Source organism: Labrenzia sp. PHM005 (assembly GCF_006517275.1).
Classification (GTDB): Bacteria; Pseudomonadota; Alphaproteobacteria; order Rhizobiales; family Stappiaceae; genus Roseibium.
The window spans coordinates 3,617,411-3,675,081 of sequence record NZ_CP041191.1; the positions used below are offsets into that span (position 1 = coordinate 3,617,411).

At 53.3% G+C, this 57,671-nt stretch carries 51 protein-coding genes and 1 pseudogene (2 of these 52 running past the window's edge); 30 read left to right on the forward strand and 22 right to left on the reverse strand.

Annotated elements, in window-relative coordinates:
• The 5 genes from fabZ to FJ695_RS16400 form a co-directional block, all read left to right on the forward strand.
• Positions 1-31 carry the end of a 3-hydroxyacyl-ACP dehydratase FabZ gene (gene fabZ / locus FJ695_RS16380; RefSeq protein WP_141186444.1) on the forward strand. The gene continues 434 nt to the left of window position 1, outside the view, so 31 of the gene's 465 nt are visible here — the last part of the coding sequence; its start codon lies beyond the left edge, outside the window; it ends in the stop codon at positions 29-31.
• 6 nt (positions 32-37) lie between these two features.
• The gene (gene lpxA, locus FJ695_RS16385; RefSeq protein ID WP_141186445.1) at positions 38-826 is read left to right on the forward strand and encodes an acyl-ACP--UDP-N-acetylglucosamine O-acyltransferase; all 789 of its coding nucleotides are present in this window, start codon (positions 38-40) and stop codon (positions 824-826) included.
• A 13-nt stretch (positions 827-839) separates the two neighbouring features.
• Positions 840-1,724: an LpxI family protein gene (locus FJ695_RS16390; RefSeq protein ID WP_141186446.1), complete on the forward strand. Its 885-nt coding sequence runs from the start codon at positions 840-842 to the stop codon at positions 1,722-1,724.
• Positions 1,721-2,902: a lipid-A-disaccharide synthase gene (lpxB, locus tag FJ695_RS16395; RefSeq protein ID WP_141186447.1), complete on the forward strand. Its 1,182-nt coding sequence runs from the start codon at positions 1,721-1,723 to the stop codon at positions 2,900-2,902. Before FJ695_RS16390 ends, lpxB begins: the two co-directional genes overlap by 4 nt.
• Before the next feature lie 131 nt (positions 2,903-3,033).
• Complete coding sequence (locus tag FJ695_RS16400) at positions 3,034-3,792, forward strand: ABC transporter substrate-binding protein (protein WP_168206390.1); 759 nt, start codon at positions 3,034-3,036, stop codon at positions 3,790-3,792.
• A 92-nt stretch (positions 3,793-3,884) separates the two neighbouring features.
• Here FJ695_RS16400 and FJ695_RS16405 read toward each other — a convergent pair whose 3' ends face one another.
• Positions 3,885-4,430 (reverse strand): LuxR C-terminal-related transcriptional regulator, encoded by a 546-nt coding sequence (locus FJ695_RS16405; protein WP_168206391.1) that lies wholly within the window; start codon positions 4,428-4,430, stop codon positions 3,885-3,887.
• 304 nt (positions 4,431-4,734) lie between these two features.
• Between FJ695_RS16405 and FJ695_RS16410 the strand changes: the two genes are divergently transcribed.
• Positions 4,735-6,144, forward strand: coding sequence for a multicopper oxidase family protein (locus tag FJ695_RS16410; protein ID WP_256370162.1), 1,410 nt, complete (start codon positions 4,735-4,737; stop codon positions 6,142-6,144).
• 331 nt (positions 6,145-6,475) lie between these two features.
• Here FJ695_RS16410 and FJ695_RS16415 read toward each other — a convergent pair whose 3' ends face one another.
• Complete coding sequence (locus tag FJ695_RS16415; RefSeq protein WP_141186451.1) at positions 6,476-7,594, reverse strand: acyltransferase; 1,119 nt, start codon at positions 7,592-7,594, stop codon at positions 6,476-6,478.
• A 567-nt stretch (positions 7,595-8,161) separates the two neighbouring features.
• On the opposite strand from FJ695_RS16415, the gene FJ695_RS16420 reads away from it, so the two are divergent.
• Both FJ695_RS16420 and FJ695_RS16425 read left to right on the forward strand, forming a co-directional pair.
• Positions 8,162-9,778 (forward strand): response regulator, encoded by a 1,617-nt coding sequence (locus tag FJ695_RS16420; RefSeq protein ID WP_247653870.1) that lies wholly within the window; start codon positions 8,162-8,164, stop codon positions 9,776-9,778.
• A gap of 55 nt (positions 9,779-9,833) precedes the next feature.
• Positions 9,834-10,991 carry a PAS-domain containing protein gene (locus FJ695_RS16425; RefSeq protein WP_141186453.1) on the forward strand — a complete coding sequence of 386 codons (1,158 nt, stop codon included), beginning with the start codon at positions 9,834-9,836 and terminating at the stop codon, positions 10,989-10,991.
• A 242-nt stretch (positions 10,992-11,233) separates the two neighbouring features.
• Here the strand turns inward: FJ695_RS16425 and gltA are convergent, their stop codons facing one another.
• Together gltA and gltX are read right to left on the reverse strand one after the other, a co-directional pair.
• Positions 11,234-12,529, reverse strand: coding sequence for a citrate synthase (gltA, locus tag FJ695_RS16430; protein ID WP_141186454.1), 1,296 nt, complete (start codon positions 12,527-12,529; stop codon positions 11,234-11,236).
• 228 nt (positions 12,530-12,757) lie between these two features.
• Positions 12,758-14,182 (reverse strand): glutamate--tRNA ligase, encoded by a 1,425-nt coding sequence (gltX, locus tag FJ695_RS16435; protein WP_141186455.1) that lies wholly within the window; start codon positions 14,180-14,182, stop codon positions 12,758-12,760.
• 133 nt (positions 14,183-14,315) lie between these two features.
• Here gltX and FJ695_RS16440 point away from each other — a divergent pair, with 133 nt between their 5' ends.
• Positions 14,316-16,748, forward strand: a complete 2,433-nt coding sequence (locus FJ695_RS16440; RefSeq protein WP_168206392.1) for a ComEC/Rec2 family competence protein — start codon at positions 14,316-14,318, stop codon at positions 16,746-16,748.
• A gap of 53 nt (positions 16,749-16,801) precedes the next feature.
• Here FJ695_RS16440 and lexA read toward each other — a convergent pair whose 3' ends face one another.
• Both lexA and FJ695_RS16450 read right to left on the reverse strand, forming a co-directional pair.
• Complete coding sequence (gene lexA / locus FJ695_RS16445; RefSeq protein WP_141186457.1) at positions 16,802-17,518, reverse strand: transcriptional repressor LexA; 717 nt, start codon at positions 17,516-17,518, stop codon at positions 16,802-16,804.
• 330 nt (positions 17,519-17,848) lie between these two features.
• Positions 17,849-18,394 carry a helix-turn-helix domain-containing protein gene (locus tag FJ695_RS16450; protein ID WP_141186458.1) on the reverse strand — a complete coding sequence of 182 codons (546 nt, stop codon included), beginning with the start codon at positions 18,392-18,394 and terminating at the stop codon, positions 17,849-17,851.
• Positions 18,395-18,868: 474 nt separating this feature from the next.
• Between FJ695_RS16450 and FJ695_RS16455 the strand changes: the two genes are divergently transcribed.
• Both FJ695_RS16455 and FJ695_RS16460 read left to right on the forward strand, forming a co-directional pair.
• Positions 18,869-20,725 (forward strand): hypothetical protein, encoded by a 1,857-nt coding sequence (locus FJ695_RS16455; protein ID WP_141186459.1) that lies wholly within the window; start codon positions 18,869-18,871, stop codon positions 20,723-20,725.
• On the forward strand, positions 20,725-21,486 hold the full coding sequence (locus FJ695_RS16460) for an AAA family ATPase (RefSeq protein ID WP_141186460.1): 762 nt from the start codon (positions 20,725-20,727) through the stop codon (positions 21,484-21,486). Before FJ695_RS16455 ends, FJ695_RS16460 begins: the two co-directional genes overlap by 1 nt.
• A gap of 306 nt (positions 21,487-21,792) precedes the next feature.
• Here FJ695_RS16460 and FJ695_RS16465 read toward each other — a convergent pair whose 3' ends face one another.
• From FJ695_RS16465 to FJ695_RS16490, 6 genes are all read right to left on the reverse strand, one after another.
• Positions 21,793-23,298 carry an aldehyde dehydrogenase (NADP(+)) gene (locus FJ695_RS16465; protein WP_247653665.1) on the reverse strand — a complete coding sequence of 502 codons (1,506 nt, stop codon included), beginning with the start codon at positions 23,296-23,298 and terminating at the stop codon, positions 21,793-21,795.
• An 11-nt stretch (positions 23,299-23,309) separates the two neighbouring features.
• Positions 23,310-23,840 (reverse strand): NIPSNAP family protein, encoded by a 531-nt coding sequence (locus FJ695_RS16470; protein WP_168206393.1) that lies wholly within the window; start codon positions 23,838-23,840, stop codon positions 23,310-23,312.
• Positions 23,837-25,114 (reverse strand): TRAP transporter large permease, encoded by a 1,278-nt coding sequence (locus FJ695_RS16475; RefSeq protein WP_141186462.1) that lies wholly within the window; start codon positions 25,112-25,114, stop codon positions 23,837-23,839. The genes FJ695_RS16470 and FJ695_RS16475 overlap by 4 nt, the downstream gene beginning before the upstream one ends.
• The gene (locus FJ695_RS16480; protein ID WP_141186463.1) at positions 25,114-25,647 is read right to left on the reverse strand and encodes a TRAP transporter small permease; all 534 of its coding nucleotides are present in this window, start codon (positions 25,645-25,647) and stop codon (positions 25,114-25,116) included. The genes FJ695_RS16475 and FJ695_RS16480 overlap by 1 nt, the downstream gene beginning before the upstream one ends.
• Positions 25,648-25,651: 4 nt before the next feature.
• Positions 25,652-26,593 carry a TRAP transporter substrate-binding protein DctP gene (gene dctP, locus FJ695_RS16485; RefSeq protein WP_247653667.1) on the reverse strand — a complete coding sequence of 314 codons (942 nt, stop codon included), beginning with the start codon at positions 26,591-26,593 and terminating at the stop codon, positions 25,652-25,654.
• Positions 26,594-26,672: 79 nt separating this feature from the next.
• Complete coding sequence (locus FJ695_RS16490; protein ID WP_168206394.1) at positions 26,673-27,821, reverse strand: L-dopachrome tautomerase-related protein; 1,149 nt, start codon at positions 27,819-27,821, stop codon at positions 26,673-26,675.
• A 140-nt stretch (positions 27,822-27,961) separates the two neighbouring features.
• On the opposite strand from FJ695_RS16490, the gene FJ695_RS16495 reads away from it, so the two are divergent.
• Positions 27,962-28,894, forward strand: a complete 933-nt coding sequence (locus FJ695_RS16495; RefSeq protein WP_141186466.1) for a LysR family transcriptional regulator — start codon at positions 27,962-27,964, stop codon at positions 28,892-28,894.
• Positions 28,895-29,255: 361 nt separating this feature from the next.
• Here FJ695_RS16495 and FJ695_RS16500 read toward each other — a convergent pair whose 3' ends face one another.
• Together FJ695_RS16500 and FJ695_RS16505 are read right to left on the reverse strand one after the other, a co-directional pair.
• Positions 29,256-29,888, reverse strand: coding sequence for a tyrosine-type recombinase/integrase (locus FJ695_RS16500; RefSeq protein ID WP_141186467.1), 633 nt, complete (start codon positions 29,886-29,888; stop codon positions 29,256-29,258).
• A 279-nt stretch (positions 29,889-30,167) separates the two neighbouring features.
• Positions 30,168-31,064 (reverse strand): DMT family transporter, encoded by an 897-nt coding sequence (locus FJ695_RS16505; RefSeq protein ID WP_141186468.1) that lies wholly within the window; start codon positions 31,062-31,064, stop codon positions 30,168-30,170.
• 111 nt (positions 31,065-31,175) lie between these two features.
• Between FJ695_RS16505 and FJ695_RS16510 the strand changes: the two genes are divergently transcribed.
• Positions 31,176-31,748 (forward strand): TetR/AcrR family transcriptional regulator, encoded by a 573-nt coding sequence (locus FJ695_RS16510; protein ID WP_141186469.1) that lies wholly within the window; start codon positions 31,176-31,178, stop codon positions 31,746-31,748.
• Positions 31,749-31,940: 192 nt separating this feature from the next.
• On the opposite strand, the gene FJ695_RS28035 is transcribed toward FJ695_RS16510, so the two are convergent.
• Complete coding sequence (locus FJ695_RS28035) at positions 31,941-32,105, reverse strand: hypothetical protein (RefSeq protein WP_168206395.1); 165 nt, start codon at positions 32,103-32,105, stop codon at positions 31,941-31,943.
• 506 nt (positions 32,106-32,611) lie between these two features.
• Here FJ695_RS28035 and FJ695_RS16515 point away from each other — a divergent pair.
• The gene (locus tag FJ695_RS16515; protein ID WP_141186470.1) at positions 32,612-32,806 is read left to right on the forward strand and encodes a hypothetical protein; all 195 of its coding nucleotides are present in this window, start codon (positions 32,612-32,614) and stop codon (positions 32,804-32,806) included.
• Between the two features lie 61 nt (positions 32,807-32,867).
• Here FJ695_RS16515 and FJ695_RS16520 read toward each other — a convergent pair whose 3' ends face one another.
• A complete protein-coding gene (locus FJ695_RS16520) occupies positions 32,868-33,761 on the reverse strand; it encodes a LysR family transcriptional regulator (RefSeq protein ID WP_141186471.1) in 894 nt (297 codons plus the stop codon).
• A 111-nt stretch (positions 33,762-33,872) separates the two neighbouring features.
• On the opposite strand from FJ695_RS16520, the gene FJ695_RS16525 reads away from it, so the two are divergent.
• From FJ695_RS16525 to FJ695_RS16590, 14 genes and pseudogenes are all read left to right on the forward strand, one after another.
• A complete protein-coding gene (locus tag FJ695_RS16525; RefSeq protein WP_141186472.1) occupies positions 33,873-34,952 on the forward strand; it encodes a D-cysteine desulfhydrase in 1,080 nt (359 codons plus the stop codon).
• Positions 34,953-35,179: 227 nt separating this feature from the next.
• Positions 35,180-36,145: a glycine betaine ABC transporter substrate-binding protein gene (locus tag FJ695_RS16530; protein ID WP_141186473.1), complete on the forward strand. Its 966-nt coding sequence runs from the start codon at positions 35,180-35,182 to the stop codon at positions 36,143-36,145.
• 96 nt (positions 36,146-36,241) lie between these two features.
• On the forward strand, positions 36,242-37,297 hold the full coding sequence (locus FJ695_RS16535) for a glycine betaine/L-proline ABC transporter ATP-binding protein (RefSeq protein WP_141186474.1): 1,056 nt from the start codon (positions 36,242-36,244) through the stop codon (positions 37,295-37,297).
• The gene (locus FJ695_RS16540; protein WP_209010686.1) at positions 37,294-38,835 is read left to right on the forward strand and encodes a proline/glycine betaine ABC transporter permease; all 1,542 of its coding nucleotides are present in this window, start codon (positions 37,294-37,296) and stop codon (positions 38,833-38,835) included. The genes FJ695_RS16535 and FJ695_RS16540 overlap by 4 nt, the downstream gene beginning before the upstream one ends.
• A complete protein-coding gene (locus tag FJ695_RS16545; RefSeq protein ID WP_141186475.1) occupies positions 38,832-39,554 on the forward strand; it encodes an alpha/beta fold hydrolase in 723 nt (240 codons plus the stop codon). Before FJ695_RS16540 ends, FJ695_RS16545 begins: the two co-directional genes overlap by 4 nt.
• A gap of 433 nt (positions 39,555-39,987) precedes the next feature.
• The gene (locus FJ695_RS16550; protein WP_141186476.1) at positions 39,988-40,806 is read left to right on the forward strand and encodes a GntR family transcriptional regulator; all 819 of its coding nucleotides are present in this window, start codon (positions 39,988-39,990) and stop codon (positions 40,804-40,806) included.
• Positions 40,807-40,915: 109 nt separating this feature from the next.
• Positions 40,916-42,013 (forward strand): cupin domain-containing protein, encoded by a 1,098-nt coding sequence (locus tag FJ695_RS16555; RefSeq protein ID WP_141186477.1) that lies wholly within the window; start codon positions 40,916-40,918, stop codon positions 42,011-42,013.
• Between the two features lie 160 nt (positions 42,014-42,173).
• A complete protein-coding gene (locus tag FJ695_RS16560; protein ID WP_168206396.1) occupies positions 42,174-43,376 on the forward strand; it encodes an ABC transporter substrate-binding protein in 1,203 nt (400 codons plus the stop codon).
• A gap of 65 nt (positions 43,377-43,441) precedes the next feature.
• Positions 43,442-44,215 (forward strand): ABC transporter ATP-binding protein, encoded by a 774-nt coding sequence (locus tag FJ695_RS16565; RefSeq protein WP_141186479.1) that lies wholly within the window; start codon positions 43,442-43,444, stop codon positions 44,213-44,215.
• A complete protein-coding gene (locus tag FJ695_RS16570; RefSeq protein ID WP_141186480.1) occupies positions 44,212-44,940 on the forward strand; it encodes an ABC transporter ATP-binding protein in 729 nt (242 codons plus the stop codon). The genes FJ695_RS16565 and FJ695_RS16570 overlap by 4 nt, the downstream gene beginning before the upstream one ends.
• Positions 44,941-44,963: 23 nt before the next feature.
• Positions 44,964-45,827: a branched-chain amino acid ABC transporter permease gene (locus tag FJ695_RS16575; protein WP_256370127.1), complete on the forward strand. Its 864-nt coding sequence runs from the start codon at positions 44,964-44,966 to the stop codon at positions 45,825-45,827.
• A complete protein-coding gene (locus tag FJ695_RS16580; protein WP_141186482.1) occupies positions 45,827-46,771 on the forward strand; it encodes a branched-chain amino acid ABC transporter permease in 945 nt (314 codons plus the stop codon). Before FJ695_RS16575 ends, FJ695_RS16580 begins: the two co-directional genes overlap by 1 nt.
• Before the next feature lie 109 nt (positions 46,772-46,880).
• Positions 46,881-47,819: pseudogene (locus tag FJ695_RS16585) on the forward strand (aminotransferase class V-fold PLP-dependent enzyme); the annotation flags it as partial.
• A 102-nt stretch (positions 47,820-47,921) separates the two neighbouring features.
• Complete coding sequence (locus FJ695_RS16590; protein WP_141188770.1) at positions 47,922-48,791, forward strand: cyclase family protein; 870 nt, start codon at positions 47,922-47,924, stop codon at positions 48,789-48,791.
• A 26-nt stretch (positions 48,792-48,817) separates the two neighbouring features.
• Here the strand turns inward: FJ695_RS16590 and FJ695_RS16595 are convergent, their stop codons facing one another.
• The 6 genes from FJ695_RS16595 to FJ695_RS16620 all read right to left on the reverse strand — a co-directional run bounded on the left by FJ695_RS16595 (position 48,818) and on the right by FJ695_RS16620 (position 55,534).
• Positions 48,818-49,621, reverse strand: a complete 804-nt coding sequence (locus tag FJ695_RS16595; RefSeq protein WP_141186483.1) for a dipeptide/oligopeptide/nickel ABC transporter ATP-binding protein — start codon at positions 49,619-49,621, stop codon at positions 48,818-48,820.
• Positions 49,618-50,484: an ABC transporter ATP-binding protein gene (locus tag FJ695_RS16600; RefSeq protein WP_141186484.1), complete on the reverse strand. Its 867-nt coding sequence runs from the start codon at positions 50,482-50,484 to the stop codon at positions 49,618-49,620. Before FJ695_RS16600 ends, FJ695_RS16595 begins: the two co-directional genes overlap by 4 nt.
• The gene (locus FJ695_RS16605; RefSeq protein WP_141186485.1) at positions 50,481-51,332 is read right to left on the reverse strand and encodes an ABC transporter permease; all 852 of its coding nucleotides are present in this window, start codon (positions 51,330-51,332) and stop codon (positions 50,481-50,483) included. Before FJ695_RS16605 ends, FJ695_RS16600 begins: the two co-directional genes overlap by 4 nt.
• Positions 51,325-52,335, reverse strand: coding sequence for an ABC transporter permease (locus FJ695_RS16610; RefSeq protein WP_141186486.1), 1,011 nt, complete (start codon positions 52,333-52,335; stop codon positions 51,325-51,327). Before FJ695_RS16610 ends, FJ695_RS16605 begins: the two co-directional genes overlap by 8 nt.
• A 68-nt stretch (positions 52,336-52,403) precedes the next feature.
• Positions 52,404-53,933 carry an ABC transporter substrate-binding protein gene (locus tag FJ695_RS16615; protein WP_141186487.1) on the reverse strand — a complete coding sequence of 510 codons (1,530 nt, stop codon included), beginning with the start codon at positions 53,931-53,933 and terminating at the stop codon, positions 52,404-52,406.
• Positions 53,934-53,971: 38 nt separating this feature from the next.
• Positions 53,972-55,534: a phytoene desaturase family protein gene (locus FJ695_RS16620; RefSeq protein WP_371708787.1), complete on the reverse strand. Its 1,563-nt coding sequence runs from the start codon at positions 55,532-55,534 to the stop codon at positions 53,972-53,974.
• Between the two features lie 117 nt (positions 55,535-55,651).
• Here FJ695_RS16620 and FJ695_RS16625 point away from each other — a divergent pair, with 117 nt between their 5' ends.
• Both FJ695_RS16625 and FJ695_RS16630 read left to right on the forward strand, forming a co-directional pair.
• Entirely contained in the window at positions 55,652-56,443 is a 792-nt protein-coding gene (locus tag FJ695_RS16625) for a cyclase family protein (RefSeq protein ID WP_141186489.1), read from the forward strand.
• A gap of 6 nt (positions 56,444-56,449) precedes the next feature.
• Positions 56,450-57,671, forward strand: partial view of an NAD(P)/FAD-dependent oxidoreductase gene (locus FJ695_RS16630; protein ID WP_141186490.1) — the 5' portion only. Its footprint extends 344 nt past the window's final position; 1,222 of the gene's 1,566 nt are visible here — the first part of the coding sequence; its start codon is at positions 56,450-56,452; the stop codon falls past the right edge of the window.

Genomic DNA, 57,671 nt, shown 5'->3' on the forward strand with positions numbered 1-57,671 from the left:
CGAAGTCAGTGCCATGCTGGTAGATGCGTGAGGGTTTATGACTGATATCCATCCAACAGCCATTGTTGAAGATGGCGCTGTCCTTGGGGACGGCGTGCGCATCGGGCCGTATTGCGTCATTGGACCGCAGGCCAAGCTTGGCGCGAATGTTGAACTGAAATCCCATGTAGCTGTTGCCGGTGACACCACGATCGGTGCCGGAACGTCTATCTATCCGTTTGCCTCTGTCGGCCATCAGGCGCAAGACCTGAAATTCCAGGGCGAAGCTGCGACCCTGTCAATCGGGGAAGGCTGTATCATCCGTGAAGGCGTGACGCTAAATCCGGGAACGGAAGGCGGCGGGCTCAGCACAACGATTGGCAACAATTGTGCATTTCTGGCCAATTCCCATGTCGGTCACGACAGCCACTTGGGCGACAGAGTTGTTTTGTCTAACAATGTTATGATCGCCGGTCATGTCGACGTTGGCAGCAATGTCATTTTTGGGGGCGGTTCAGCCGTAATCCAATTCACGCGCATTGGCGACAATGCCTTTATTGGTGGCCTGGCCGGCCTGGAAAATGACCTTATTCCATTCGGCATGGTGACCGGCAACCGTGCAAGCCTCGGTGGTCTCAATCTTGTTGGATTGAAACGCGCCAATTTCCCGCGCGAACAGATCCATGCCTTGCGGGCAGCTTACAAGGCACTCTTTGAAAGCAATGAAGGCACCCTGCGCAACCGGGCGGAAGCCATTGCCGCGGAAACGGCAGACCAGCCGCTCGTGAAAATAGTGACGGATTTCATTCTTGAAAAAGAAGACCGGCGCTTTTGTACGCCTGCCTAATTAGGTGAACGTGATGCTTGAAGCGGGATCAGCTGGGCAGGCCCCGGTCGCTTTGATCGCCGGAAATGGCCGGATTCCGCTGCAAGTTGCGCATGCGCTTGCCGATGCCGGCCGGGACTGCCGCGTTGTTGCAATCAAGGGGGAGGCTGATGAGGCAACCCGTGGACTTGCATCCGCTGAGCTCGGGTGGGGCGAGATCGGCCGTCTCTATTCGTTTTTGAAAAAAAGCGGCTGCCGGGATGTCCTCTTGATTGGAGGGGTGTCCAAACGTCCGGATTTCACGTCAATTCTGGGGGATCTGGGCACATTACGCCGGTTGCCCACCATCATCCGGGCGCTGGCGGGTGGTGATGACAGCCTTTTGACCAAGGTGATCGGCCTGTTTGAGGTAGAGGGGTTTCGCGTCGTGGGGATCAAGGATGTTGCGCCGGCACTTCTAGCTGCCAGCGGTGTCTTGGGCAAAATCCAACCAAAGGATACGGACTGGCGCGACGTTCAATTGGCATTGAGCGCAACGCAGAAGCTCGGCGAGCTGGACATCGGCCAGGCAGCCGTTGCCGTTAATGGCCGGGTGGTCGCGCTGGAAGGTGCGGAAGGCACAGATGCCATGCTCGAGCGCTGCGCTGACTTGAGGGAAGCTGGCAGGATCCGGGCGAAACAAAAGACGGGCGCTCTGGTGAAGACCGCCAAACCTAACCAGGACCTCAGGGTAGACTTGCCAACCGTTGGACCTCGTACGATTGAACGGGCGCAAGCGGCCGGTCTTTCAGGGATTGCCGTTGAAGCTGGTGGCGCTCTGATCTCTGATCGCGAGGAAACTTTAGCCCTAGCGGATGCAGCTGGCCTATTTGTTCTCGGCATCGATCAAACTGCGCTCACTGGTGATCTAAAAGAATGACAACCCGCCCGCCGACCATATGCATCGTCGCGGGCGAAGAGTCCGGTGACCAACTCGGCTCGGAACTGATCAAGGCGCTCAACGAAAAGCTCGGATCCAGCGTGCGCTATTGCGGCGTTGGCGGCGAGCGCATGACAGCGCTGGGTCTTACCAGTTTTTTCGATATGTCTGATGTTTCGGTCATGGGCCTGTCAGCGGTTCTGGCCCGGCTGCCGCTGATCGTCAAACGGGTTTATCAGACCGTCGATGCGGCAATTGCCGCAGACCCGGATGTTTTGGTGATCATCGATAGCCCCGATTTCACCCACAGTGTTGCCAAGCGTGTCAGAAAACGTGCACCGCATATTCCGGTTGTCGGCTATGTGTCGCCGTCGGTCTGGGCCTGGCGGCCGGGCAGGGCAAAGAAGATGAGCGTTTATGTCGACAAGCTTCTTGCGCTTTTGCCGTTCGAACCGGGTGTTCATAAAAAACTCGGAGGCCCGCGCACACATTATGTCGGCCATCCGCTCAGTGAGAACGCAGATGCATTGCGTCCATCGGAAGGTGAGCGCTCACCTTTAAGCGATACCAACAAGGTGCTGCTGGTCTTGCCTGGAAGCCGGGGCAGCGAAATCACGCGCCTGCTGGACGTCTTTGGCGAAACGGTTGCCTTGGTCAAAGAAGAGATGCCGGACCTCCAAATTGTTCTTCCTGCGGTCGCGCATCTGGAAGACCGGATTCGATCCGGTGTCAGCACTTGGAAACACCAGCCGGAAATCGTCATTGGTTTGGAGGAAAAGCGGGCGGCATTCCGCCGTGCACATGCAGCTTTGGCAGCTTCCGGAACGGTTTCGTTGGAATTGGGGCTTGCCGGTGTGCCGATGGTGGTTGCCTATAAGGTCGACTGGTTTTTCCGGCGCCTCAAAGATCTCAACAAGATCTTCAAATTCGCCAGTGTCGACTCCTTTGTGCTGCCCAACATCATTCTCGGCACCAAAGCCATTCCTGAGTTTCTCGACGAAGAAGTTCAGCCGGATGTATTAGCGGCGCTACTGAAGGCCTATTTAACCGACAGCCCGGAGCGCCGGGAACAAGTGAGCGAACTCACCCGCCTCGACCAGGTGATGCGCCTTCCTGACGGCTACAGCCAGCGGGCTGCCGCTGCCGATGTTGTTATTGGCTGTTTGGAAAAAAAATAGTTTTTCAGCGTCGAAGAATGCGTGACGTAGCCGTCACGGTTCCCTATTCGGGATCAATCCATTACCATTTGATGCTGACCGGTGGTTGAGCCGGGGGGGCATTCGCAAGCGAGATGGTTATGGTGAGAGACATGATGTCGATAAGACGTAGAGACATCATAAGAAGTCTTGGCGCTGTTGCTGTCGGAGCTTGCTGTGATTTGTCAGGTGCGGGCGCCAAAGCGGCTAAATCTTTGATCATCATGCACAATGAGGATTTTCCTCCCTTCGAATATGATGAGAATGGAACGGCTGCGGGGATTTTGCCGAAAAAGATCAATACGATCCTGGCACGAAGTGACGAATACATTGCCATCCATAGAACCAATCCCTGGCGGCGCGCTCAGCAGATGATCCGTATTGGACGGGCAGATGGTTTGTCCGCTTATCCGTCTTTAGAGCGGCTCGACTATATTGGTTTCAACGAAACACCTTTGGAAACGATCACGCTAGGTCTCGTCTTTGCGAAAGACCACCCGAAACGGGCTGAAATAGAGAGCATTTCTTCCCTGAAAGATTTGAAAAAGTTTCGGGTCGTCGATGTTTTCGGAAATGGATGGTCCAAACAGAAAATTGCCCCAATCGTTGACATCGAGTGGGTGCAGTCCTTTGACCAAGTGTTTGAAATGCTGGCCAAACGCCGTACCGATGTGCACGTGGTTGTCAGTTTGAAAACAGCCAAATGGCAATTTCGGCATCTCGGTGCGCGTATCAAGGACGTAACGTTTATGCCGCGGCCGGATCTCAGTCCACCTATCCCACTCCACTTCGGTCTTCGCCGCACGCTGGCCGGTTATGAAACCATATTGCGCCGGTTTGACGAGCTTTATGACGAAAACCGGTCAATCTGAACTTATCGGGTGAGGGCGGGTTTTTCTCAAGCTCGCGGCAGTTTTTCTTAGTGATTTCCATTTCCACTTCTTAGCGGAGCGCCCGCAGTTATCTACGATTGGTTGATCCGATTAGATGGCGGATCAAGCATGTCTTCAAAGAACCACGCAGTCAGTTCGTTCCGGCTGCCGACGCCGGCCTTGCGATAGACTGCCGTTGCCTGCTGGCGGACGGTTTTTTCACGTGTTTGCCGGAGTTCGGCTATCTCGCGAAATGACAATCCTTTCAACATGCCGATAACAACGTCCTGCTCGCTGGCTGTCAGGCTCCAGGCATCAAACTGTTTTTGCATGACCGCACGGTATTGTCCGGCAAGTTCAGGAGATCTGGAGTCGAGTTTGGCAAGCTGGCCGCGCGCGCTGCTCAGTTGGCCGCCGAGATCTTTCAGGGCTTTTTGCTGAACACGATGTTCGTAGGCAAAGCCGACCAGGACCACGGCACTAATGATCAGGCCCGAGAGATCGTCGGCCATGGTTGCCAAGGTTTCTCCATTGCGGAACTCGGAGAAAATCTCAACAACGCTGGTGGCGAAGACAATCAACACAAAAACGATGAATATCGCTTTTCGGTAGCGGAAAAGCCCCGAGGGGTCGGCCATGTTGGATTCCCTATTTTGACTAGAAATCAGCATATCAACTTTTGTTTTCAGGCAAAAATTGACCGTTTGCCGGATGCTCTTAACTGGTAATCCGGCGTTTGTCCGATGGAATTTCTCATCGAAGATGGCCAGACAACACCTTATCGAGCCTGCAATCGTGCGATCAAGCAAGTGATACAGGCCGCGAACAATCCTATTCGGTGTGAGGACCTAAATGTCGAATCTCCTATCTCGTCGGCACTTTCTTGTTGGTGGCGCGTCCGTTTTGGTTGCCAGTCAAGCCCGGCCGGTATGGTCGAAAACCATGCCGTCCCGGTTGCCGATACCGGCGCTTGCTGATGGGACAAATAGCGAGCCAATTGATCTGCAGATCAGACGGGGAACCCAGCAGTTTATGCCTGGAGTTAAAACTCACACTTTGGGGATCAATCAGAGTTATCTAGGCCCAACCATTCGCACCCGGCGAAACAGTGAACTTAATCTGAGATATCACAATACGTTATCGGAGGGTGTTTCTATTCACGGCCACGGGCTGCATGTCCCTGGCGATGTTGATGGCGGTCCCCAATTGGAAATCGCGCCGGGCGGAGTGTGGCAGCCTAGCCTTTCAATTGTGCAGCCGGCCGCGACCTGCTGGTATCATTCGCATACCCACGGGAAGACTGGGGAACAGGTTTATAACGGGCTGGCAGGAATGATACTAATTGACGACGATGAGGCCGGGTCGATGGAATTGCCGAACCGGTACGGCATAGATGACTTGCCAGTTATCCTTCAGGACCGGACCTTTGATGGCAAAGGCCAGTTCGTGTATGAGCCTGAAAACGCAGATGAGGATGGCTGGTTCGGAGACACCGTTCTTATCAACGGAGCTGTTGCGCCGGTTGTTGCAGATGTACCAGCAGGTAAAGTGCGGCTTCGGCTTTTGAATGGGGCCAACGCCCGTTTTTATATCGTTGCATTTGCAGACAATCGGACGTTTTACAAGATTGCCACGGACGGCGGCCTTCTGGAGGCTCCGGTTCCGCTTACAACTATGGAAATGTCGCCGGGCGAGCGCTGCGAAATAATTGTTGACCTGTCCAGCGGTGCGCCGGCCGAATTGCTGACCTTGTTTGAAGATGAAATCGACGCGGATGAAGAGGGTATTGTCAGCAACCTGCAGGCCCTTTTGCGTGGCTCCGATACGCGTACACCAGTGGCATCCCTGACTTTGAATGTAGACCAAAACCTTCCTGCACATACGACTCCATTGCCGGAGAAAATGTCCACAATTGCCCGCCCCCAAGAGCACCAAATAAAGAACCGGCGGGACTTTGTGCTCGATATGGACAATGGCGGGGATCATCAAGGGCATGGCGGGCACGCCCATATGGATATGACCATCAATGATGCTGTGATGGACATGAATGTCATCAATGAGCGGGTTAAGTTGGGCGTATGGGAGCGGTGGCGGGTCCGGTCCAACCAGGGTGCACATCCGTTTCATGTCCACGGGTGTTCTTTCCTAATTGAGCAGATGGAAGGCGCCGCGGTAACACCGGACCAACAAGGCTGGAAAGATACTATCGTTCTCGACGACGACGATTGGTCAGAATTTGTCGTTCAGTTCAATCACGAAGCAACGGAAAAACATCCCTACATGTACCATTGCCATATTCTGGAACATGAAGATCGCGGCATGATGGGGCAGTTCACCGTTTTCCGGTCGTAAGCTTGGCAAGATTTACTGAAAGTCTGCACGGCAAGCGCACACGGCGAACAATCAGACAAACCACGATCGAAATAATGAAGCCCCGGATCAAGGATCCGGGGATTTTCACGTATTTTTTTCGTTGGCTTAGCCGTACCATTGGCCGATCGTGGTGTAATCGCGCCCCTCCGAAAGCCACACCCAACGTAGGCTGCAGCCGGAGGCGTGGTCCGGAGGTGGAAAGAGCTTCAAGCCGGAATGTGAAGGCCGGGTCCCTTTCTTGACCGGCTAACGGGAAGATAACCACACCAAGTTCGGCAACCGGAGCGGTTCACTCAGTGAAGCCGGTATATTAATGTGATGATCTATTGAAGTTCATTCCGGATGCAACATCGCCAACTGCTTTGCGTTGCATGGAAACCAACAGTTTCTGCAAAGATGACCGATGGTTCAGAGCAGGGCGTTCGATGAGGCGCCATGACAAGAAAGCCAGGGGACTGACGGTCAGCAGTGTCAGGATGACGTTCATCAGAACCGGATAAGGGCCTGACCACAGAACCAGCCACATTTGCTGGATTGGAAATCCCAAAAGATAGATCCCATAAGACAGGTCTTCCCGGTTTGTGAGTTTGCCGAACCATCCAAAATCAACTGATCCAATCCAAAAGGTCAAGCAGGCAACGGCAAGGATTTCTGTCACGGGTGAGACGGGTGTGCCAAGCAGGAGGAAAGACGCCGAAATCGCGAATGCAGTGCGCAGGAAGGAAACAGAAAGGTGTTTCCTGAACATCCAGCTGGCGACACCAATGTAAAATGCAAAGAAGAAGCGCGCGAAGTGATCGACCAGCAATCCGGCGTTTTGGTTCGATCTAATGATCAAAACGATGGCGGATAGTGCGAGAATGACCCCCACGATTTTCTTGCTGCCGCCAAAATAGATGCCGAGCGCTGAAACAAGAGGGATCGTTAGATAACAAATCACCTCATAACGAATGGTCCAGACTGTCGCCAAAACATAACGTTCATCCGGATTCTCGACAAAAATACCCGGAAGGGTTCCGCCACCATCAAGCGCGACTACCGCTCTGAGGAAGAGAGAAATGGTTTCCCAGGACGTCAGAAAGGCTTGAAGACTGAGCTGGTTTTGGGCAACGGCCGCGATGGCAATGGTGGTTATCGTCACAACGATAAGGGCCGGGAATATGCGCAGATACCGGCCGCATAGAAAATGAATGAGATTAGGCTGCCGGTCCCAACTCGCTGCAATCAGAAAACCCGAGAGTAAAAAGAATGCATTCACAGCGTGACCGCCGAGGGAGAAACTGGTGAGAGACGCGAGCGGATCAGCAAGTTCGCTGCGCCGCGACAGAATGAATGCATGAGAAACTATTACAGCCGTCGCAGCAAAAAGCCGAACGACCCCAAAGTTATTGCAATCTCTTTGGATAAGGGCGTCGAGTGATCGGTTCATTTGGACCCAAAATGTTCTTTGCCACACCCTACAAAGGAATTTGGGGCTTTTGTTAATTTGCTTAATATATCGTTAACGGCGCCGGTGAAGTGTCGGAAGTATTGTATATTTTCAAGGGGTTGAGTGGTTTTTGGACTTAGGCAATCAACAGCTTGAACAATCAGTCACATGGGTGTTGGACTTCAAATCAGCCGTTTGTTTTCATAACAAAAAACCCCGGATCAAGGATCCGGGGCTTTTTATTTGATCTCTTGGTCCGCTCAGTGGCTACGGTATTCGTTCAATATTTGTATTCAACGTTAATGGACCAAAAATGATGTCCAGAAAACAAATGATTATGCTCAAGATAGGTGAGTAGTGTAGTAATAGTACTTCTGACAATGTTTATAATTCGAGGTAATTAGATGGTTATTTTATTGGTAGTATTGCATAATGATGTAAGAAAACTGGATATGAGTGTGGGTATAATTTAATTTTAACTGATGAAACGCTAAGGTTTACCTCGGTAAGAACACGCTGCTTGCATTTCGAAGCACCTGCGTTGTCTCAAGGCATGACAGCTAAGTGATGGAGAAATCGGGATTGGAAAATTCTCCAAAAAGTTCAGCGCTCAAAGATACTGAAAACAAGCCACTATTTGCCAAGGCTACAAAGTCTCCCTTGTTTAAAGGCAAGCCCGATAGATCAGTTTCCACAGCAACGAACTCCAAGAAGAAATGGAAGATTGCCATCGTCGATGACGATGAGCAGGTGCACCAGGTTACCGAGTTGGCTCTATCCAATTTCTCGTTTCATGGTGATGGTTTGGAATTTGTTCACGCCTATTCGGGAGTTGAAGCAAAAGATCTGTTTCAAAAGCATCCGGACGTATCAGTGTTGTTGCTTGATGTAGTGATGGAGAGTGAGCACGCGGGCCTGGAATTTGCCAAATATATTAGGGAGGAAATTAAAAACTATCAGGTTCGAATAGTCCTGCGAACAGGGCAGCCTGGTCAGGCTCCGGAAAGTCGGATCATATCTGACTATGACATCAACGATTACAAAGAGAAAACGGAGCTGACAGCTCAAAAACTTCATACATTGATATTCTCTTGCCTACGTTCATATCGAGACATTATGGCCTTGGAGCGCAACAAGCGAGGGCTTGAGCACGTTATCTCGGCATCTCAGGATATATTTAAGCTCGGGTCGATTTCGACCTTCGCAGAAGGGGTCATCGAACAAATCAGCTCTCTCCTTTATGCGGACCAGAGCGCATTAATCTGTGGGCTGAATGGACTGGTTTCCCATGAAAACCGGGCTGGCATAACTTTCATTGCAGGTACTGGTGAGTTTGCCAAGAAACAAGGTAATGATCTCGATGATTTTTTACCCGGGCATGTGATTAAGCAATTAACTTGTATCGATGATGATGTTGGTAGTTTAGAAGCGGATGATCTATTTATATCCTACTTGACCACTAAAGATGGACACCGGAACCTACTAATAATTTCAGGAGTGAAATATAATCATCCTTCGGAAAGAAAGATGATGAATTTAATTTGTCAAAACGCCCTTATAGCGTTCGACAATTTGAATCTGAGAGTTGAAATTGAGGAGACGCAGAGGGAACTCGTTTATCGCCTCGGCGAAGCCGTTGAGACTCGGTCCAAAGAAACCGGAAACCATGTGCAAAGAGTCGCGGAGTTTTCCAAGTTCCTTGCCTTGAAAGCCGGTATGTCCGCGGGAGATGCGGAATTATTGAAGCATGCTTCTCCGATGCATGACCTGGGCAAGATCGGCATTCCAGATTCTATTTTAAATAAACCTGACAAACTCACTGCCGAAGAATGGAAGGTCATGCAGAGCCATTCAGCTCTTGGTGCCCAGTTGTTGGGGGACTCGGATAGAGAAATCTTGAACCTTGGAGCTAGGGTAGCTCTTGAACATCATGAAAAATGGAATGGTACTGGCTATCCGAATGGAAAATCTGGCGAGGAGATCTCGCTTGCTGGTCGGATAACCGCAATTACCGACGTGCTTGATGCGTTGTCACGTGACCGTTGTTACAAAAAAGCATGGCCATTCGACCAGATTGTGGAGTTCTTGTTGGAGGAGAGAGGAAGGCACTTTGATCCGAACTTAGTGGACCTTGTTCTGGAAAATATTGACGAGATTAAAGAAATTCAACGTAGATACCCATGAATGCAAGAGTATTTCATAATATGTCGCTTTTATTATAGAGGGGTAGGGCTTCTTGATGGATGATGAAAAGGAAATTGAGCAAAGCCGTGTTCTTAGAATTGTTACTGAAAATACAAAACATGGTATTTCCTTTTTTAATAAAGACTTGGTTCTTGTTGCCTGCAATCACAGATTTGCCGAACTACTGCAATTCCCAAGCAAATTCTGTCAGCCCGGGACCCTCATGCGCGACTTGTTTTATTTCAATGCGCAGCGTGGGGAGTACGGCCCGGGTGATATAGATGAACAAGTAAGTCAACGGCTAAAGCTGGCAAAAGAGTTCTCTCCTCACAAGTTCGAGCGAGTGCGGCCGGATGGGATGATTATTGAAATTATTGGCACGCCGGTAGAAGAGGGCTTTGTATCAACCTACACAGATATTACCGAGTTACGAAAAGCGCAGCGAGATTTGGTTGAAGCCGAAAAAATGGCTTCCCTTGGCTCCTTGGTCGGCGGTGTTGCCCATGAGATAAACACCCCGTTGGGTATCTGCGTAACAGCAGTTTCCTATTTCCAGACCCAAATTGCTGAAATAGGTGCCCTGTTTCGGTCTGGTGAACTCAATGAAGAACACCTTACGTCCTTTCTTTCAACCGCAGAGCAATCAGCCAAGCTCCTGGAAACCAACATGAACAGAGCAGCAATGCTGGTTAAAAGCTTTAAGCAGGTTGCTGTGGATCAAACATCAGAAGAGAAACGGACAATAAATTTACAAAAATACCTTGAGGAAATTCTTGTCAGTCTCAACCCTAAACTGAAGAAAACTAAAATTGAAGTGATATTGGACATTCCTGATGAGTTATCAATGGAGACTTATCCAGGATCTTTGGCTCAGATAGCAACCAACTTAATAATGAACAGCCTCATCCATGGTTTTGAGGGCAAGTCGAACCTCAACGGGACCATTCAAATCTCCGCGCAGCATCAGGATGAGGGTATCCGGATCGAGTACAAGGACACCGGTAAAGGTATGGGGCCGGACGTTCTGGATAAAATCTTCGAACCGTTCTTTACAACAAACCGGGATAGTGGAGGGACCGGTTTGGGTCTCCATATTGTTTACAACATAATCACTCAAAAACTGGCTGGCACCATCGAATGTGAAAGCATAGTCGGGCAGGGGACGAAATTTGTTTTTTCAATTCCATGTCAAGATTTTGGCTCACAATCTTAGGTTCATGAGCGCCTCGTAAGAACCCAACAGCAGACCTCTGGAAGTGCTGATACATTCCCTGTGTAGGCTTGTAGGGTCCTTACAATCAAAGAGACGTTTCTCCCCGGAACTCGGATCATCTTGGAAAGCTCAAAACAATCGACACATAGACCCTTGAGACAAATGGGGCGAATTGACCTTGCGCCAAACAAAAAAGCCCCGGATCAAGGATCCGGGGCTTTTCTTTTTGTCTTTGTGTTCAATCAGCCGAGGCGCTGATCGATCGGAATATAATCGCGTTTTGTTGCGCCGGTGTAGAGCTGGCGCGGACGGCCGATGCGCTGGGACGGATCTTCCACCATTTCTTTCCACTGAGCGATCCAGCCGACGGTACGGGCCAGAGCGAACAGCACAGTGAACATGGTTGTCGGGAAGCCGAGTGCCCGCAGGGTGATGCCGGAGTAGAAGTCGATGTTCGGATAAAGCTTCTTCTCAACAAAATAAGGATCGTTGAGCGCGATCTTTTCCAGTTCCATCGCGATGTCGAGCAGCGGATCGTCCTTGATGCCGAGTTCGCCCAGAACCTCGTGACAGGTCTTCTGCATGATCTTGGCGCGCGGGTCGTAGTTCTTATAGACCCGGTGGCCGAAGCCCATCAGACGGAACGGATCGTTCTTGTCTTTTGCCCGTGCAACAAACTCCGGAATGCGGTCAACAGAGCCGATTTCAGACAGCATGTTGAGCGCTGCTTCGTTGGCGCCGCCGTGGGCAGGACCCCAAAGGCAGGCGATGCCGGCTGCAATACAAGCGAACGGGTTTGCACCGGACGAGCCAGCCAAACGGACGGTCGAGGTCGATGCGTTCTGCTCGTGATCGGCATGCAGGATGAAGATACGGTCCATAGCGCGGGCCAGAACCGGGTTCACCTTGTACTCCTCACACGGAACCGCAAAGCACATGTGCAGGAAGTTGGCTGCATAGGACAGATCGTTGCGCGGATAAACGAACGGCTGGCCGACATGGTACTTGTAGGCCATTGCGGCCATGGTCGGCAGTTTCGCGATCATGCGCAAGGAGGCAACCATGCGCTGGTGCGGATCAGAGATATCCGTGGAGTCGTGATAGAAGGCGGACAGTGCGCCGACTGTACCGCACAGGATCGCCATCGGGTGGGCGTCACGGCGGAAACCGGCATAAAACCGGTTCATCTGTTCGTGGATCATCGTGTGGTAGGTCACACGATCTACAAAGTCATCTTTCTGCGCGTTCGTCGGCAGTTCGCCGTAAAGCAGCAGATAGCAAGATTCTAAGAAGTCACCATGGTCGGCGAGTTGTTCAATCGGATAGCCGCGGTAGAGCAGCGTGCCTTCGTCGCCATCGATGTAGGTGATCTTGGATTCGCAAGATGCGGTCGAGGTGAAGCCCGGGTCGTACGTGAACATGCCAGTGTCCTTGTACAAGGACGCGATGTTCACAACCGACGGTCCGATGGATCCGTCAAGGACGTCGAAATTGTGATCACCACCATCGACGTTGAGCTTGGCGTTGTTGTCGGCCATTCAGAAAACCCCCTGTTTGTTACCCATTGCACCGGCCAGCCGCAGGTCTTGAACCAAGACCTAACGCTTTAGCCAGACAGTGCTGGAGGAATGGTCGCGTCTTGCCTAGCCCATTTGCCGCACTGCCGCAAGCTGGTGCATATAACGCTTTGGTCAAAGACGTTTATGCAGCGGTTTGCGGCAGTGCCGAAGCTTGAAAAATAATGGAAACTCTCGCCTTGACCGTTATCAAGGAGCCTGATCGGCTATCCGGGCCAAGGATTCGTCCCGGCCAAGGGCGATCAGAACATCATAGATACCGGGAGAAGTACCCCGGCCGGTCAACGCGGCGCGCAGAGGCTGGGCAACCTTGCCAAGTTTCAGTTCTTTGCCTTCAGCATAGGCCTTGACCGCGGTTTCCAGCGGCTCAGCGTCCCAATCCGCGACACCAGACAAAACACCGTGCAGGTCGCCCAAGACCGCGCGGGCGTCGTCAGTCAGGATTTTTACTGCCTTTTCGTCGTTTTCCAGCGGACGCTGGCGCCACAAATAAGATGAGCTGTCGGTCAATTCGACCAGGGTTTTGGCACGTTCTTTGAGGCCGGGCAGGGCGGTGAGCGCCGTTTGGGTATTGCCGGCTTCGGCCAGCCATGCGAGCACGTCCGCACCGCCGTCTACATGGGCCAGATAGACCTTCCAATGGTCCAGCAGCTCACCGTCATCGGTGGCGCGCATATAGTGGCCGTTGAGGTTTTCGAGCTTCTTGAAGTCGAATCGGGCGGCGGACTGACCGACCGCGTCCATGCCGAACCACTGGATCATGTCCTCAAGGGAAATGATTTCTTCATCGCCGTGGCTCCAGCCCAGCCGTGCGAGATAATTGCGCATCGCTTGCGGCAAGTATCCGAGTGCCCGGTAAGCTTCCGCGCCAGTTGCGCCATGGCGCTTGGAGAGTTTTGCGCCATCCGGTCCGTGAATCAGCGGAATATGCGCCATCTTCGGCACGTCCCAGCCATTGGCATTGAAGATCAGCGTCTGGCGGGCAGCGTTGGTCAAGTGATCGACACCGCGGATGATGTGGGAGATGCCCATATCATGGTCGTCGACGACGACCGCCAGCATGTAGGTCGGTGTGCCGTCGGAACGCATCAAGACAAAATCGTCCAGATCCTTGTTCGGGATCACCACCCGGCCTTGAACCATATCGTCCACGACCGTTTCGCCTTCTTGCGGTGCTTTCAAGCGGATCACCGGATCGACGCCTTCAGGTGCCTCTGACGGGTCTTTCTCGCGCCAAGTGCCGTCATAACGGGGCGGACGGCCTTCAGCACGGGCCTTTTCGCGCATGGCGTCGACTTCTTCTGGAGACGAATAACAGCGGTAGGCCATGCCATTTGCCAGCATCTGATCGACAACTTCTTTGTGGCGTTCGACACGGGAAAACTGCGAGATTGGCTCGCCGTCCCAATCCAGGCCAAGCCAGGAGAGGCCATCCATCAATGCATCAACCGCTTCCTGGGTTGAACGGGCTTGGTCTGTGTCCTCAATCCGCAGCAGCATTTTGCCGCCGTGATGTTTGGCAAAAAGCCAGTTGAACAGCGCAGTGCGGGCGCCGCCGATATGAAGAAACCCGGTCGGAGATGGGGCGAAACGCGTGACGATATCTTGTGCCATGGTGCTTTTTGAAAGTCTCTGTCAGAATGAGGCGGTCCAACCGCCTGACGAATAGTGGCGCGGTCTTAACACAGGCGCGCCCAAGGCAAAATAGGCTTTGCCATGATTGGCAGGTCCGGCGAAGGGAGCAGGGGTGGCGCGTGAAGATGGCACCGGCTTCAACTATTACGGCGAGCGAGGCGCCGGCGCTAAATCCACTGACCCAAGTGTAATAGATACTGTTTCCGGCAACAGGGCATCACAGGACCGGGGATCGCCCTGGGGTGCCTTTCTAAGGTCGCGCAATTTGCAAAAGCGTGACCGCAAAAACCAACAGGCGAAAACCCGTTGGCTGCCGGCGCCGGACGAGTTGGAGCGCTTGGTGCAAAACCAGGGGCTGCTGTGGACCGGGTTTGCCTTTGCAGGCGGGATACTGATTTACAGTTTGCTGCCGGACGAACCAAGCTGGGTGGTTTTGGCGGTACTTTGTGTTGTGATTTGCTTCCCTGCTACTGTCCGCAACCGCCGCTCCGGTTTCTCAAAAATCGGCTTACTATTGTTGTCCGCTTTTACGGGGCTTTGTGCGGCAACATTTCGGACGGCGGCCATTGAGACGCCCAGACTTCTTGAACCGATGACCGTGGCGCTGCGCGGAGAAGTTCTGGAGCTTCAGCACAGGCAATCCGGCAAGCGGCTTCTTCTAAAAGCGTCGGCGGTCAACGGACGGATCGTTAAACCCGGAGTGTTTGTAGAACGGGTCCGGTTGCGGGTCCCTGTGAATACAGAAGTTTCTCCGGGCGACTGGGTGCAGCTTCGCGCGCGGTTGTTTCCGCCAATGGGGCCGGTCGTTCCGGGCGGATATGATTTTTCCTTCCGCGCCTATTTTCAAAAAATAGGCGCGACCGGGTTTTCATATGGCCCTCCAAAAAAAATCAGCGGACAACCTCCGACGCTCATACGGCAGGTTGAACGGCACATCGATCATCTGCGCAAATATCTTGCGCAGCGGATTTCAGCTGTCTTGCCGGACGGTCCGGAAAAGTCGCTTTCCGTTGCGCTTCTCGTCGGAGATCGGAGCGGTATCGACGAAAAAACAGAGGAAAGCCTCAGAGCTGCCGGATTGGCGCACATACTGGCGATTTCCGGGCTGCACATGGCTCTTTTTGCTGGCGGTGCTTACGCGGTGTCACTCGGGGTCTTGGCTCTCCTTCCCGGGTTTGCATTGCGTTGGCCGTTGCACAAAGTCGCGGCGCTGTTGGCGCTCGGCGCTGCGGTTTTTTATTTGCTGCTCTCTGGGGCGTCGGTGGCAACCCAGCGGTCTTTCATCATGATCGCCCTGGTTTTTCTGGGCATATTGACCGGGCGGCGCGGATTGACCTTGCGGACGGCTGCTTTGGCTGGGCTGTTTCTTTTGTTGTTGGCACCAGAAAGGCTGTTTTATCCCGGGTTTCAAATGTCGTTCGCGGCCGTGATTGCTTTGATCGCGGTTTACGACCTTTGGCGGCGCCAACAAAAGGAAGCTGGTTTTTCCTCAAAGCCTCGGTCTCTTCCGGCCCGGCTGGGTGTGAGCATCGCCAAATGGGCTGCTGGGCTGTTCGTCACTGCTCTGGTTGCTGGAGCTGCGACCGGGATAATCGGGGCTTACCATTTCTCCCGGGTCGCGCCTTATGGGATCGTCGGGAATATGCTGGGTATGCCGGTGTTTTCTCTGGTTGTTATGCCCATGGGGGTTCTGGCGCTTGTCTTGATGCCCTTTGGCCTCAGTGCTGTGCCGCTGAAGGTGATGAGCGCTGGTCTGGGGATGTTGATTGATGTCGCAACTTTTACCGAAAACCTTGCCCCGGACGCGGGCCGGATCGGAACGTTAGGGGCAGCGCCTGCTGCTCTGTTGATGGCTGCGCTCTTTGTCTGTTTGCTCGCGCCTGGCCGAATTCGAAGCTTCAGTCTGGTTCCCTTGGGGGCCGCCATAACACTTATGACATTGTCGCGCGCGCCCGATATTCAAATCGCGGCGGCAGGGCCGCAACTCGCTGCTCGCGATAGGCAAGGAGATCTGCGCCTCTCCCATGTCCGCAAGTCCTTTGCCGCTGAAATCTGGCTTGAGGGGGAGGGTGAAGGATTGGGGGCGATTAAGTCGCGCAAGATGAGTTCGGTTCAGCGCCGATGTGATCCTGACGGATGTGTGGTGCTCGCATATCCGCCTAATGACAAAAGTTACTCGGATCCGATACCGCTCAAAATCGGTGTGTCAAAAACGGTGCAGGCTCTTTTCGAAGATTGCCAAAAGGCAGATATTATCGCGACCGATAAAATCGTGCCTGGGTTCTGCCAATCGAGCGTGATTTTGGATCAAGTTATTCGGGAAAAAAGAGGGGCTGTTTCGATTTGGCTGGAACCGTCCGATGGGTCTGCGAGCGGCTGGTCCGGAAAGACGGCATTAGAGCGGGCCACCAATCAAAGAGACGCAATACCCGGCATCAAACGTGTGGTTTATGCTCTTCCCCGATTACCGCGGCCCTGGAACCGGCCAGGCACAATAACCCGCGCTAGTTTGAGGTCAAAAGCCAAATCCTCCGCAAAGCCATAGACCTTGCGGAGAAGATTAATTCCAAAACCTGTTGAGCTGAAAAAGGACCCGCCTCAGTATTGCCGAAACAGCGCCACGAGACGGCCCTGAACACGCACACGACCCGGTCCGAAAATCCGAGTTTCATAGGCCGGATTGGCCGCTTCCAGTGCGATCGATGCGCCTTTTTTGCGCAGCCGCTTCAAAGTGGCTTCTTCATCATCAACCAGCGCCACGACAATGTCGCCGCTGTCAGCACTGTCGATTCGCCGGATTAAAACCGTATCGCCGTCCAAGATGCCTGCGTCGATCATGGAATCGCCGCGCACTTCAAGCGCATAATGTTCGCCTTTGCCAAGAAGCTCCGGCGGGACGCTGATGGAGTGGCTGTGGGTCTGGATCGCCTCGATTGGAACACCGGCGGCAATCCGGCCCATAACCGGGATTTCCGTTGCCGCACTTGCAACCGCTGCAGGCGCTGCGACTGGCGCGGGTGCTGGTTTTCCAAGCGACCCTTCGATAACTTCGGGAGAAAAACTGCCGCGCGGCCGCGGGCTGCCGAGGCCCGGCGCGATCGAATCGGGCAGGCGGACAACTTCCATCGCTCTCGCCCGGTTCGGCAGACGGCGGATAAAACCGCGTTCTTCCAAAGCTGTGATGAGCCGGTGAATACCGGACTTGGACCTCAGATCGAGCGCGTCTTTCATTTCATCGAAAGACGGCGGCACCCCAGTTTCCTTCAGTCTTTCATGGATGAACATGAGCAGTTCATACTGCTTGCGCGTCAGCATATCAGCTTCCCCTGATCTTGAGGATCAATTGGTACAAATCAAGAACACCCTACCTGTTCTCATTGTGTTCTGCAAGGGTAAACGTTCTCTTACTGTTCTAATTGTAGCTGTCAGAATTAAACGGCACTGGAAGCGGTTTATCTGGCCGTAAATAAATGGCAGAAGAGTTCAAAGAGCGTATTGTTTTCAAAAGGTTGGGTGATCATCGATTGCAGACCGTAGGGTCCGCAATATCAGTCAGTGCAAATAAAACGTGGAACGTATTGAAAACAAATGGAGAATTTACTTCGATGTTAGACGCTTCCGGTCCTGGAGTGTTCGACTGCGGACCTATTGCGGACCCTGTTTGTTTCGGTGTTTGATCGCCCGTGCAAAGTACGGGAGGTCGTATCGGTCGACATTTCGGATATATTCTTTGAACTCTTCGTTGGTCATGCGCCCGCTATCCACCAACGCCTTTTTCTCTCGTTCGATGAATTCAGCAAATATCAACATCGCCAGTCCTATGGATTCACCTTCTGCCTGAATTTCCTTCGCTTCCATGAAAGCAAGTTCTTCGGGGGCGTGCTGTTCCAGAAGCTCGATGAGGATCCGTTCGCCAGTTAGCTTCATGGTTATTATCCGGAAATCATCGATGGCAGTTTCAATCAATTCGGACTGTTGTCGCTGTAATGCCTCTCCAAAGAGAAAGTAATCTATCTTTTCTCCAGTTCCGGCACAGGCCTGCAACAGAAACTCAAGCGGAATCGAGTTTCTTGCTTTCCAGGATGAAACAGTCTTGTTCGATACCTCAAAATATTCAGATACGGCCAAATCTGTTTTGAGGTTGAGAGCATTTTTTACTCTATCAATGACTTGCGTCGCGTTGATCTTCAATTCTTATCTTCTCACTGGAAATCTGCATAAGGCAGAAAAAATATTGACATCTGCGAATCGCAGTCATTTAATCTGCGCATTGCGGATTCTTGGATTTAGTAGCATGAAACGCGAAAACCTAAAAACCACGAACATTCTTCTTCGAAACGTTCGTGCAGGCTTTGTTTTACAAGGGACATCGTTGAATGCATGGTGCAGCGCAAACGGAATTGTACGGCGAACTGCCGAACAGTCTCTGACTGGCCAGAACAAGAGTAACAATGCGATTGCGCTTGCTGCTCGGATTAGACTTGCCGCTGGTCTGATAGCCCCGGATGATACCCAATGTGGCTGAACGTTCGAGAATTTGCAGAACGTTCTGGAATATCAACACGCAAGGCGCGGCAAGCTCTCCAGCGTGCACATGCCGGAAAACCTTGGCGGAATCAGAACCTTGAAGTGAGGTTGGTTCAGGGAACCGGGGGACGGTCTGGTGTGTCATATGAAGTTAGCGCATTCAGCTTGCCGCGCTCTCTTCAGGACCAAAGTATTGAGCCTGCAAGGCTTGAGGACAAACCTGCGGGTCTTGCCAAGCATTCAAGTCCATCTGAATTTAGCCGCAAGGTCACATGGTTTCGGCGGACATTTGAGGAATTGCTGGAGACAGAACCGAGATCGGCTGAGCGCGGTCGGGTAATAGCGCAACTTCAAGGACATACAGTCATCGATTGGTCTGGGACCCCTATCGTTCTGAAACGGCGAACAATCTATACTTGGATTAAGCTCTATGAAGCTGTGGGACCAGTCGGCCTAAAACGCACAAAACGCTCTGACCGTGGCAAGTCACGTTGTTTTGTCTCCCGCGAATGGGATCGGGCGGCGTTGGCGCGGATAGATGATGCGACCAAAGCCGAAATTGCTGACGGTTTGCGCCAGCAGGTGAGGGGGCTGATCAAGGGCGGCGCGACTGGAAAGACTGTCGCTGTTCTGGCCAGCGAGTATTTGAAGACGGTGACGGTCGCCAACGGTATCCGTCTAGAGACGCCCGCGGAATTGGACCGGATATGCAAGGTGCCGCGGGCATTGATCCGCTCAGAACAGCATTTAAAGAAAGTCTATCGCCACAAGAAGGATCGCAAGGCGAGTGATGATGATCGGCCGCGCGTGAAGCGAGTGATCACGGGGATGCAGCCAATGGACTGCGTCGTAATGGACGTCCATCACGTCAACGTCCTGCTCAAACGCGAGAACGGCACGACCGGTACACCAAAGCTGCTCGGGTTCATGGATATTGCGACCCGCCGTGTCTGGTGTGAACTGGTCTTCCTTGAGACAAAAGGCGGGGTACGCAATGCCGATGTGATCGAGGCCTTTGTCGCCATGGCACAGCATTCCGCCTTCGGTTTGCCCAAGACGCTTTATTGCGACAATGGCAAGGAATACCTTTTTGCCGACTTTCTCGACGATGCGATGCAATTGCTGGTGCCAATCGTTGGGAAGCCAGGAAAATCAAGGGTCATCCGGGCGCTGCCCTATAATGCCTCCGCCAAACCGATCGAAGCCTGGTTTGGTCATTTTGAGCAGCAATTCCTGAAGACCTGCCCGGGGTACATTGGTGATGACCGAATGAACCCCAAGCGTCCGGCACTTGGAAGGCTGGCAGCACCCTTCAACGGCGATTTTATTGCCTTTAAAAGGGTCTTGAATGGGCTTTTAAGGGCCTATGAAGTCATGCCGCAATCGGGCGCGCTTAAGGGATTGTCACCCAGGCAGAGTTTTGAGGCGCACGTTCGGCAAGGCTGGGCGGCCACGGTCATTGACCCGGATCGGCTGAATACCGTCTTCACCAAACCGGAAACCCGCAAAGTCAGGCAACACGGTATCTCGGTCGGCGGCCGGAGGTGGAGTTGCGACGAACTAGACGTCTGGTTCCATGACACGATCACAGTCCATATCCCGCAGTATCACGGCTATAACACTCTGCGGCTCACCAAACAGGACGGGTCCTTCCTGGGGATAGCTCATCCGGAGGAAGAATTTGCCTTTTTCGATCCGCGCGGCGCGAGACGCTCAGCCGAACGAAACACGCGCCGGAACAAGGCGCTTCGAGAAGCAGATCGGTCAACTCCCGACATCGATATTGGAGCGGAGTTGGTCAAGCTCGCGCAACATGCCCCTGAAGTGGTTCCAAATGTGCCGAGAGGCACACTTACCGTTACGCAAGAGCTGGAACATCAACGGGTTCTTCGTCCGGAACATGGCGACCCTTGTTCTGAGAGCGAAGACGAACGCGATCGTCGTGAGATCGCCGCAGGGCGGGATGTCTTCATCCGCAAAATCGGGAGGACTTGATGAGCGAGGCATTGAAAGAGGAGGAGGCTGGTGCTTTTCGCTTTGTTGATATCTCGGCGAGCCGGGAAATCAGAAAAGCCATGGATATTGCCAAGGAAATCTCGAAATATCCGGTGCTCATCAGTTCCAAGCCGGGCATGGGCAAATCCACAGCCTTGCGGCACCATGCTCGGAAACTAAACGCCTATTATTGTGAGGTTGGGCATGCAGATAAGACAGTCAAAGGCATGCTGAAGATGATCATTGAGGCGACTGGCTTCGGTACATCCTATCGATTTGTGAAGGACCTCAGCGATACAGCTCTAGCGCGCCTTTATGAGGGATATAGCTCCAGACGTATCCTGATTGTTGATGAGGTGCAAAATTTGGATCTATCGGCGTTTCGTGAACTCTTACGCATTCATGAAGAGGCCGATTGCGCACTGGTGTTGAGCGGCAACGACAAGCGCCTTGCCAGAACTCGGATTCACGATTCTGCTTTGGACCAGATCGTCAGCCGCTTGGGATTTCGCATCGAACTGGGTGTGCCACTGGAAGAAGACTGCCGGGATATCGCTGTGGACTATAATGTGGAGGGCGCAGAGGCTTATCAGGCACTTGCTCGCTTTGGCGGTCAGACGTCAGTACGGGATCTGGTGCGGCTTCTGGTCTTTGCTGAAAAGCTGAAGAGCCAATCCAGCGGCATCAATCTGCACCATCTCAAGGCTGCATTCCTGACCATCTATGGTAGCAAACGGGATCTGAAAATATTGGTCGGATAGGGGCAAATTTGCCCAAACCGGGCATGTCTCGAACTGACTCCATATTGGACGGTTCACTTTGCGCATGCCGAAATGATCGCGGCTGCAAATCCGACGTCCTTTCGAAATCCAGCGAATTCAGAGGAAGGGCGGGATGCAGCCCTTCGCTGCGGTTCGATCAAATGACCGGATTAGGGTCAGTGAGCCGACCGTCGGATTTTTGCCGCTAGGGTCTTCAGAGCGGACGTTTTGATATTATGCCGACGTTATGAAAATAGCCTATTTCTGTGTTGCAAGAATTCTCCTGTTTTTGGTGAATTTGGATCCTCATAACAAGAAATCTGGAATACCTTGCCAACAGACTGCGCGCTGCCAGCGCCGGATCGCCAGCGTTCCCACCGCGGTTTGACCAAAGTTGCTCGATGCGGGCCATGGTCCCCCATGGACCATCGCATCAGACACGGCAACACCGGTCGGAAAGCCATTTGCAAGAATGCGACCCGCTTTACGCTCAAGGATCGGGAGAAGCGCGCATGCGAGGCTGCCGTCGGAAGGTTCAAAATGCAGGGTCGCGGTGAGCTGACCGTCAAGGCGTGCAGCAGTCTCAATCATACGCTCTTGCTTTGAGACAGAAACAATGATTGCCATCGGCCCAAAAACCTCTTCACGAAGGCTCTCGTCCGCCAGCCAAGTGTCGAGATCACAACTTAGGACCATTGCAGCGAAGCTTCGTTTTGAGGATGGGCCAACAAAGACCGTTTCGACACCAGGACGGCTTGCGGCGCTGCCGGATTTCTCAGAGAAGCTGTCTGCGATACCCGTGGTCAACATTGGTTGTTGTGTCACGCTTTTAAGCGCACTGGCCGCTGCGTCCACAAATGACGTTAGGAATTGCTCTGGCACGAAGACAACGGATGGGCTCGTGCAGAACTGTCCGGCACCAAGCGTCATCGAAGCAACCCATTCTTGAGCAATCTGGTCCGTTCGATCGGCAAGCGCGCCCGATAGAACAAATACGGGGTTCAAAGATCCCAATTCGCCAAAGAACGGGATTGGTTCATGTCGAGCCATGCAAAGATCAAGGAGTGCCCTGCCAGCCGATGTCGATCCGGTGAAACCAACTGCCCGAATGATCGGGTGGCGCACAAGGTCAACACCGGTAACCCGTCCCGGACCTTGTAACAGAGCAAAGCAACCTTCTGGCAGACCTTCGGCCCGAAGCGCTGCGAGAACCGCCTCTGCAACAATCTCCGAGGTTCCAGGATGTGCTTCGTGGCCCTTGACGATCACGGGACATCCAGCTGCCAACGCGGATGCGGTATCTCCGCCCGCCACCGAAAAGGCGAGCGGAAAATTGGAAGCTCCGAATACCGCCACGGGACCAATGGGGCGCATCTCTAATTTCAGCGCAGGACGAGGTGGGACGGCACTTGGGTCACCTTGGTCGATCCGTGTTTCCAAATGACGGCCGCTGCGGATAAATTCTGCAAACATGCGCAACTGTCCACAGGTTCTCGCCCGTTCGCCTTCAAGGCGTGCCTGGGGCAAAGCAGTTTCCCGATGGGCAATCGCCGTGATTTGTTCGCCGCGTGCATCGATCTCATCGGCAATGCGCTCAAGAAGGGCAGCCCGATCAGCACCGCTTGTTGAATATAAGATCTCAGACGCTGCTTCTGCTGCGCTGGCAGCTTCATGAACCTGGTCTGCTGTCGCAACAAAGACATCATGCCCTTGTCCTTGCCACGGTGCGGACAAGAAGGATTCATCCGATCTCACCCATTCTCCGTTGATCAAGTGACGACCTGTCATCATGTGTTTTTTGTCTTTTGGCATGCTTATCAGTCTCATAGAGGAGAGAATGCGCATGGGCGCATCAATTCGAGCGATGGCATCGCAGCCGAAGGAAAGATTGACAACGTGCTGCCCACATCCTCCCCCGCCACAACAGTTCCCGCGAACAGCGCACCATCCAGCGGCACAGTGCTTAGCGCTGCCCAGTCATTGCGAAGATGTGCACCGCTATGTGCCTCATGTGGTTTGGTGGCGTTCTTGAGAACCGATTGGGTATGATCCGAGATCGTGTCAGGTACAATCAGCTGCGTTGCTTGCCGCTGTATGAGTGCCATGCCTCTTGGTAAGAAGCCTTGGGTCCATTCCGTATCCGCCATGAATTGCGCGCGTTTTTCAGTGCGTTCTTCAAGACTTGAATAAACCCACATATGCCGCAGGCGGTTCAAAACCCCGACTTCGGATAACCAATAGCCAGCCAGTGGAAGATGCCGTGTGATTAACGGCAAGCCTTCGGGGGCAAAGATATCTAGGTAACGCAGAGCATCACCCGGCGCGAAATCATAGGTTCTAAGTTCAAGTATCATCGCATCAACCATGTTGGAAGGAGAAGAGAAAGGACCGGAAGGTAGGTGATCGCCATCAAGCAGAGTGCCATGGCAAGTATGAAGACCATTAAGGGCCGGATCATCGCGCCCACAGAGCATCCTGCTACAGCAGCTGCGGCAAAAAGATTCACACCAAAAGGCGGGGTGATCATTCCCAGTGCAAGATTAACGACCATGATCGTGCCGAAATGAACGTTATCAACACCGAGACGCGAAGCGGCATCCGTCAGTATTGGGCCCAGAACGATGACGGACGCAGAGGTTTCAAGGAACATCCCAGTTACAAACAGGAATCCATTTGCCGCTGCGAGGAAACTTGCGGGTGTGGTGAAATTTTCTGAAATCCAGGTGGCAGCGGCATCCGGTACACCCTCGCGCTTTAGAAGGTAGGAGAGAAGTGAGGCCATCGCGATGATCAGCAATATCACCGTTGAGGAAACGACGGCTCCTTCAAAGCAGTGGCGCAGCCGTTGCAAAGTGAGTTTTTGCTCGACGGCCATTCCAACGAACAGCGCATAAGCTACCGCAACGACGCTCGCCTCCGTCGGTGTCATGACGCCACCGTAGATACCGCCGAGGATAATTACAGGCATCATGATCGACCAAGCCGCACCGCGCGCAGCTTGCCCAAGTGGCAAGCGGTCTTCACGGTCTCGTTTGCCCCAGCCTCGCAAGCGGCACCAAACCAAGACGAGCAAAATTAGCGTCGCACCTATCGTCAAGCCAGGCAGAACCCCTGCCAGAAAAAGTTCCGGTATCGAGGTCTCGGTAGCGACCCCAAAAAGAATCATCGCTATTGATGGCGGGACAATGACCCCGAGTTCAGCACTCGTCGCCATGAGGGCTGCAGAAAAACCCAATGGATAGCCGTAGCGCTTGAGTGCAGGGATCAACACAGCACCCACCGCGAATGTTGTTGCAACCGAGGAGCCCGAGATTGCAGCGAAAAACAAACAGGTCAGGACGGCAGTCGCGGCCAACCCGCCTTGGATTCCTCCGAGAAGCGCGCGTGCAAGCTCGACCAACTTTTCCGAAAGACCACCATGTTCCATCAATTTTCCGGCCAGGATAAAAAATGGGATGGCAGCAAGAGGAAACCGGTCTAGCGAAATGAAAACCTGTTGCGCCATCACTTCGCCTGGCAAACGCGTAAATCCGAATAGGCCAAGCGAAGCTGCGAGGCCAAGGGCTATGACAACAGGGACTGAAAGTGCGAACAGACCAAGAAGACTAGCAACAACAATCGCCGGCATTAGAGGATCTCCGTCGCTGTAGAAGATGCTGGCGACTGAGCGCCGGCGGGGATTGATGGCGCGCGCTCCGGATCTAAGAACGCTGCAAGAGCTGCGACAGCCGCCAATGCACACCCGACCGGGATCGCGGCATAGCCCCAAGCAATTGAAATCTCGAGCCCGGCCATCTCCTGCCGCGCCACGCGTCCGACCATCGAAATGCCGTAGAAGCCCAGCAAACCGCACAGGGTCAATATCGAAATCGCGATTACTCCGTCGAGAAGTTTTTTCGCTGTTCCTTTGGCAAGACCGGCTGCAAGATCAATGGCCATTAATGCGCCACGGCGAATGGCCGGAGAAAACCCAAGCATTGCCATCCAAATCAGAGATAAGCGGACCAGAGCTTCGGACCATATTGCTGGGTCGGCGAGCACGAAACGGCTGATCACCTGCCAAAGACCTGCTCCGCAAGCAATGGTTAAACATGCCTCCGCTGCTACAAGCGCAGCGGAGGTTGTGACCCGTTCGACAGGGAGGATAAAGGAACGGATCATTGCGTTATTGCGCTGCGATCGTGGCCAAGGTCTCGGCGCCAAACTGAGTTTCGAACTCAGCCATGGCACTGGCCATTGCGGCTTGATAGTCGGCGCTGTTGACTTGCACGACATTCATGCCGCGACCGACCAATTCATCGATCCCGGCTGCTTCGTCTGCAGTTACGCGTTCACGATTTGCGGCGGCTGCCACACGTGCGGCTTCTTCAAAAATCGCGCGATCTTCATCCGATAGCCCCTCCAAAAAGCCTGGGAAGCCAGTGACGATGGCTGGAGAATACACATGGCCGGTCAGATAGAGATTTCCTTGCAACTGATCAAAGTTGTTGGAAAGGATCACAGGGATAGGATTCTCTTGACCGTCCACAGTGCCTTGCTGAAGTGCAGTTGGCAGCTCGCTGAATGAAATGGGTGTCGGCAACACCCCGACGGACCGCCATGCCGCGATATGAAGCGGGTTCTCCATCGTGCGGATTTTCAACCCTTCCAGATCTGCAGGTGAGCTGACCGCCGCGGCACCTGTGGTCAGATGCCGGAAGCCATTTTCGCCCCAAGCAAGACCGATCAAACCAGCTTTGGAGAAATGGGCGAGCACGTCTTGTCCAACTTGACCATCAAGGACTGCATGGGCGTGTGCACGATCTCGGAAAAGGAACGGAATATCAAAAACCCGCACTTCGGGCACAAAGTTTCCAGCCGGACCGGTTGTCGTGATCCCAAACTCCTGCGCGCCAAGCTGCACGGTTTCAAGTGCTTCTCGTTCGTTATCCAGCCGCTGTAACACTACATCGTAGCGCCCGCCCGTTTCTGCCTCGACAAAGGCTTCAAATGCTTTGGCGGCGGCACCGAAATGCGACGATTCAGGAGATGGGTGAGTGATGGTGATGCGCTCTTGAGCATTCGCAGAGCTGGCCAAGAAAAGGGCAAGTATAGCAAATCGGAACATGGTGTTTCCTCCCATATCTATTAAGATGTTTTTCGGATTTGATTGCTGGATGGGCCGCTAAGAAGCGGCCCTTAGTTTGTTAGCGCGTCGGTGCCAGGTCGGCAGGAATGCGCCAGATTGCGAAGTTCGCGTCATCGCCATCGTAGGCAAGTTTGCCCGTGAACGCGGAATTAAGCCGATTGGTGCTGAGCAGAATTCCGCCTGCAAAATCCGAGGCCAGGCTGTCGGGCCAAACGAAATCGCCGCCTTCAAACAGGATGCCGGTTTCATCTGCACCGGGCTCTAATACTTCAACCCGGTTGAGAGCGAGATTGGTAATCCAAAGCCGGCCTTTTTCATCCGCGGCCAGGCCGTCGGAACCTCCGCCGATCCGCAACGGCCCCTCAACGGCCGCAGCCAGTTCAATCTCCGTTACATTCGGGTCACGTAGAAGAGCCTCCGGAACAGAATAAAGCGCATCCCCGGTTGTGATCGACCACCAGATGCGGTCTCCAGCGCGTGTTATCCCGTTTGTGCCAACCGCGAGCCGCTGATCAGGAAAAACCTCAACGCCATCCACAACAAGCCTCCGGTCCGGATCGTCCTGGACTGACGGATGATTGTGAAGCACTCTGCGGGCCGTGTTTGTCTCGATATCGTAAACGATCAGCCCGGCAGGAACGGGGGAACCTCCACGGTTGCCGCTATCTGTTATGAAGATAGTGCCGGTCTGCTCGTCAACATGCAGGTCGTTCAGGAATGACGTGGCGGGGTTTGCAACGTCTGGGCCGATTTCATACCGGACCAGTTCTTTCCCTGTCTTGACATCGTAGGCGAGTAGCTTTTGGCCGCCCTCCGGCGCGGCATCCTCCCCCGCAACCCAGCCAAGATCGAGGATCCAGTAACGTCCCTGGCTGTCAATGAAACCGCCCAATCCGTTGCGGATTGCTTTTGGATCCGAAAGATTGTGCGTAGCCGCATTCGGCCAAGGGTGCAGCAAACCGTCAGCATCTACCCGGTTGATTGTCGCGGGCACTTGCGCGTCAATCCATCGTGGGACTGAGACAAAAATAGTGCCGTCGGGCCCGCCTTCGACACCGGCCAGGGGCGCACGGGTTCCAATATCTGCGGGCGCAGAAGGCGCGTCCTCTGCCCACTTTAGGGTAGTCCATTTGTGCAGGGCGACGGGTTCGGCAAGCACCGGACTTGCCGTCAGGATTGCAGCAATTGTAAGTATCGTTTGTTTCATGTTTTCGCTCCGAATGACTTGCCGAGAATGAAGACATTCCGCCAAATCACGAAATCGATAGTTATGATTTCTGAAATCGGTAATGTGATTTATAAATTTGGAGATCGGTCTGTAGTCTGTCCAAAAAAGGGAGGCCCACGATGCCATTCACTCGAACGGACCTGGGCGCGCTCGATCTCAATCTGCTTCATGCATTGGTGGTTTTGGTCGAAGAGCGCTCGACCACTACCGCCGCAAAACGCCTGGGCCTGGCTCAGTCCACCGTATCTGGGACCTTAAAGAAGTTAAGGCATGCGGTTGGCGATGAGCTCCTTGTTCGCCATGGGCGCGAGCTCGAAGCAACGCCACGTGCTTTGGAATTGGCCGAGGCGTGCCGACCTCATCTCGATGGGCTCATCGCGGCCATTGGAGCCCTTTCGCCATTTGATCCTGCAACTGACACGCACATCTTTCGCCTCGGCTGCACCGATGCGGTGGCACTTACAACACTGCCGAAGCTAACTAATATCCTGAGGCGGGATGCGCCGAATTGCGACCTGGTGATCAGGATTGGTGACTATCGCATGCTACCAGGGCTCCTCGCTGCGGGCGAAATAACGACAGCGCTGGCCTATATGCGCGATGATCCCTCTGCGACGTCGAAAATGCGTGCTGTCTTGCGATCGCCTTGGGTAGTGCTACGCGACCCAACACAGCCTGTGATTAAGTCCTTAGATGATTTCGTAAATCGTCCTCATGCTTTGGTTACCCCGGCCGGCGACCTCACCGGATTTGTCGATGAAAGTTTGGCCGCGCAAAACATGACACGCCGCGTTGTCCTAGGTGTAACGTCCTTCGCTTTGCTTTTGCCGGCGCTTAAAGGGACTGACCTAGTATCCACAGTTCCGGATTTTATCGGGCATGCGCTTGCAGATCTCGGTGGGCTTGCCTGTGATCCTTGTCCCGTGCAGATACCGGCCATAACAAACTCGATGAGTTGGAGAGCAGCTGTCGATCAGGATCCAGCGGAACGCTGGTTTCGCTCACAACTTGATTTAGCGTTTACCCAACCTGAGGCAGCACGAGCTCTGTAAGAGATATCGCGAAGAGCCATTTTCAAACATGAATAGCGCCTAGATGTTTTTGATGACTTCATGGTCGAGCATCGCACATCCTTTGGTCAGGGCTATGTGCCGCTATCTGCGCCTTCATCCAAACGGCTTCTACGCGTAGCTGAAGGTCGACTTCGCCCTCACGTCAGGTTTTCCTACGCATAGCAACCAATGTCAGCTTTCAGGATCAAGTCAACAACCGTCAAATATCCGACTTGGCGGCGCGAAGCTGCCGTTCATTGAGGCCACTTCCTATGGCGGCTATGGGCCGATTTTGCCTCTGAACGGCCCTTTCTGTTTCGATGCACATTAGGTTGGGGCCGACCTACGCCGGCCCTAGTAGTTAGATCTCGACACTCTCCGAGATCGACAGTGCGTCTTCCAGATCAACGCCGAGGTAGCGAACCGTACTGTCCATCTTCTTATGGCCAAGAAGTAATTGGACTGCCCGCAAGTTGCCTGTCTTTTTATAGATTTGTGCAACTTTGGTCCGGCGCATGGAATGGGTGCCATAAGCACTGGGTTCCAATCCGATCGATTTCACCCAGTGTTTTAAGAGACGCGCATATTGCCGAGTCGAGATATGGAGACGGTCATGAAATCGGCCGGGCCATAGATACTCATTACCGATCATCATTGGATGAGAGATCCACTGCAGGAGGGTTTTCCGGGTCCCATCACAGATTTCAAACCGGACAGGTGTCTTCGTTTTTCGTTGAACAATCGACACCCGTTCTTTGACAGCGCCTGCAGCGAAGACATCCGCAACCCGGAGACACACTAGGTCGCAGCCTCTCAGCTTGCTGTCGATGGCGAGATTAAAGAGCGCCAAATCGCGAACGGCTCCTGCTAACTCCAATCGTACTCGAATGGCCCAAACGTGTTTTGGCAGCAGCGGACGTTTCTGACCTAACAGTCGGCCTTTGTTCCACGTCTTCCGGGCCGGAATAATCATGGGTAGATTTGAACAGGACATAGCAGTCTCCCTGACCGCTCCATCCCGCCTCAACGTTCAAGACATTTGAACGCTCAAGCATACAAAAATGCGCCACCAGACATTAAAAACGGCCCGAACGTGACTTGTTGGAACCGGCCCTGTGTGGTCGTTCGTTACAACCGCAGCGAATGGCCGCTTCCCGCCCTGAGAGACTGTCGTCGAATCCGGCCCGGAGCCGACATTGGTGCAAAGCGTAGCAAAGGACCGAAACGGGCTCTCACCACAGGGTCGCTGCGGTTTACTCGGATGTCTGATGAATCAGGTTCTTTGGCGGTGCCAGTTTAAGACCGGCTCAAAGATTCCGGCAGCAGAAATCAAGATCACCCCTGACAACTCCCTCAATCCAAATGGTTCGCCTGCCCAGAGTGCAGCCGTGATCGCGGCAGCACTGATTTCCGTCATGAACAGGATCGCGATCAGACCGGGGCTAAGAACCGTCGCGCCCCACATTATCGCGAATGCGGGAGGAATAACCAAAAGGAGTGCCACCGGGACCATCCAAAGCAAAACGCTTCGCATCGTTTCCCAATCCGGCATTGGCCCAGCGCCCTCCAACGGGACGACAAGCAAAAGGAGCGAAGCGACACTTCCCCAGGCAAAATAGGACAGCGTGAAGTCAATCCCGCTACCGTCCTGGTCTGATTTCATGACCACCGCTGCGACGGCCCAGATGAGCCCCCCAGCAATCGCCATCCAGTCGCCAGAGCTAAGACCACCGCCGATCTCTGCGTCGGCTCTCACGATGATCAAGAGCCCCAGCACCCCCAAGCCGATGGTTGCCCAACGGGGCATTGTAACGGGCTCCCTTAGCACGATCCACGCCAACAATGTGCTCCAGATCGGTGTCAGATAGAAAAACAGCGTTGCTCGGACCACCTCGGTGAAGATGAGAGCTCCGGCATAGCAAACGAGTGCGACACCCGCGAGTATTCCAGCAACTTGCAAAGGCCAGCCACCGTCCAGGATTTGACGACGGCGAAGGAAAATGATGGGCAAGAGCAGAAGCGTGGGCAGCACGTAGAAGACGACAACGGCCCACGCTCCGACGACACCTGCATCATCCAGCGCTCTCAATGGGATCCAGAAAATGCCCCATGCAACACCTGCCGCTGCGACTGACACCATCGCGAACGTTTCGATAGTTGATCGTTCCATCGACACTCAGATAACCTATCAAGTACTTGATAGGCAAATTCATAGGCGCTTGACCCTGCACCGATCAAGCCCCTATCAAGTACTTGATAGAAGTATTGGGCTGACGGATTGATGGGAAACGAAAAAGCCTCCGAAATACTGCTCGTAACCCGCAGAGTTATGATGGAGCGGGGTTATAATGGGTTTAGTTTCCGCGACGTTGCCGCCGGCGTAGGCATCAAGAGCGCGAGCATTCATTACCATTTCCCGACCAAGGCGGATTTGGCCGAGGCCGTCGCAAAGGATTACCGGGAGTGGTGCTTAAGGGCTTTGGCGGATTTGTCCGCACCCGATGCAACCGCGCTCCTCACCGCCTACGGCAACCTGTTTGTTGCCATGTTCAAAGACACTGGAAGTGTCTGTCTGGGCGGTGTTCTCGCAACGGATGCCGCGTCGCTCCCGCCGTCGGTCAAAGCCGAAGTCGAACGGTTCTTTCTGGGGCATCATGAATGGCTAAGTGCGGTCCTCCAAACAGGACAGAAAAATGGCGAGATCAGACCCGACCTTGATCCAATCGCATTCGCGAGGACGTTTGTGTCCAGCATGGAAGGAGCCATGATGGTCTCGCGCGCCACTGGAAACCCACACCATCTGACCGAGACGATTGATCAACTCGTCCATTTGGTGCGACCGTTGTCGCGGTAGAGCTTAAATGAAGCGATACCCGATGTTCGGGATCTGACTTTGAAAGACCATTGCGTCCGCTCCGCGGACTAATGTGCAGAGTACAGCGAACGTCTGCTGTCCGCCCATTCCGCCATTGCCCTGACATACCTCAATGCCCCAAGTGAGATTGGTTTCGAGCCGCATCAGCGCAAAAAAACACAGCCAGGGTGATCACCCGTCTTGCAGCACTTTTTGCACCCGCGTGCGGGCGGCTTCTTCGGCCTCGAGCTGTGCAAGCTCGGTTTCGAGGCGCATGAAAAACGGCAGGTAGTCGTCGCCCCATTTCTGGACCAGCAGGGCCGTGGTTTTTAGGGAGAGGTCATTTCGAAGCACCATCAATTGCTTTCAAGCAATTTTATGAAGCCAGAACCTTAGATGCGCAAAACCTGATGTTTCGGGAGTTTTGGAAACGGGAGAGGGTCTGGAACCACCTATACGCGGAGTATGGTCCCGCTGCTCCTGAAAACTCAAAACCGCGTAATCCCACATATTCCCGGATAATCCCGGCTAAAACTCTCTGGTGCCGATTAATTGCGGCCAGTGCCAATTAATTCTGACAAGTACATAATAATCTGATGCAGTTGTCAGAATTGAATGGCATTGGAAGCTATACTTCTGGCCGCAGTTAACTGGCCTCAGTCTGCCAAGTTTACTTTGGTTTCCATAAATCGTGTTTCTGAACCGGTTCCAAATTTGCCAAGAGGCACAATCAGCGTCACACAGGAGCTTCAGCACCAGCAGGCTACTCGTCCCGTGCATCGTTCTGTGAGAGAATACGAACTCCACCATCGTGAGATCGCTGAAGTTCGAGATGTCTTCATTCGCACAATCGGGAGGACTTGATGAGCGAAGCATTGATAGAGCGGGAAGTGGGTGCCTTTCGGTTTGTTGATATCTCGGCGAGCCGTGAAGTCAGAAAAGCTATGGATGTTGCCAAGGAAGTCTCGCAATACCCGGTGCTCATCAGTTCCAAGCCGGGCATGGGCAAATCCACTGCCTTGCGGCACCATGCTTGGAACCTGAACGCCCTTTATTGAGAGGTCCGGCGTGCAGACAAGACTGGGAAGTGCATGCTGACTGTGATCTTCATCGAAGTACTTAAGGATCCGTCAAAGACCACAGCTCTTGCAGGTGTTTTGAGGTGTTGTTTTTGGACGTAGTGTAGAAAATGATTGAAAGTGGGATACTACCGTAGTTCGAACTGAGATTTATCATTTTGCCGCTTTCCAGCTCCCGATGAACCATGCTCATGGGAAGCCAGGAAACGCCGAGACCACTTGATACAAGTTCTTTGATCCCGGCGGAAAATGCTGTGACATAAACCGGATTCTGAGCGCTGTTGGCCGTCCCGAACTGGCTGCCGTTCTGGTTTAGAAGCTCACCGAAATGACTGTTTTCAGGATAGGCAACTGCGGGCGTATCTTCCGGCAAACATCCATCCGCCAACACGGTGTATCGCAGCCTTCCGCCAATGACAGGTATCAGACGGTCTTTGCCCCATTCATTGCGTTGAACAGTAATGTCAAAGGGCAAAGGTGCCGAATTTTCTGCTTCGTAACACAACAGCACCGAAGCCTCACCGCGCAAAAACATCGATATACAGTCTGTCCGGTTGCCGGCCTTCAGGCGGAAATTTACCTGCGGAGCCTTCTCCCGGGTTAAGGCAGCAATGTCAGGGAAAGCGGAAAACAGCAGCGAATGTTGTGTCGTAATTGTTACCTGCACGCGTTCTGGAGAATAGGTCCGGACACGATTTCGAAGTTCCCCAGCCCTTTTGACGATGGATTTTATTTCCTCTTCGTTGTCCAGAAGCGCCGGGTGGATTTCAACGCTGTTGGCTTTTCTCTCCAACAAAGGTGTCCCTAGCCAATCTTCAAAGGATCTTATGCGCCGGGAAAAGGCGGGCTGCGTAATGTTCCGCCGGGCCGCTGCCCGCGTAAGGTTCTGTTCCTCTAGGAGAACAAGAACATCCTCAAACCAGCGTAAGTCCATTCAATCCTCAATTAGGCATACATTTTGTATGGGTAGGCAGTCGTTTATGCATTTTATTTCTCTCAAATAGCAACTCATCATAAGAAAAAATTTGCCTGGAGGAATGTTTCCGTGAGTTTGCCGAATAACATCGAAGTCGCTTCAGGGCGGGAAACACCCGCAGCGGATGTGCGCTTGTGCAAAGAATTGTCCATTATATTGTCAAAGTTTCCACGCATTCGTTTCGGGCACTTGCCGACGCCATTGGAGCCGCTTGACCGGCTCAGTGAACAGCTTGGTGGACCGCGCATATGGGTTAAGAGAGATGATTGCACCGGCCTGTCCTCCGGCGGCAACAAAACGCGCAAACTTGAGTATCTGATGGCTGATGCCCTCGCAAACGGGGCCGACACGGTCATCACGCAAGGCGCAACACAGTCCAATCACGCTCGGCAAACAGCCGCAGCGGCTGCCAAGCTCGGCCTCAAGTGTCACATTCTGCTGGAAGACAGAACCGGTTCTAACGACCGGCAATACAATTCCAACGGCAATGTGTTGCTGGATCTTTTACACGGAGCTGCCGTAGATAAGCGCCCGGGCGGTGCGGATATGAACGCTGAGATGGACGCCCTCGCCGAAACTCTCCGCAAGAACGGTGCCACACCATACATTATTCCAGGTGGGGGCTCGAATGCCATCGGTGCTCTTGGTTATGTCAATTGCGCCCGCGAACTGAGCGAACAGGCTGGCGAAATTGGCTTGAAAATCGACTGTCTTATTCATGCGACTGGAAGCTCAGGTACTCAAGCAGGGTTGGTGGCCGGATTAGCCGCCATCAAGAGCGACATTGATCTCCTAGGTATTGGCGTCCGTGCTCAGCAAGAAAAACAAGAGCAGATGGTCTTCGATCTTGCCGAAAAAACAGCGGAATTGCTGGGCACCGGCTTGCTGATTGATCGTTCTTCAGTGAAAGCCAATTGCAATTATGTGGGGCCGGGATATGGCCTGCCGACAGACGGTATGTGCGAAGCGCTTAAGCTGCTGGCCAGAACGGAAGGATTGCTCTTCGACCCGGTTTACTCCGGTAAGGGCCTCGACGGCATGATCGATTTGATCCGTAAAGGTGCATTTTCCGAACAGAAAAACATTGTCTTCCTGCACACCGGCGGCAGCGCGGCTCTGTTTGGTTATCCGGATCTTTTCGGCTTTTGAGTGGTAATTCGACGACCAAGTAACGAGCGGCAGCGCAACCAAAAAAACCGACTAAGAGCACAGCCGCCAGCCTGGCAACACAACCGAGCTGAAGTTCTAACACCACCCAGGGTAACGAGAACAACTGCTAATCAGGACCCGTTCATCTACCAGAAATCGTTCTGAAATTCGGGAGAACCCAAAAACATAAGCCGGAAAACCGGCATGACCTACCAGAGGAGTTAAGAATGAAACTGAACTTGAAATGCCTATTTGCGGCAACAGCGATGAGCGTTCTGGCGCTGCCAGCCAACGCTGCGGAAGAAGTTAAAATCGGTGTGCCATCTTGGACCGGCGCACAGGCGATAGCCCATCTTTTGGCAGCCGTTGTCGAAATGCGTATTGGCGGAAAAGCGGAGCTTGTTCCGGGCAACAACGCCACCATTTTTCAGGCCATGGACCAGGGCAAAGGCGACATTGATGTCCATCCTGATGTGTGGCTCCCAAACCAGCAAAGCTTTACCAAGAAATATGTTGATGGCGCAGGCACAGTGACCCTTTCGTCCAATCCTTATGAAGGCAACCAGGGCTTCTGCGTCTCCAAGAATTTTGGCGAGGCCAACAACATCACCGATATTGCTGACCTCGGACGGCCAGATGTGGCGGCAAAGATGGACAGTGACGGTAACGGCAAAGGCGAGATGTGGATCGGGGCTCCGGGGTGGGCATCGGCCAACGTCAATGAAGTTAAGGTTCGCGACTACGGCCTGATGGATTTCATCGAGCCAATCCGCGCTGAAGAAAGCGTTAAGACTGCCCGGGTGAAAGACAGTATCGCCAAGGGCGAAGGCTACGCATTCTATTGCTACAAGCCACATGCGATCTGGTACATGTTTGACGTCAAGATGCTGACGGAACCAACCTTTGATCCAGAGAAATACATCATGGTTCAGCCGTCTGACGATGCGGATTGGTTTGAAAAATCCTCAGTTGCAACCAAGGACGCGCTCAAGGAAGTTCAGATAGCCTGGTCCAACTCTTTGCCAGAGCGGTCACCGGCAATTGCGGAATTCTTCTCCAATTTTTCTCTGACAGCGGATGATGTCAGCGGATTTGCCTTCGAAATCAGCGGAAATGGACGTGATCCGTCTGAGGTTGCCCGTGAATGGGTTGAGGCGAATTCGGATCGGGTCGACTCCTGGCTGGGCCTCTAAAGACCAAATACCTATCAGCATAGAGTGGCATCAGCATGGCTGGTGCCGCATCAATTCTAAGCCGGCCGGCGGTTGGTAATCTCGGGGTGTCACACAATGAATGATGACGAGGTCATTGAACTTTCCAACATTTGGAAAATATTCGGGACTGACCCGGACGCTGCCTTAAAGGCTGTTCGAGAGGACGGTCTTTCGAAAGCTGAAGTTCTGGAAAAGTATAACGCTGTGGTGGGGGTCGCAGATGTCAGCCTGTCCATCAACCGCGGAGAAATCTTCTGCATCATGGGGCTTTCGGGCAGCGGAAAGTCGACATTGGTGCGCCATTTCAACCGTCTTCTCGAGCCCACCTTTGGCCGGATTTCCATTGAAGGAACCGATGTCATGGCTCTTGGCCGCCACGAATTGCAGTCCTTCAGAAACCAGAAGATCGGCATGGTGTTTCAAAACTTTGCGTTGATGCCGCACCGGTCTGTTCTAGACAATGTGGCCATGCCTCTGGAAATTCGGGAAGTCCCGAAAAATGAGCGTATGCGCCAGGCTGCGGCCTATCTGGACATCGTGGAGCTTGGTGCTTGGGGATCAAAATACGCCCATGAATTATCCGGCGGTATGCAACAACGAGTTGGTCTGGCCCGCGCCCTGGCAGCCGATCCAGACGTTCTGCTGATGGACGAGCCTTTCAGCGCTCTAGACCCGCTAATCAGGCGGCAATTGCAAGATGAGTTCATTCGTCTCAGCAAGATCTTGAAGAAGACAACGGTCTTCATCACACATGATCTGGATGAAGCTGTCCGGATTGGTGATCGCATTGCCATCATGCGGGATGGCCGGATTGTCCAGGTTGGAACGGCTGAAGACATCGTCATGCATCCGGCAGACGATTATGTTGCAGATTTTGTTGCCGGCATCTCGCGGCTGAAAGTCGTCCGCGCTCATGCCGTCATGCAGCCGCTTGGCGAGTATACCGCCAGTAACGGACCGCTGTCCGTCAATGCCCCGCGTGTTGATGAAAGCGAAACCCTCAGCAACCTCATCAATATGGCAATCAATACCGATGATGCCATCATCGTTGAAGATGCCGGTACTGAAGTCGGAGTGATAACGCGTCCGAATATTCTGAGAACGGTCATCGAAGGCACTGAGGTATCATGATGGATCAGGTCAACATGTCACTTTCAGACGCTGAAGTAGAAGCCGCGCAAGCCTATTCCGACGAACGCAAAAAGAACATCAAAGCCTTCGTCCGCACGAACCCAGGCTATTACATCTCCAACTTCGATCACATCGGCGCCAGCTCTCGATTCACTGCGACCTTCAACATGATGGCTGGTCTTTTTGGTCCCATCTGGTTCGGAGCGAGAGGGCTATGGTCATGGGCCCTACCTTTCCTGATCATTGAGACCTTCGCGATCGTCCAGATTGCCCGCGGTTTGTTTGGAGATCTGGCAGCCGATGCGATGGCACGGATTGCCTCCATAGAAGGAACTTTGGACCTTCGACGCCAACAGCTGGCCGCCGCAGTTGAAAGCGGTTCCGATAAAGCCGACGTCTACCGGCGTACTGTGGAGTCGCTAGAGGCCAATATCGGCGGCATCCAGCTGGAAGCCCAGGCTTTAGCCGACCAGGGCATATGGATCGCACTGTCTGGTCTTGCCGTCCTTGTGCTGGCAAAGATAATCCAGGCTGTGACGGCCAATTGGGCTCTGGAACATCGCTTCACCGAGTGGCTTTCCGACAAAACCATCCGGTCCGGAATGCCGGTGTCCCAAATTGTTTTCAGTGCCGTTTTCATGGTTTTGATCGTACTTGCTTCTTTGCTGCACTACAGTTTTCCTGGCCGTTTTTCTTTGCTGACAGCCTTTCCGACTGATCCCGAGTTCCGGCTTTTCAGTATTGATGCAGTTGAAGCCTTCTTTGCGTATTGTGTTGCCAACGGGGAAGCTCTTTTTGATGCCATAACCTACGGTATCCGGCTTTTGCTCGATGCCCTAGAGCTGGTCTTCGTTAGCACCCCGTGGATCGTGGTTGCCAGCTTGATCATCTTACTGACCTGGCTCACAGCTGGCGTGCGCACGGCAGTCTGGTCTGGAGCGTTTTTGGCCTACATGGGACTGCTTGGTTTCTGGGACAAAGCCATGACAACATTGGCGCTTCTGGGCACGGCTGCTTGTCTATCGATTGTCATCGGCATCCCGCTCGGAATGTTCGCTGCAAGACGCCCACGCTTTTATGCGGTCATTCAGCCTATCATGGATTTCATGCAAACCATGCCGGCCTTTGTCTTCATGATCCCGGTTATTGCCTTCTTCGGCACCGGCAAGCCCGCAGCGGTGGTCACGACCATGATCTTCGGCGGCACACCGGTTGTTCGCCTGACGGTTCTGGGTTTGCGCGGTGTTCCGGAAAGCGTGCGTGAGGCAGCAATCGCCTTTGGCGCGAACAAATGGTACCTGTTGACTAAGGTCGATTTGCCGCTGGCCAGTCCCTCCATTCGGGCCGGCATCAACCAGACAATCATGCTCTCGCTTGCAATGGTCGTGGTTGCGTCCTTGATTGGAGCCAAGGGCCTTGGCGAAGACGTTCTGGAAGCCCTTCAGTATGCCAATGTTGGGCAGGGGATTCTCGCAGGATTTTCCATCCTGTTTTGCGCTATGATCCTGGACCGGATTGTTCAGGGCGGCCGCAGATGATCCCATTGGTACTGGTGCACGGTTTCATGGGAGGCAGCGGGCAATGGGAATTGCAATCACCGCTTGCTGCCACTGCGCCGCTGATCCCAGTGGATCTTCCAGGTTTTGGTAACAATGCAGATCTTACTCCGATCAATTCGATCGGCGGGTTTGCGGATTGGGTCCTTAAGTACCTTACTGGGCAAGGCATTGAGGATTTCCACCTGCTCGGTCATTCCATGGGCGGTATGATTGTTCAGGAAATGGTCAAACGTGCGCCGGAACGTGTCAACCGGCTGGTGCTTTACGGCACCGGCCCCCTTGGGGTCATGCCCGGCCGGTTTGAGCCTATAGAAACCTCCATGAAGCGGGCAGTTGAAGATGGTCCGCAAGCCACGGCAAAGCGGATCTCAGCCACTTGGTTTTTAGACTGTGAAAGTGCGAGGGAATATCCGGCCTGTTCCGCGATCGCCGAACAGAGCAGCCTTGAAGCGATCCTAGCCGGGCTGGAGGCTATGCGGGATTGGTCAGGACGGGACGCCCTTGATGCGATCCGAGCGGAAACGCTGATCTTGTGGGGGGACAAGGACCGGGCCTACCTTTGGCCACAAGTGGAAACCCTTTGGTCATCCATCCCCAATAGCCATCTGGCTGTTGTGCCGGGTTGTTCCCACGCTGTGCACATGGAAGAACCTGGGTTGTTTAACCAGTTTGTGGCTCGGTTTTTAGATACTCGCTGAAGCGACTTTATGAATAGATGCCATGCCTTCGATGCTTATTCGGATAACGGTTCAAACTGCAGCGTAAGTCTGCTCCCCGCCCTTTGGAACCATGGCCAATTCTTCCAACATCGGCACTTTCGGCCCCAAGCTGTCATTTTAACCAGATGTGGCGGAGGTCTCGATGGCGTCCCATTTGCAAATTCGTCGGGGTGCAATTAGCGGCGGCTTTTCATGCTCTCGTTAAAAACGCAGTTCGGATAGCTTCTTTCACGGCATCAACAGCATGCGCAAAAGAACTGCTTTTTCAAAAAAAATTAATGCCAACAATTTGCTTGCCGATGCTCGTCCCATATAAATTGCCCTTGATTTGCGCATTTGATCAAAATATCATGGCGCATAATATGCAAGTTCCGGCAATAGTTTGGGCTGATTAGTCCTGGTTTTCCGGTGATTGACAAATGATTGGTGGGGTGCCCCCGGAAAAGCTGGGGCATCTGCAGGGATCGGATCTGAAGAGATGGTGACGCCAGGCGAGCGCAAAACATTGGCCGAGGGTGCCCCTGACGGGACGCCTGTTCTCCGCCTTGCTGGTTCTCGCGTCACCCTGGCAGATCGTGTTTACTTACAAATCCGAAATGCGTTGATGTCTGGCCAGTTCATGCCTGGGCAAACGCTGACGATAGACCTTCTGTCGAAACAGTTCGGTGTCAGCCATATGCCTGTCCGCGAAGCGTTGCGGCGGCTGAGCGCAGTGGAGGCGCTGGAAGTAGCGCAAAATGGCTCCGCGCGGGTGCCTTTGGTCTCTATCGAACGGCTAAGCGATATCTGCACCAACCGTTTGCACATCGAGAGCCATGCAGCGGCTTTGGCAGCTGGCAAAATCGACACGGCCTCGCTTTCAAGACTGACTGCCATTGCCGAGGCACATGAAGAGTGCCGCCAGAACAACGAAGTTTATCGGATGCTTGAGCTCAATCAGCAGCTGCATTTCGAAATTTACGCTTTGGCCGGATCACCGATCATGATGCAGATCATCGAGAACTTGTGGTTACGTCATGGGCCTTACATGCGGTTGTTGACAGACGATCTGGTGAAGCAGGTCGGGCCGAACTCCAATCTGGAAGTCGGGCCGGGACACAAGATGTTGATGACCGCGCTGAAAGCCGGGGATGAGAGTGCCGCAGCTGCTGCACTCAAAACCGACATTTTGGGTCCGTACGAAATGCTTCAGGAGCTCTGTCGTGAATATATAGAGGCAGAGCAGAGATGACTATTGAGGTGGTAATAATCAGCATAAGCGCAGATGCATAACAAGAAAAACCAAAGTGAAATACCGGAAGAAAGTGGCTATCAATCAATAACAGCAGCGGCGGGAGCAAATGGCTGAAGAGATCAGGGCAGAAGTGAAATTGTCGAGCACAGATTTGCGTGCGGATCTACCGTTTATGACTCAGCGTCTGGGTCTAGATCTTGATACGATCTATCCTGCCGATAATCCGCAGGTCGCAGTTCTGTCCGGTCACGGTGTCCGCCTCAGGATACAGGAAGATGCTTCCGGGCCCTCCGGTGAAATTGGGCTGATGGCCAGCAATCCGGATGCGATTGCTGATGGTGTACGCGACCTCGTATCGCCGGGCGGCATCAAGGTCTGGATTGACGAACTCAATCCCCCGCTTGTGCTGCCCCAAACCGAACACGCTTTTGTCGTGCGGCGGTTGGCAGACCAAGCGCCTTGGGTCATTGGCCGAGCTGGTATGGAATATCGTGACCTGGTGCCGTCTCGCCTGGGCGGTGCGATGATTGCCTCTCATATAAGGGTTCCCGATGGCCCGGTGCCGGATATGGTTCATTTCCATAAGGTCGGGTTTCAGCTCATTTTCTGTATCCGGGGCTGGGTAGACGTTCTTTATGAAGATCAAGGCGATGTTCGCCGTTTGCATGCCGGAGACTGTTTTATCCAGCCACCGGAAATCCGGCATAGGGTTCTTCATGCTGCGGACGGGATTGAAGTTGTCGAGATTGGGGTTCCTGCCGAACATGTCACCGAAATCGACCACCTAATGAAATTGCCTACGCCGAACTTTCGGCCGGACCGGGAATGGAACGGGCAAAGATTTGTACATAGTGTTGCCAAGGAAGGTGTGTTCGCGCCGTTCCGAATTCCAGGTTTTGAAGCACGCGACACAACGATCAACGAAAACACTAAAGGCGTCGCTTCTGTTCTGGTGGCCCGGCCAGTTGGCGGGGATCCTAAATGGACCCGGCACAATGGCGACATCGTCTTTAATTTTGTCATGTCCGGCAGCATGGTTTTGGAGGGTGAGGGCAAAGATCCGTTCCAACTGTCACCGGGCGACGCATTTGTCGTTCCTCCGAATATGGCAACAAGATACCGCGACATGACAGAAGACTTGCAGCTGATGGAGGTCAGTTTGCCAGGCACTTTCAAAACGGAAATTGAGGGAATTGATTATTGAACGGAGACTTTGGGTTTTTGCTTCTGAGGAGGGGACAATAACCTGAAAACTAGATGCGCAGAGAAAAACAATACCGCGCATTTTAATGAGCATTTGCCGGTTGAACGCAGCAAGTCGCGCGCAAAACTGGATGGGTGTTGACCAAAAAGGGAGGAATGAAATGAGCAAATCAACAAGCTTGTTGGCTGCGGTGGCGCTGGTCGTAACCGGAGGCGTTGCCTTAGCTGATGACACAAAAGTCGGTATCTTGATGGATATCACAGGGCCGATCGCAAGTTTCATTCCGCCATTGCAAAATGCGGCCAATCTGGCCGTCAATCAGGCGAACGAGCAAGGCGGATTGCTTGATGGCAAAGCCATTGCCGTATTTGGTGATACCACCGGGTCAGCACAAGGCGCTGTCGATGCCGCGGGCAAGCTGGTCAATATTGAGAATGTTCCGATCATCATGGGGTCGCTTATGTCCGGCACGACGATCGCAGCAGCTGAAGCGGTCGCAATTCCAGCCGGGGTTGTGCAGATTTCGCCAACGGCAACATCGCCAGCGATTACCGACATTGAGGACAATGACCTGATGTACCGGATCGTTCCATCCGACAATTATCAGGGGGAAGTACTTGCCAAAATGGTGCTGGAAGCCGGCAACAAGGAAGTTGCCGTCACCTATGTGAACAATGATTATGGTGTTGGCATCGGACAGACGTTCATTGAAGCTTATAAGGCTGCAGGCGGCAAGATAACGTCCGCTGTCAAACATGAAGAAAAGAAAGACTCCTATCGCTCCGAGCTGGCAACACTTTCGCAAGCTGGTGGCAGTGCGTTGGTCGTCATTGCCTATGCGGGCGATTCAGGCGGCAAGATTGTCAAACAATCGATTGAGGGCGGCTTGTTCACCAACTTCATCGGTACAGATGGTTTGCGCGATGAAGCGTTGATCAACGATATCGGCGCTGAAGCATTGGCAACATCGTTTTTTTCATCGCCAACATCGCCGGCTGACAATCCGAACCAGGGCACGTTGCATGAGTTGTACAACGCCGCTTATGGCGAAGGTGCGGACAAGGCGTTTGTCGATCAGACCTATGATGCAACATTCCTGACATTGCTGGCGATTCAGAAGGCCGGATCAACTGATCGCGCAGCCATGGCGGCAGCCCTTCGTTCGGTCGCTTCGGCCCCAGGTGAAAAGGTCGGGCCTGGTGAATGGGCAAAGGCCCGGAAGTTGTTGATGGACGGTAAGGACATTGATTACGACGGCGCTGGCGGGTCGTATGACTTCGACAAGAACGGCGATGTGTCCGGATACATCGGCAAATTCGTTGTTGACGGAAATTCCTACAAACAAACCGAAGTGATGCAATAACTCACGACGGGTTTGACGATATGCATCACCCGGCTCCCGGGTGGTGCAAGCGGGTAGGGGGGACAATGATCCGTGTCGAACATGCCACCGTCAGCTTTGGCGGGCTAAAGGCAGTCAACAATCTGAGTTTTGATATCGAAGATGGTCAGATTACCGGTCTAATCGGCCCCAATGGGGCCGGCAAGACAACCATGTTCAATGCCATTGCCGGTCATGTGCCACTGAGCACCGGCAGGATATTTCTGCAAGACACCGATATCACAGCGCTGGCACCCCATGCCCGATCAAAACTTGGTTTGGCGCGCACGTTTCAATTGCCGCATGAATTCGCTCGTTTGACGGTTTTGGAAAATTTCATGGTTTCAGCGGCAATGCCCATCGGCGAAAACGTCTTCAACGTTGTGTTTAGGCGGGGGCGGTTTCGCGGCGAAGAGCGTGCGGCCTATCATGAGGCTCGCGAGATGATTGAGCTGCTGGAAATAGACCATGTTGCCGACGAGTTGGCAGGCAATCTTTCCGGGGGCCAAAAGAAATTGCTCGAGCTTGGCCGGGCATTGATGACCAAACCCTCCATCATTTTGCTTGATGAAATTGGTGCGGGTATCAACCGCACGCTTCTCGCCAAATTGTCGGAAAAGATCCTTTATCTGAACCGGGCAAAGGGATTGACCTTCTGCCTCATCGAACATGACCTCGATTACGTGTCCAAACTCTGTAACTCCGTTGTCGTCATGGCGCAGGGAGAATTGTTGATGTGCGGTACAGTCGACGAAGTGCGGCAAGATGAGCGTGTGATCGAAGCCTACTTTGGCGGCGGTAAATATGAGGCGACGGCATGACCTCTGTGCTCAATGTCTCGGGCATTACAGCTGGATATGGCGGCGCCTCCATAATCGAAGAGATCAATCTTGATTTGGCTCAACACGAAATTGCAGTTGTCATTGGCCCGAATGGAGCTGGAAAATCGACGCTGCTCAAGACGATATTTGCTCTGACAAAGATCAGCGATGGTTCCATTCGTTTCATGGGCAAGGACATTACCGGTGTTAAGACCAACGACCTGGTACCGCTTGGCATTTCCGCAGTTCCCCAGAACCGGAATGTGTTTCCAACGCTTACGATCGAAGAAAACCTTGATATTGGCACATATGCGTCACCGCCTAATGACAAAAAAGCGATACGTGACAAAGTTTTGGGGCTGTTTCCTGATCTAGTAGATAAGTTACACCAACCTGCGGGTGAGCTCTCAGGTGGACAACGGCAGATGGCTGCTATGGGGCGCGCATTGATGAGTGAACCTTCATTGCTGTTGCTCGATGAGCCGACAGCTGGGTTGTCACCAGCTTACCTGGAAAAGATCTTTGATCTGTTGCTTGATATTCGCAAAAACGGTGTCACCATTTTAATGGTTGAACAAAATGCGAAACAGGCACTGCGAATTGCCGACATGGGGCATGTGTTGGTGAATGGTCGCAATTTTGTGTCCGACACAGGCGCAGCCCTATTGGCAGATGAGAGCGTACGCCGCTCCTTTTTGGGGGGGATGGACTCATCAACGATATAGTCTTTTTCATAAACCTGTATCTGGTGCCTGGGCTGACCATTGGGTCGATTTATGCCTTGGGCGCAGTCGGAATCTCCATGATATTCGGTATTTTGAGGTTCGCTCATTTTGCCCATGGCGATCTGATGACCATCGGAGGCTACGGCGTTTTGACGGCAGTCTGGTTTATCCCGTTGCATCCTTTGTTGTTGCTGCCATTTGGCATTGCGCTGTCCATAGTTGCTGCGCTGGCCGTTGACCGGTTTTTTTATCGGCCATTGCGCCAGTTGCCGACCATTTACACGGTGATATCCTCATTCGGTGTTGCGCTGATTTTCCGCTCTTTGGCTCAACTGTTCTGGAGTTCAGGCAATCAGGTTTTCATACCCGGTGTACGCCCGCCTTTAGTGCTGTTTGATACGTTCCGAATTTCCGTTCTCCATGCCCAAGTGATCGTCCTGACCATCTTGATTGCCTTCGCGTTGCATTTGTTTCTCAGCCGCTCTCGAATGGGCCGGTCGATGCGGGCTGTCGCGGATGAGCCGGAGCTGGCGGAAGTTGCTGGTCTTGATACCGAGCGTGTGGTCCGCTGGACATGGATCATAGGCGCGTCACTGGCGGCAACAGCAGGTGTTTTTGCCGGAATGGACACCAGTATGCACCCTAATCTCGGTTGGAACTTGTTGCTGCCAATGTTTGCCGCTGCGATCTTGGGCGGTATTGGCAGACCTATGGGCGCCATTGCAGGTGGCTTGATCATCGGTCTTGCTGAGGAATTGGTGACCTATCCCTGGATAGGGACAGATCCCTTTATTTCTCCCTCGTATAAAACCGCCATTGCCTTCTTCTTCATGGTTGGTCTGCTGATCTTCCGTCCGCAAGGGCTGTTCAAGGGGAGGCTGCTCTGATGGAACTGACCGGGCTGTTCTTCTATGTCGTAAGCTTGCTGATTGCCGGTGGTATCTATGCGATCCTGTGTCTGGCGCTGAATATTCAGTGGGGCATGGGCGGTTTGTTCAACGCCGGAATTGCGGGTTTCTTCGCGGTGGGCGCATACAGTTCGGCCATCGTGACTGCGGCCTCCACTCACAAACATCTTGGCGGATTCGAATTGCCGATCCCGTTCGGCCTAGCAGCGGCCGCAATAATCGCCGGACTGGCAGGGTGGGCAGTGGCTCGGATCTGCGTTCGGTTGAAGAGCGATTATCTTGCAATGGCGTCGATTGGTATTGCAGAGATTCTGCGTCTTGTGATCGTCAACGAAGATTGGCTGACAAATGGCAGTCTCGGGATTTCGAGGATCCCACGCCCCTTTGGTGATTTGGTGCAAGGACGGGCCGGCGACTTTGTCTTCTTGTGTGTGGTTTGGAGCATCGTTGCGATCGTCTACGTGATCGCGCAACGTCTTTATCAAAGCCCTTGGGGCCGTGTTCTGCGCGCAATCCGTGACAACGAATATTCCGCAAAGGCCGTAGGCAAGGATGTCGAGAAATTCCGCCAACAGACCTTCATCATTGGTGCCGCGATTATGGGTGTCGCCGGGGCTTTGTCTGCGCATTATTTCAAGTTTTTGTCCCCAACTGCGACCGAGCCACTGCTGGTAACCTTCCTTGTCTGGGTCATGTTGATGGCCGGCGGATCAGGAAACAATCGCGGGGCGATCCTCGGCGCTATTGTCATCTGGTTCATCTGGTCAGCAACGGAAATCCTAACCAGCAGTTTGCCACCGGAATGGATCACCCGTTCGTCCTACATTCGGATGTTGCTTGTCGGTCTGTTGCTGCAATTCGTATTGCAGCGGTTCCGTGCGGGGTTGCTGCCGGAGAAACCTCCAAAGATCCACTATGACTAAAAAAGGCCGACACATGAGTGTTGCGACGAGAAACTCTATCCCAGAGGCTTATTTCCTCTACCATTCCATCGGAATGTATCCGGGCAAGGAAGACGATCTCGTAGCGGCCATGGGCGAATATGCACGGGTCTGGTCGGCGACCAATGATCAGCAGTGGGGCTATGTGCTGCGAAAACGTCAGGATTTCATTGATCACTGGCGCCAAATCATCAATGCGCCGAAAGGCTCTCTGACGACTTGTGACAGCGTGACCCAAGGGGTGCATTCCATCGTGACCGGCATGCAGCCAAGCCGGTTGAAGGGTAGGAAAGTGCTGGTCGCGGCAGATTGCTTTCCGTCGGTACACTTCCTGCTGTCCGGACTGGCGCAACGTTTTGATTACACACTTGTCACTGTTCCCAAACGGGTGGGCGAAACCTGGGTTGCTGATGAGGATTTCATCAATGCCTGGGACAGGGATGTTGCGCTGGCCCTGGTTACGTGGGTGACCTCAACCGGGTCGTTCCGATGTAATCTGGAAGCTGTCGTGGCTCATGGCCGCGAGATGGGCAGCTTGATTGGAGTGGATATTACTCAGGCAGCGGGATTGATCCCATTTGACGTCATGGCACCTAAAATCGACTTCGCAGTGTCCACCAGCCTTAAATGGATGTGCGGGACGTCGGGTGCCGGCATGATCTACATGGACAAGGATCTGATCCCTGATTTCGAGCCTGAGGTTCGTGGTTGGTTTTCTCAAAATAATCCATTTTCCTGGGATCTGGACCGGTTTTCATTCGCGCCCGACATGCGTCGCTTTGACAGCGGAACACCTGCCTCTGTTCCGGCCATCGCGTCTCTTCCGGCGCTGAAATGGCACGCAAAACAAGACAGGGCAGAGATGGTTCGCCACAATCGCGAACTAATCGACATGATCATTGGTCACGCTGACAATCTGAGCCTGCCGCTGCAAAGCCCCCGCGATGCAAGCAACCGCGGCGGTTCAATCATGCTGCAGATGCCAAACAAGGCCGAAGCTGGAGCTGTCGTCGGCGCTCTTGGTGTTGAAGGCATTTCTGTCGACTTTCGCGATCAATTGATGCGCCTGTCACCCGGAGTTCTGACGGAAGCAGATTCTGTTGAGAAAACCTTCGATATTGTTGGTCAGGTGATGAAACGCCGGTCCGTCCGGTTTGCCGGTAAACAACCGGAAAGTGATCAGAAGTCCACGCCCAAATTCAATCCCGATGAAGTGCTGGGCAGCCTTGGTACAAAACTCCTGAACGGTGAGATCAAAGTGATTGATTGCACGGCTGTTCTTGGACCGAACACACCGATCCTGCGCCTGCCGGAAGGATTTGCGAAAAACACGCCGAAAGTCGAGATCCACAAAATCAGTGAATATGACTTGGACGGACCATTCTTTGCCTGGAACTGGCTGAAACTGGGCGAACATTCTGGGACCCACTTCGACGCGCCACATCACTGGTTGTCTGGCAAGGATCATGCTGATGGTTACACCGATACTCTAGATGTTCAACGGCTGATAGGGCCGGTCAATGTTATTGATTGTTCGACGGAATGCGCTGACGATCCTGATTTTCTGCTGACTGCGGAAGCGGTGAAGGACTGGGAAGCAGAGCACGGGGAAATCGGTGCTGGTGAGTGGGTCGTGATGCGCACAGACTGGGATAAGCGGGCGGATGATGAAGACGAGTTCCTGAACGAAGATCCCGATCCGCTGGAGGACGGGGCGCACAGTCCTGGACCGACAACTGGGTGCATCGATTATCTATTGTCCAAAGGCATCGTCGGCTGGGGCAGTCAGTGTATCGGCACGGATGCAGGAATGGCCGGCAAGTTTTCACCGCCATATCCGGCGCATAATCATTTGCACCGGGATAATTGTTTTGGCCTGGCAAGTCTGGCCAATCTCGATCAGCTGCCACCCAAGGGCGCAATCTTGATTGCAGCGCCTCTTAAATTGGAACGTGGTACCGGCAGTCCCATTCGGGCTCTGGCGCTGGTGCCAACCGGGTGAACACTTGATGCCTCATGGATTTCGGTTCACTCCCAAACCTGGTTAGGATCGGGGAGTGGGATTGCTGCTAAGAGTTCTTTGGAGTACGCGCTGGCCGGGTGGTCAAACAGAGCTGCCGTTTCGGCGTTTTCAACGATTTCGCCATGCTGCATGACGATGATCCGGGTGCAGAGCCGACGGATAACAGACAGGTCGTGACTGATGAAGGCAAGGGTCAGCCCAAGCTCGGTCACGAGATCTGCCAGGAGATTGAGAACCTGTGCCTGGCTGGAGACATCCAACCCGGACACAATTTCGTCAGCTAGAATAAACTCCGGTTTGAGCGCGATCGCGCGGGCGATGCCAACCCGTTGGCGTTGACCACCAGACAGTTCATGTGGGTAGCGGTGGCGGAAATCGCGGGGCAAACCAACATGATCCAAAGCTTCGTCGACGCGTTCACTGATCCGGTCCATATCGTGCAGACGGAGCGGCCCGGCAATAATACCACCAACCCTTCGACGGGGATTAAGGGAAGACATCGGGTCTTGGAAAATCATCTGAAATTTCTGGCGAATAGGGCGTAATTGGTCTTCATTCAAATGCGTTATGTCCTGGCCCGCAAAGTGGATGCTACCGCTTGTTGGCTCCAGCAATCGAAGCAGAGTGCGCCCTAAGGTTGATTTGCCCGACCCCGAGCCGCCCACAATTCCCAATATCTCGCCACGAGGTATGGTGAAACTCAAGCCTTTGAGAATTTCAATGCGTGGCGCTGCACCCACGAGTGGTTTTCGAGCCATATCGGGAAGCGACAATTTCAAGCCATTAATATCAAACAACAAATCACTCATACCTTACCTCGATCGAATGCGTCGACTTCAGCGCGTGTCGCGTCGGTTACGGACTGGGGCACGGGCATAAGACTGCTGTCGGGGTCGGTATATTTGGGTGTTGCTGCCAGAAGTGCAGCTGCATAGGGATGGGAAGGTCCGTTGAAGAAATCAGAAACGCGTGTGTCTTCAATAACCTTGCCCGCATATAGGACGGTCAGTGTTTGGCAAACTTTGGAAACCACACCCAGATCATGGGTGACAAAAACAAGCGCAGTGTTGTGGCGGCTTTGCATTTCCTTGATGAGTTTTAAAATCTGTTTTTGAACCACCACATCCAGAGCGGTCGTTGGTTCATCAGCGATAATAAGTTTTGGTTCTGCAGCAAAAGCTGAGGCAATCAAGATGCGTTGACGCATGCCGCCGGACAACTCATGCGGATAGGACTTCATGACCCGTTCAGGGTCCGGAATATGCACTTCGCTCAAGAGTTCCCGTGCCCTGAGCTCGGCATCGGCACGTTTCCAGTTCAGGATCTGCACCAAACGATCGGTGATTTGTGGACCGATACGGCGTGAGGGATTGAGCGCCGTTAACGGATCCTGTGGGATCAGCGCCGCCTTGGCTCCAATACGGTTACGCCGTTCGGAATTGGACAATTCAAGCAGGTTTTCGCTGTCCAGCCAGATTTCGCCACTGCTGATCTCGACGGATCGGGGCAGTGTTCCAAGAATTGCCTTGCCGATCATTGATTTACCTGCGCCGCTCTCGCCAACGAGGCCACGGACATCACCCGCATTGACATCAAAACTGACCGAACGCAGGATTGTCGGCCCATGGCGCAAACGGGCAGTCAGATTGCGAACCTTTAAAAGTGCACTCATCGCAACACCGGATCGAAACGGTCTTTCAGACCCTCGCCTAATTGACTGAAACTGAGCACTGTCAGGAACAGTGCCACAAGCGGAACAACCAAGACCCACCAGGCTTGATGAATGGAAATCCGGCCTTCGGAAATCATTCCGCCCCAGGTCGGTGCATCGGTCGAGATCGACAGGTTCACGAAACTCAGGATCGCTTCGACAATGACAGCGATGCCCATTTCCAAGGTGAGCAAGGTGACTATTGTTGCCAGCACATTGGGCAGGATTTCGGCGAGCAATGTCCCCATCCGTGTGCGTCCTGCTACCTGTGCCGACGCGACATAATCCATCACCGACTGGTTCATGGTTTCAGCCCTTATGACACGGGCAAATCGTGTCCAGTCGATCACGACAATGGCGATAACGATCGACCAAAGTCCTGTTCCTAAAACAGCAATCAGCAAGATCGCGAACAAAACTGGCGGGAATGCCATCCAGATTTCGATCAAACGAGAAACAACCAGATCCACCCAGCCGCGATAATAGCCTGCCAGCAGGCCCATTGCGGAGCCAATGAGGCATGTCAGCGTTCCGGCAGTGATTGCTACGATCAGTGCGGTCCGGGCGCCATAGATGACGCGGGATAGGACATCTCTTCCAAGACTGTCGGACCCGAGCGGAAAGCCCGGCTCTGATCCTGAAACCCAGAAGGGGGGGAGCCGAGAGGTGAACAAGTCTTGCGCCAAAGGATCTTGCGGGCTTACCCAAGGAGCAAAAATGGCCACAGCGGCGACCAGCAGCAACCAACCGCCTGAAAGCCAAAGACGTACACCCAACCCTCTATGAACAGTTCGATTTGCCTCAGCCATGTCGCAGCCTCGGATTCAAAACGGCATAAGCCAGATCTACGATCAGGTTCACACCTGTGAAAATGAGGGCGAACAGGATGACAATCCCCTGAATTAGCGGCAGATCCCGGTTGATCACGGCATCGATGGCCATGTTTCCAAGACCTTCATAGGAAAACAATCGTTCGATGATCACCGTACCTCCGATTAGGAACGTGAATTGCACACCGACAAGCGTTAGGGTCGGCAGGATGGCATTGGGCAGCGCCTCGCGTGTGATGACGTGGTTTTCGGCATACCCTTTGGTTCGCGCCAGCGTGACATAATCCAGGTGCATGGTTTCCTTCAGGGATTGCTTCAAAAGCTGAGCAATGATCGCCGCAAGCGGGATCGCAAGCGCAACTGCCGGCATGAACATGTGTGAGACAATGTCAGCCCATATGTCGAAACGAAGCCGCAGAACACTTTCAAACAAATAGAAAGACGTCAGGAAATCGAAATCCAATGACGGTGATATACGGCCGGAAATGTGGAAGATGGGTACTAAAACACCGAACAGTAGAACAAGCACCAGTCCCCAGAGAAAGTCTGGAATGGAGAGAGCTACGCCATTGGTGACATCAATGGCCGCTTCCACCTTGCTGTGGCGGAAACGCGTTCCTGTCAGGGCCAAGACACCGCCGATGAACACGGCAATTACTAGTGCCATGATCGAGAGTTCAAGCGTGGCGGGAAGGCGACCCAAGACCAGGTCGAGTACCGGTTGGCGCAAAGAAATGGAATTGCCAAAATCGCCTTGAACCACGCCGCCGATCCAGATCACGAACTGTTCTACGATGGATTTGTCGAGGCCATAAAGAGACTTCAAACGATCGATGTCTGCTTCGGAGGCTCCCGGCGGCAGCATCATCGCGATCGGATTGCCTGGGACCACCCGGATCACGAAAAAGACGATCACGGCGGCCCCGAGCAGGGTGACAAATGTGGTCGCCAGGCGTTTTAAGGTACGTCTGAGAATGAGCATGAAACGTCTGTCGCTGTTGGAGGACAAGCCGTGTTTCCACACACGGCTTGTCGCACCATTTGGCTTCTTTATCCGCGGGTCATCAGATGGGGAAGCAGTGCTCCCGAGGCGTGCGGTGTTACTTTGACGCCGGAAGAATGCAGGATCGGCTGGACATACTGCAGGAGCGGTATGACTTCTGCGTTTTCAGCAATGTGCCGGTCGACTGCTTTCCAGCCTTCAATGCGCTTGGCCTCGTCCTTCTCTCCCCAGAGCGGAAGGATCATCTCCAAAGTTTCCTTTCCGTCCCAGACTGAATGCGGGGAGGGCCCAAACATTGCAAAACCGGTCGATGTGGTTGGATCGCCTACCGAATTGCCCCAGTTGTAGAATGCTGCCGGAGCCAAAGTGTCCGCCGCACGCAGTTCGTAATGTTTGGCAATCTCGTAGACTTCGATTTCCGCCTCGATACCGACCTTGCGCCACAAGCCGACAATGGCTTGAATGATTTCATAGTCTTTCGGTTTGAAACCCCGAGTAGACTGGATCGTGAACTTGACTGGATTGTCTGTCGAATAGCCGGAAGCGGCGAGCAGTTCTTTCGATTTTTCCGGGTCATAGGGAACTTTGATCGACGCATCGAAGGCTTCGTAATCCGGTGTTTGCAACGTATCGATGGCCACGCCATAACCTGACAACAAACGATCGATGATGAGTTGTTTATCGATGGCGTGAGCCGCAGCCATGCGCACATTCGGATCGGTCATGACTTCGATATCGTTGATGAATATCATGCCGATATCTGAAATGGGCTTGGCCACACCGGATATCCCGTTCCCAGACTTCAACCGGTCAAATTCCTCATACGGAACTTCCAGCGTGACATGTGAGTTGCCACTTTCAATTTCTGCGACACGGCTGGCCGCGTCGGTCACGAATTTGATGGTGACGGTTTCGAACTCGGGCTTGCCGCCCCAATAGTTTTCATTGGCTTTGAGACGGACAAAGGCGTTGCGCTCAAAGGAATCGACCATGTAGGGGCCTGTGCCGATCGGAGCGGCTTCAAAACCTTCCGCCCCGACTTTTTCGTAATAGGCTTTTGGTAGAACGTAGCCAGTCAGGAACGACATCCATTTGAAGATTGTCGGCTCATAGGAAATGACATCCGCCGTGATGCGGTTTCCGTCGATTGAAAAGTTTCCGATCTTGCTCCAGATGAACTGAATCGGATTGCCGGTGTCTTCTCTGCCTGCTCGTTCCAGGGACCAGACAACATCTTCAGCCGAAAATGCTGATCCGTCGTGCCAGGTGACGCCTTCGCGCACATCCATGTAGATCTGGCTCGCGTCATCATTCCAGCCCCATTCGGTGATCAGGCCAGGACCAAAACTCAAGTCGGGATTTTGCGCGATAAACAGGTCAAAAACCGACTGATAAATGCCTTGGATGGTCGGATTGACTGCTGATGGACCAACTGTCGGGTCCCAGCTCGGCAAATTGACGTTGTAGGCAATCACCAATTCATCGATGTTCTGAGCCCAAACCGGCATTCCGGCCGTGCTCAATGCCATCGCCGCAACAGAAAGCTTCAGCAAGTTGCGCCTTGAAAGTGTTGTCATTGTTCCCTCCCAGAATTGTTGTTTTTTAATTCCCTGACTCATTTTCCAGCCAGTTTTTGCGCTAGCAAAAAACCCGGTCCAGCACCGGTTCCAGCTCCCGGCCAGACGGCTGCTCCCGTGTGATGCAGGTTGGCGATTGGCGTATTGCCGTCGGCGTGTCCGCGAAATGGCCGAAATAGAAAATGCTGATTTAGGTGGTGGCTGCCACAGACCTGGTCGCCGCCGACCAGGTTTGGATTGTCAGCCTCCAGATCCATCGGGCTGACAATGTGCTTGCCAATGATCTTCGCGCGGGTACCCGGCGCATAGGTCTCTAAGATGTCCAAAGCGCGTTCGGCAAATGGCTCGGCGGCGTCTTGCCAGTTCATGGCTGCAATTTCGCCAGCTGCATCGCCGCGAATCTCGCCTGGCGCCATTCGAACTTGTAGCCACAGAACATGTTTGCCTTCCGGAGCCCGGCTGGGATCTACGGTCGTCGGCTGGCCGCAAACAATCACCGGTTCCTTTGGCAATAGGCCCGCTTGCGCTTCCTGATAGGTCCGCGCCATATAGTCCATCGATGGTGCGATATGGACATAAGCGAAATCGCGGAGTTCCGGGCCCGCGGTCCAATCAGGCAAGTCTTCCATCGCCAGATGGATCATCATTGTCCCTGGCGCGTGCCTGAATTTTGAAAGACCCTTGTCGTAGACCTTGTTGCCCGTCTCACCAGTAAGCCGTGCGAGCGCGCGCGGGGCAACATTGGCGATTACAGCCTTTTTGGCCATAACTTGCCGCCCATCATCCAGTACAATGCCGCGTGCCCGCCCATTTTCATGCAATACGCGAGTAACGTTGGCGCCGCATTCTATGGTCCCGCCATTTGCATCAATCATGGCTTTCAGCGCGTTTGTGACGGTATTTGCACCACCTTTGCCAAGCACCATGCCAAAGGCTTGTCCGGCCATCGCCTCCAAATAGGGGAATAGGGCACCTCCGGCGATATCGGGTGCAAAATCCAGATGCATGCCCCAAGCGGCTAGAGTGGCTTTGACATGATTTGATTCAAAGGTTTCATCAAGCCAGCCGCGTGGCGACATCATCATAAACCTGGCCAGATCAAGCGTGCGGTTGATGCCAAGTTTCGGCAGTGTCTTTAAGGCCAACTTCGCGATAGAGCGCTTGTTCACCGGGCTGCCAAGAAGATCAAATATCGGCTCGGCATCCGAAAAGAAACTTGCGCTCATTTCTTTCCAGGCTCGGGCGTCTGCAGGTGAAAAATCGTCAACGCGTTCTGCGGTCGCCACCGGGTCAGCGCTCACACCAAACCATTTTCCGTCCGGAAAGACGCTTGCGAACGGATTCTGTGCCGGAACATAGTCCAGCCCGTGACTGGAAAGAACGTCTCCATAGGTTTTGGAGAATTGAGAACCTGCAAACAGAGACAGGTTCATGGCAGCCCAGTCGTGCCTGAAGCCCGGCAGCGTCAATTCAGCGGTCTTGATCGCCCCTCCAGGTACTGCAGCTTGTTCATAGACAGCCACACTCCAGCCCTTTGTCGCCAGATGAGCTGCGCAGACAAGTGAATTGTGTCCGGATCCGATGATGATTGCGTCTGTCACGAGTGCCTGTTGATTTGCTTTATGCTTAAAGAATATTTGCAAATGCATATAATTTTGTCTAGCAAGAAATATGAAAATGAATAAAGTTCTGTAGTCGAAGCCTAGGGAGGAAACCATATGAGCTCCGGAAAAACAGTAGAAAATCTCGGCGCTGCGCTGCTGTCTGGTGATGTTGAAGTTGTCGATTGCTCAGGTGTTTTGGGACCGGAAACACCGATTATTCAATTGCCGCCCGAGTTTGCCAAACCCACTCCCAAAGTGGAGATCAACAAAATCTCGGAATACGATTCCGACGGTCCGTTCTTTGCGTGGAACTGGATGGTGCTTGGTGAGCATTCCGGAACTCATTTTGACGCTCCTCATCACTGGATTACCGGAAAAGATTATCCGGACGGGTATACCGATACGCTCAATGTTCAGCGTCTGGTGGCTCCGGTAAACGTCATTGACTGCTCTGAACAGTCTAAAGCCAATCCCGACTTTCTACTGGATGCGGCCGGTGTGAAAGCCTGGGAGGCTGAACACGGTGAGATCAAGGCCGGTGAATGGGTGGTGATGCGTACCGATTGGGACAGCCGTGTCGACGATGAAGCTCAGTTCCTCAATGCAGATGAGACGGGGCCTCATTCGCCTGGTCCAACTGTTGATTGCATTGAGTATCTGTTGTCAAAGAACATCGTTGGCTGGGGAACCCAGTGTATCGGCACTGATGCCGGTCAAGCTGGCGGGATGGAGCCTCCTTATCCAGCGCACAATCTATTGCACAAAAACAACTGCTTCGGCCTGGCATCGTTGGCCAACCTCAAAAAGGTACCGGCCAAAGGCGCAATCCTGATTGCAGCCCCACTCAAAATTGAAAACGGCACAGGCAGCCCAATCCGGGCGCTGGCGCTTGTTCCCAAGGGGTAGCAGCATATGGCGCAGCCAGATCACATCATTGTCGGCTCGGGTATCAACGCTCTTGTCGCTGCGGCGATGCTGACAGCTTCCGGAAAAAAAGTTCTTGTGCTTGAACAATCGGACAGGCCGGGCGGGTGTATGCGAACGGATGAAATCACAATTCCGGGATTTCATCATGATGTAATGGCTGCGACATTTGTTTTGTTTCTGACCTCTCCGGCTTATGCAGCGCTTGCAGAAGATTTGACGCGGCATGGTTTTGAACTCTGCCACTCGAGTTATCCAACCGCTGTTGTACGTCCCAATGGCAACGCCGTTCGCCTCACGATGGACCGTGAATTGAACAGAGCCGCCTTCAACGCGCTTCATCCCGGAGATGGTGATGTTCATGTTGCCGATGTAAATTCCATCGAACAAGAAGCGCCGTTTCTATTCACAATTCTGGGCGGGTCTTTGTGGTCCTGGCCAACGGCACGCTTGATGGCCGGACAAGCGTGGAAACGGGGAGTTCGTGGACTTGTCGCCTGGATTGGTGAAGCTTTACGTCCTGCACGCGCATGGTTGGAGAGCGGCTACCAAAGCCCGGACGTTCAAGCCCTTTGGTCACCGTGGGTTCTGCATACTGGCCTGACACCGGAAAGCACGTATTCAGCACAGATGGGCAAGGTGATTGCCTTTGCCCTTGAGGCCGCAGGTGCGCCAATCGTCAAGGGAGGTGCTGGCAAAGCTGCTGAGGCATTTCAGGCTTTGATTGAAGAGAAGGGCGGAGAGATCCGCTGCAATACTGAAGTTGACCGCATTCTCGTTGAAAATGGCCGTGCTGTAGGCGTCCTTACAGCCAGCGGTGAAAAACTCCTGGCAGGCGATGTGATTGCATCTGTTGCGCCCGGTCAGCTCTATCAGCGGTTTTTACGCGAAGACGTGCCGGCAGATCAAAATGCGACTCAGGAATTCCGGCATGGCCGGGGCAATTTTCAAATGCATTTTGCGCTCAATAAAGTTCCCAATTGGAAATCTCCCGATCTTGGGGAAGTTGCCCTGATCCATCTAGCGGATAGTATTGATTCCGTTTCAAAATCGGCAAACGAAGCCGAACGGGGAATGCTGCCCCAAACGCCGACAATTTGTGTCGGCCAACCACATCAGCTAGACCCGACACGCTGTCCTGATGGCAAGGCGATCCTCTGGATACAGGTCCCTGATGCTCCGCGCTTCATCAAAGGTGATGCGGCTGGTG

What these genes read in the sequence shown, in the direction of transcription:
- gltX (WP_141186455.1), bottom strand. Translation starts at nt 14,182, where the DNA reads ATGGCACAAGATATCGTCACGCGTTTCGCCCCATCTCCGACCGGGTTT.
- FJ695_RS16510 (WP_141186469.1), top strand. Translation starts at nt 31,176, where the DNA reads ATGGGAAACGAAAAAGCCTCCGAAATACTGCTCGTAACCCGCAGAGTT.
- FJ695_RS16535 (WP_141186474.1), top strand. Translation starts at nt 36,242, where the DNA reads ATGAATGATGACGAGGTCATTGAACTTTCCAACATTTGGAAAATATTC.
- FJ695_RS16520 (WP_141186471.1), bottom strand. Translation starts at nt 33,761, where the DNA reads ATGGACTTACGCTGGTTTGAGGATGTTCTTGTTCTCCTAGAGGAACAG.
- FJ695_RS16420 (WP_247653870.1), top strand. Translation starts at nt 8,162, where the DNA reads ATGGAGAAATCGGGATTGGAAAATTCTCCAAAAAGTTCAGCGCTCAAA.
- FJ695_RS16405 (WP_168206391.1), bottom strand. Translation starts at nt 4,430, where the DNA reads ATGGCCGACCCCTCGGGGCTTTTCCGCTACCGAAAAGCGATATTCATC.
- FJ695_RS16390 (WP_141186446.1), top strand. Translation starts at nt 840, where the DNA reads ATGCTTGAAGCGGGATCAGCTGGGCAGGCCCCGGTCGCTTTGATCGCC.
- FJ695_RS16560 (WP_168206396.1), top strand. Translation starts at nt 42,174, where the DNA reads ATGAGCAAATCAACAAGCTTGTTGGCTGCGGTGGCGCTGGTCGTAACC.
- FJ695_RS16595 (WP_141186483.1), bottom strand. Translation starts at nt 49,621, where the DNA reads ATGAGTGATTTGTTGTTTGATATTAATGGCTTGAAATTGTCGCTTCCC.
- FJ695_RS16480 (WP_141186463.1), bottom strand. Translation starts at nt 25,647, where the DNA reads ATGATCCGTTCCTTTATCCTCCCTGTCGAACGGGTCACAACCTCCGCT.
- FJ695_RS16410 (WP_256370162.1), top strand. Translation starts at nt 4,735, where the DNA reads ATGCCGTCCCGGTTGCCGATACCGGCGCTTGCTGATGGGACAAATAGC.
- FJ695_RS16570 (WP_141186480.1), top strand. Translation starts at nt 44,212, where the DNA reads ATGACCTCTGTGCTCAATGTCTCGGGCATTACAGCTGGATATGGCGGC.
- FJ695_RS16545 (WP_141186475.1), top strand. Translation starts at nt 38,832, where the DNA reads ATGATCCCATTGGTACTGGTGCACGGTTTCATGGGAGGCAGCGGGCAA.
- gltA (WP_141186454.1), bottom strand. Translation starts at nt 12,529, where the DNA reads ATGGCCGACAACAACGCCAAGCTCAACGTCGATGGTGGTGATCACAAT.
- FJ695_RS16500 (WP_141186467.1), bottom strand. Translation starts at nt 29,888, where the DNA reads ATGTCCTGTTCAAATCTACCCATGATTATTCCGGCCCGGAAGACGTGG.
- FJ695_RS16475 (WP_141186462.1), bottom strand. Translation starts at nt 25,114, where the DNA reads ATGCCGGCGATTGTTGTTGCTAGTCTTCTTGGTCTGTTCGCACTTTCA.
- FJ695_RS16515 (WP_141186470.1), top strand. Translation starts at nt 32,612, where the DNA reads ATGAGCGAAGCATTGATAGAGCGGGAAGTGGGTGCCTTTCGGTTTGTT.
- lpxB (WP_141186447.1), top strand. Translation starts at nt 1,721, where the DNA reads ATGACAACCCGCCCGCCGACCATATGCATCGTCGCGGGCGAAGAGTCC.
- FJ695_RS28035 (WP_168206395.1), bottom strand. Translation starts at nt 32,105, where the DNA reads ATGGTGCTTCGAAATGACCTCTCCCTAAAAACCACGGCCCTGCTGGTC.
- FJ695_RS16425 (WP_141186453.1), top strand. Translation starts at nt 9,834, where the DNA reads ATGGATGATGAAAAGGAAATTGAGCAAAGCCGTGTTCTTAGAATTGTT.
- FJ695_RS16470 (WP_168206393.1), bottom strand. Translation starts at nt 23,840, where the DNA reads ATGATACTTGAACTTAGAACCTATGATTTCGCGCCGGGTGATGCTCTG.
- FJ695_RS16490 (WP_168206394.1), bottom strand. Translation starts at nt 27,821, where the DNA reads ATGAAACAAACGATACTTACAATTGCTGCAATCCTGACGGCAAGTCCG.
- FJ695_RS16400 (WP_168206390.1), top strand. Translation starts at nt 3,034, where the DNA reads ATGATGTCGATAAGACGTAGAGACATCATAAGAAGTCTTGGCGCTGTT.
- FJ695_RS16565 (WP_141186479.1), top strand. Translation starts at nt 43,442, where the DNA reads ATGATCCGTGTCGAACATGCCACCGTCAGCTTTGGCGGGCTAAAGGCA.
- lpxA (WP_141186445.1), top strand. Translation starts at nt 38, where the DNA reads ATGACTGATATCCATCCAACAGCCATTGTTGAAGATGGCGCTGTCCTT.
- FJ695_RS16495 (WP_141186466.1), top strand. Translation starts at nt 27,962, where the DNA reads ATGCCATTCACTCGAACGGACCTGGGCGCGCTCGATCTCAATCTGCTT.
- FJ695_RS16590 (WP_141188770.1), top strand. Translation starts at nt 47,922, where the DNA reads ATGAAACGCCGGTCCGTCCGGTTTGCCGGTAAACAACCGGAAAGTGAT.
- FJ695_RS16540 (WP_209010686.1), top strand. Translation starts at nt 37,294, where the DNA reads ATGATGGATCAGGTCAACATGTCACTTTCAGACGCTGAAGTAGAAGCC.
- FJ695_RS16415 (WP_141186451.1), bottom strand. Translation starts at nt 7,594, where the DNA reads ATGAACCGATCACTCGACGCCCTTATCCAAAGAGATTGCAATAACTTT.
- FJ695_RS16615 (WP_141186487.1), bottom strand. Translation starts at nt 53,933, where the DNA reads ATGACAACACTTTCAAGGCGCAACTTGCTGAAGCTTTCTGTTGCGGCG.
- FJ695_RS16555 (WP_141186477.1), top strand. Translation starts at nt 40,916, where the DNA reads ATGGCTGAAGAGATCAGGGCAGAAGTGAAATTGTCGAGCACAGATTTG.
- FJ695_RS16460 (WP_141186460.1), top strand. Translation starts at nt 20,725, where the DNA reads ATGAGCGAGGCATTGAAAGAGGAGGAGGCTGGTGCTTTTCGCTTTGTT.
- FJ695_RS16625 (WP_141186489.1), top strand. Translation starts at nt 55,652, where the DNA reads ATGAGCTCCGGAAAAACAGTAGAAAATCTCGGCGCTGCGCTGCTGTCT.
- FJ695_RS16610 (WP_141186486.1), bottom strand. Translation starts at nt 52,335, where the DNA reads ATGCTCATTCTCAGACGTACCTTAAAACGCCTGGCGACCACATTTGTC.
- FJ695_RS16605 (WP_141186485.1), bottom strand. Translation starts at nt 51,332, where the DNA reads ATGGCTGAGGCAAATCGAACTGTTCATAGAGGGTTGGGTGTACGTCTT.
- FJ695_RS16530 (WP_141186473.1), top strand. Translation starts at nt 35,180, where the DNA reads ATGAAACTGAACTTGAAATGCCTATTTGCGGCAACAGCGATGAGCGTT.
- FJ695_RS16465 (WP_247653665.1), bottom strand. Translation starts at nt 23,298, where the DNA reads ATGCCAAAAGACAAAAAACACATGATGACAGGTCGTCACTTGATCAAC.
- dctP (WP_247653667.1), bottom strand. Translation starts at nt 26,593, where the DNA reads ATGTTCCGATTTGCTATACTTGCCCTTTTCTTGGCCAGCTCTGCGAAT.
- FJ695_RS16600 (WP_141186484.1), bottom strand. Translation starts at nt 50,484, where the DNA reads ATGAGTGCACTTTTAAAGGTTCGCAATCTGACTGCCCGTTTGCGCCAT.
- lexA (WP_141186457.1), bottom strand. Translation starts at nt 17,518, where the DNA reads ATGCTGACGCGCAAGCAGTATGAACTGCTCATGTTCATCCATGAAAGA.
- FJ695_RS16505 (WP_141186468.1), bottom strand. Translation starts at nt 31,064, where the DNA reads ATGGAACGATCAACTATCGAAACGTTCGCGATGGTGTCAGTCGCAGCG.
- FJ695_RS16580 (WP_141186482.1), top strand. Translation starts at nt 45,827, where the DNA reads ATGGAACTGACCGGGCTGTTCTTCTATGTCGTAAGCTTGCTGATTGCC.